This window comes from Aneurinibacillus danicus (assembly GCF_007991215.1).
GTDB classification, from domain to species: Bacteria; Bacillota; Bacilli; order Aneurinibacillales; family Aneurinibacillaceae; genus Aneurinibacillus; species Aneurinibacillus danicus.
Genome location: NZ_BJXX01000013.1, coordinates 1 through 57,671, shown reverse-complemented (window position 1 = coordinate 57,671; position 57,671 = coordinate 1). Strand labels below are relative to the sequence as shown.

The following is a 57,671-nucleotide window of genomic DNA, read 5'->3' as shown; positions in this document are numbered from 1 at the left end:
TCCGATACGCTCACCGGTTTTTTCGCACGAACGATGGCGTGGCTGCTCGGCGAACAGGGACTTATCCTAATGGATGCGGCGCTTCCGTTTGTACGACGCTTAGAGAAGCCGGTGTTTGCGCAAATTATTGAGCGGAATGAAGAACTGAACGAAGCGGTATCTATACAGGGGGAGAAACTCGAAGCGCTCGGCTATCATCGGCAGGTGGAGACGGATAGGTCAAACGCGCAATTTTTTCTGTATCGGGAAGGGGAGCGTGTCGGTGTAACACGGCTTGCGGACGGCACATTCCAAACGCGCGATGGAAGCGAGACCTATACCAAACAACAATTGCTTACCATGCTCGAAGAGAATCCAGAGCAATTCAGCGCCAATGTGGTGACGCGACCGTTGATGCAGGAATATTTGCTGCCGACACTTGCGTTCGTCGGCGGACCGGGGGAGATTGCCTACTGGGGACTGTATGCCGAGTCATTCCGACGCATGGGCTTTGAGATGCCGCCGCTTATTCCGCGGCTGTCGTTTAGCCTGTTCGAAGGCGCGGTGCAGAAAAACATGCGCAAGTATGAAGTGAGCACGAAAGAGGCGTTGACCGGCCTCGCGGAGAAACGTGAACAATTCCTTGCCGCTCAGGATACACTAAACTTCGAAGAGAAGTTTAATGATGTGCGGGAGAAAATTACGCGCCTGTATACTCCTCTTATTCGAGATGCGGCGGAAATCGAACGCGGACTGCAGAATCTCGGTGAAAAAAACCTGGAAAAAGTTCTCGAACAGGTTTCCTATTATGAAAACAAAATCCAGGCCGCTTTCGTTAAACAACATGAAGCGGCGCTGCGCCAATTCGACCGTATTGCAGTTTCACTGTTTCCATTGGACAAACCGCAGGAACGAGTTTACAATATATTTGGTTATCTTAACAAATACGGCATGGAATGGTTCAGAGCGTTTGCCTCGTATCCGTACGACGTTGTACCTGAACACTATGCGGTATTTATTGATTAAAGACGGGAGGCTGACATTTTGAATACAACAGAAAAAAGCATCGTGCGCGACATGAGTCTCGCGCCGAGCGGACATCTGAAAATTGACTGGGTTAAAGAACATATGCCCGTGTTAAACCGCATTCGTGAACAGTTTGAAAAAGAACAGCCGTTCAAAGGCTTAAAAGTAGCCATTTCGCTGCACCTGGAAGCAAAAACGGCATACCTGGCCAAAGTTGTGAAAGCCGGCGGAGCCGACGTTACGATTACAGGCAGCAACCCGCTATCCACACAGGACGATGTAGCCGCTGCTCTTGTAGAAGACGGCATCACAGTATTTGCGAAATACAATCCTGACCCTGCTGAATATAAAGAACACTTTATCAAAACGCTTGAAACAAAACCGGATTTAATCATTGACGACGGCGGCGACCTCGTTACGATTCTGCACTCCGAACGTCCGGACCTGCTTGAGCAGGTACGCGGAGGCTGCGAAGAAACGACGACAGGCGTTATCCGTAACCGTGCGTTAGAGAAGTCGGGCGAATTGAAATTCCCGATGATCGCGGTAAACGACGCGTACTGCAAGTATTTGTTCGACAATCGATATGGTACAGGCCAGTCCGTATGGGACGGCATCAACCGCACGACCAATCTGGTAGTTGCGGGCAAAACGGTCGTCGTTATCGGTTACGGCTGGTGCGGCCGTGGCGTGGCGCTGCGTGCAAAAGGTCTCGGCGCCAAAGTTATCGTTACTGAAATCGACGGCATCAAAGCGATCGAAGCATACATGGATGGTTTCGAAGTTATGCCGATGGCGGAGGCGGCGAAACACGGCGATTATTTTGTAACGGTAACCGGCAACCGTGACGTTATCCGCGGTGAACATATCGAGGTAATGAAAGACGGCGCGATTCTGTCCAACGCCGGCCATTTCGATGTCGAAATCAATAAGCCGGAACTTGAATCGCTCTCTACGTCCAAACGCGTCGTACGCAAAGACATTGAAGAATACGTCATGAAAGACGGCCGCAAAATTTATCTGCTGGCGGAAGGCCGCCTCGTCAACCTGGCGGCAGGCGACGGCCACCCGGCGGAAATCATGGATATGACGTTTGCGCTGCAGGCTGTGTCTCTTGCATATGTCAATGAGAGGTACAAAGAGATTGGGGCGCGCGTGCTTAACGTTCCGTATGAACTGGATGAGCAGGTGGCTCGTCTGAAGCTGGAAGCTTTGGGACTGGGCATAGATACTTTGACAGAAGAGCAGAAAGCGTATCTGGAAAGCTGGAAAGAAGAATAGGAAAAAACTCACAGTGTCGAATGGGGGTGTTCACCCATTCGACATTTTTTTTATGCAATTAGCGCTAATTCACCAAAACTTCCTAAGTTTTTATAGAAGGATTTCATTTTATAAGCTAGAATACGTATGTGGTATAAAGTGGGGCAAAGTGGAGGAAAAGGTAAACAGGTAGGTGAGAAGGCGTGTTCATGGGAGAGTTCGAGCATACGCTGGACGATAAAGGACGGCTGACGATTCCTTCCCGTTTCCGGGAGGAGCTCGGCGAACGCTTCGTCATGACGCGCGGACTGGACCACTGTTTGTTTGTATACCCAATGGAAGAATGGAGCGTGCTGACAGGAAAGCTGAAAGCCCTCCCCTTTACTCGGGCCGATGCTCGTGCGTTTACCCGCCTGTTTTTCTCCGGTGCTACTGAATGTGTGCTGGACAAGCAGGGTAGAGTAAATATACCGGTCACCCTTCGCAGACACGGGAGAATTGATAAGGAATGCGTTGTTATCGGCGTATCTAACCGGATTGAGATTTGGAGTCTGGCAGAGTGGGAAAAGTATACGTCCGAGTCCGGCGATTATTTTAATGAGATTGCAGAGAAAATTGTAGACTTTGATTTATAGCAGGACGCAAGGAGGAAAAATGATGTTCCATCATATTACGGTGCTGCACCAGGAAGCAGTGGACGGCTTGGCCATCAAGCCGGGCGGAATTTATGTAGATTGCACGCTTGGTGGTGCCGGCCACAGCTCATTAATCGCATCAAGGCTTAGCGAAGGAGGCTGCCTCATCGCTATCGATCAGGACGATATTGCCCTTGCCAACGCTAAAGAACGCCTGGCACCGTACATGGAACATGTCACGCTTGTCAAAAGCAATTTCCGTCGTATCAAGCAGGTACTTGAAGAATTACATATTCCACAAATCGACGGAGTGCTGTTCGATCTGGGTGTTTCATCGCCTCAGTTGGATGAAGCAGAACGGGGTTTTAGCTATAATGCGGACGCGCCGCTTGATATGCGGATGGATCAGACGCAATCGCTGACCGCTCGCGAAATTGTTAACGAGTGGCCTGAAGAGAAGCTTGCGTCCATTATTTTCGAATACGGCGAAGAGAAGTTTGCGCGCCGTATCGCCAGAGAAATTGCAGTCGAACGCAAGAAGCGTGCAATCGTTACTACAGAAGATTTGGTCGAGTTGATTAAACGCGGCATTCCGGCCGCGGCGAGACGCACCGGACCGCATCCGGCAAAGCGGACATTTCAGGCGATTCGCATTGCGGTAAACGATGAGCTGAACGCCTTTAAAGAAGCGCTGGAAGCGGGCATCGGATTGCTTGCGCCCGGCGGCAGGGCAAGCGTAATTACTTTTCATTCGCTTGAAGATAGGATTTGTAAACAAACCTACCAGGAGTATAGCAAGGGCTGCGTATGTCCGCCGGATTTTCCACAGTGTGCTTGCGGAAACAAGCCGGTGTTGAAAATTATTACACGCAAACCGATTGTACCCGGAGAAGCGGAATTGAACGAGAACCGCAGAGCGCGCTCTGCGAAGCTGCGTGTTGCTGAGAAGCTGGAAATATAAACAGAAGGAGGAGACGAATGCTTTGCGGCCATACAATCAGGGAAATTTAGCCAAACAAATCGAACGGAAGCCGAAACAGCGGACCGTCCAGAAGAAGCGGGTGACAGTTCGGCCTGGCGGCATTAGCGCAGGAGAGAAGCTGCTTTACTTTTTTATCGTCATCGCACTTGTCACTGTGTCTACATTCATTATTGCCCGCTATGCGAAGATTTCGGACTATAACTACCAGATTCTCGAGACGAAGCAGGAAGTGAAGAAAGTGTCGGAGCAAAACGGAGAGCTTCATGCCAAGATTGACGAGCTGAGCAAACCGGAACGCATTCGTAGCATTGCCGAACAAATGGGACTGACAAAGCTTGACGATACAGTCCGGGTATTCAAAGGCGGCACAGCCTCGAACTAGGGAGATGCGAGATGAGGAAAAAAATCAATCTGCGCACGTTATTGATGGGGGGGCTGTTCACGCTCTCCTTTTTTGCGCTCATTTTGCGCACGTTCTGGATTCAGTATGTTGACAGTGCAGAAATTATGGCAAAGGCTAAGGATACATGGGAACGCAGCGATGCCATTAATCCCAAACGGGGCGACATTGTCGACCGGAATGGGCAGCTGCTCGCCTACCATGGCAAAGCATACACCGTTATCGCACGTTTAAAACCGTATCCGAACGATCAGAAAAACCAGAACTATGTGATAGACAAAGAAGAAACGGCGGCCAAGCTTGCGCCTATTCTGAATATGTCGCAGGAGAAAATTCTGGAGCGTTTGTCGAAAGATTTGACGCAGGTGGAGTTGAGGCCGGGAGGATGGAAGATTCCGAAAGAGAAGGCGGAAAAGGTGAAGGCCCTCAACCTTCCGGGCATCGGGTTATATGAGGAGTCACGCCGTTATTACCCGTATGGCGCTTTCGCTTCGCATGCCATCGGCTATACCAATCTCGAAGGCGAAGCGAGAATGGGAATCGAGCGTATGCTAGACGATCAGCTTAAAGGGGAAAAAGGCAGCTTTACTTTCAAGACGGACCGTCGGGGCAATCAACTGCCGGACGGGGTTGAATCGTACAAGCCGGCCAAGGACGGAAATAAAGTCGTACTGACGATTGACCATCAGATTCAGAACTATATTGAAGACGCACTGAATGAGGCAACGGCCAAATATAAGATGGAAGGTGTCAGCGTGGTTGTGTCCGACCCGCATACCGGACAGATTCTTGGTATGGGCAACCGGCCTACATTCAATCCGAATTCACCAACCGACATTAAGAGCTTCTTCAATCCGGTTATCGGGGCAAACTTTGAGCCAGGCTCGACGTTTAAGATTGCTACGCTGGCGGCGGCTATTGAAGAGAAACAATTCAACCCGAATGCGACATACATGTCAGGGATTTATACGAAGATTAAAGGACAGCCAATTCGTGACCATAATCAGGGCCGTGGCTGGGGTCTGATTACGTACAAAGAAGGCGTAAAGCGTTCCAGTAACGTGGCATTTGTCCGTCTCGGATACGATATGCTGGGAAAAGAGAAGCTGTTCAGCTATTTGACGAAGTTCGGCTTTGGACAAAAAACGGGCATCGACCTGCCGGGTGAAGCCCGCGGATCGTTTAATCCGAACCGCAAATATTATCCGCGCGACATAGCTTCCATCACGTTCGGCCAGGGCGTATCCGTAACGGCTATCCAGCAGGTGGCGGCCGTAGGTGCGATCGCAAACGGCGGCAAGCTAATGAAACCATATATTGTAAAGGAAATCCGTGATGCCAAAACAGATAAAGTTATCCAGGAGCATAAACCGCAAATGGTACGGCGCGTAGTCTCCGAAGAGACGGCCAAGCAGACGCGCGACTTGCTCGGCGCGGTCGTCAATGAGAAGAACGGAACCGGCCAGCCTTTCGCTCTGCCGGGCTACCAGGTTGCCGGTAAAACCGGAACCGCCCAGGTCGCGGAAAACGGGCGCTACGTGGCAGGAAAATACATTAACTCATTCATCGGTTTTGCTCCGAAAGACAATCCGAAGCTGCTCATTTATGTCGTAGTCAACCAACCGCACATCGACAATCCGTCCGCCGGAGGAAAAATTATTGCCGCACCAATCTTTAAGTCGGTTATGGAGCGCAGCCTTCACTATTTGAAACTGTCGCCGGATAAAACGGACAGAAAAACCGTAGAAGTTGTGACGAATGAATCGGTAGTCATGCCGGAACTCGGCGGAGAGACGGTGGAATCGGGCAAGCAATTGCTGGCACAGGCCGGTCTCAAAGGCCAGGTGCTTGGCAAGGGGAAGACCATAGTCGGCCAGTATCCGAAAGCGACCACGCCGCTCACCAAGGGAACGCCGGTGTATATGCTGACGTCGAAAGAAGGCGTACAAATGCCTGATTTGCGCGGTAAAACGCTGCGTGAGGTCATGGAGCTTGCATCGCTTCTTGATATGCAGGTGCCTATTTTCAAGGGTGAAGGTTATGTTGTGAGCCAGAGCATTCAACCGGGAACGGTGATAAAAAAAGGCGACAAGCTTACCGTGACGCTGGCGCCGAAATCGGTAACGCCAACACCTGTACCGGAAGAGGAAAGCAAGTCGGAGAAGAACGGCAAAACGGAGAGGAAAGCGGAGAACTAAGGAAAGCCTGTTCTATCTTTTTTGCTCATCGAATAGGGTTATTGGTGAGAACATAACGCGCGCGGACACGAGACGCCTAAGTCCCGCGCCTATTCGGTGAGGAGGAGAAAGACATTGCGTGTATCCGGAGTTACCGTCCGACGCCGCATCTTTGTTGCGCTGCTGTTGGGTTTTCTGCTGTTTTTGCTGTTGATTACACGCCTTGGGTATGTACAGCTTTGGAAAGGTCCGGGATTAAAAGAGAATGCCGAAAATCTGTGGACCCGTAACATTCCGTTCGAAGCGAAGCGGGGGCGCATCTATGACCGCAACGGTGAGATGCTGGCGTACAATGTTAGCATACCGTCCGTTATGGCTATTCCCGTACAAATTAAAGATAAAACCGACGCCGCGCGTAAGCTGGCCCCGATTCTGAAGGTTGAGGAACAAAAAGTCCTGAAGGAAATTAGCCGGCGCGAACTTATCGTGCGTGTGCCGGGCGGACGCCGCATCTCACCTGAAATAGCCAGGCAGGTGCAGGCTCTTAATATTTCGGGCATTCAACTGGCGGAAGATAGCCAGCGCTACTATCCGTACGGATCGCTGGCGGCGCATATCCTTGGTTTTACTGGAGTGGACAATCAGGGATTGACCGGTATTGAGCGTGTTTATGATGAACAGCTAAAAGGCAAAAAAGGATACATCTCATTCGGTGCAAATGCGGCCGGACAAAAAATGCCGGGCATGCCTGACCGATTTATCCCGCCGGTAGACGGCCAGGATGTGCACCTGACGATTGATGCGAACATCCAGCGCATCATCGAACGTGAGCTGGATCAGGCGATAGCCGTATATCAACCGGATGATGCGATTTCGATTGCAATTTCGCCAAAAACGGGAGAAGTATTGGGCATGGCAAGTCGCCCGACTTTCGACCCGGGCCATTATCGCGATTATCCGGTAGAGACATACAACCGCAACCTGCCGATTTGGAAGACGTATGAGCCGGGGTCTACGTTTAAGATTATTACGCTGGCCGCAGCACTAGAGGACAAGAAAGTCAATCTGGATAAAGATATGTTCAATGATCCGGGGTTCATTAAGGTCGCGGGTGCCACGCTGCGTTGCTGGAAGCGGGGCGGACATGGTCAGCAGACATTCCTTCAAGGCGTGGAGAACTCCTGTAACCCCGGGTTCGTACTTTTAGGCCAGCGCCTCGGCAAAGAAAGGTTATTCCATTACATTAAAGAATTCGGTTTTGGAAAACGGACGGGCATCGATTTGCTTGGCGAAGAGAACGGGGTATTGTTCCGAATGGATCGGGTGGGTCCTGTAGAGCTTGCCACAACAGCATTTGGCCAGGGCGTATCTGTAACGCCAATTCAGCAAGTGCAGGCAGTAAGTGCTGCGGTAAACGGTGGCAAGCTGATGAAACCGTATCTGGTCAAATCATGGCATGACCCGGAAACCGGCAAATTAATGAAGGAAAACAAGCCGCAGCAGGTTCGTCAGGTGATTTCTCCGGAGACGTCCGCCGAAGTTCGCCGGGCATTGGAGAGCGTCGTGGCTAACGGAACAGGCCGTAATGCCTATATCGATGGGTATCGTGTTGGAGGAAAAACCGGTACAGCTCAGATAGTAGAAAATGGTGTATATTCGAAGAGCAAGCATATCGTATCATTCATCGGTTTTGCACCGGCTGATGATCCGCAAATTCTTGTCTATACGGCAATAAACAACCCGAAGGGGATTCAGTTCGGCGGTCTGGTAGCGGCGCCAATCGTACGTAACATTATGGACTCTTCTCTGCGTTATATGAAAATCGCGCCCCGTACGCAGCAAATGGAGAAGAAGTATCAGTACCCGGACAAAAAGATTGTACAGGTGCCGAACCTTATCGGCATGGAACGGAAGGAAATCGCCGGATCCTATTATACCTTCCCTCTTGACATTGCAGGCGATGGCAACAAAGTATCCTATCAGTCGCCGCAGCCGGGTACGCGGGTGGAAGAAGGCGTGACGATTCGCGTCTATCTGGGTGACAAATAAAACAAAGAGCATTACAATAAATGCGGTACAATTCACTGATAGCGACGAAGCGAATGTTTCGCGAGAAAGAAGGAGAACGACAATGCAACTAGACGAGTTACTGGCACCTCTCGCCCTCTGGCAGGTCGTAGGGGACGCAAAAACGGAGATTACAGGGATCGAAATCGATTCGCGCAAAGTACAGCCGGGCGACCTGTTCATTTGTTTGCCCGGCTTTACGGTCGACGGCCATGATTTCGCTGCAAAAGCCGTCTCGCAGGGCGCAGTGGCTATTCTGGCGCAACGCACGGTGGAGGTGGATGCTCCGGTTATTTATGTTCCGGATACCCGGCGGGCGATGGCAGTACTTGCCGATCGCTTTTTCGGCCAGCCGACGCACCAGATGAAAATTATCGGGGTGACAGGAACGAATGGCAAGACGACCACCACCCATTTGATTGAACGGATTCTGGACGAAGCCGGACATGTGACCGGCATTATCGGCACGATTGAGATGCGCCTTCAAGGCGAAATCCGCGAAGTGAAAAACACCACGCCGGAAGCGCTTGATCTGCACCGCGCATTCCGCTGGATGAAAGATAATGGCGCAGAGTATGCGGCCATCGAAGTGTCGTCCCATGCGTTAGACATGGGACGGGTGCGCGGCGTACGCTTTACAACCGGTGTATTTACTAATCTGACGCAGGATCATCTTGATTACCATAAAACAATGGAAAATTACTTGCAGGCGAAAGGCCTCTTGTTCTCCCAGCTTGGCAATGAGTATGATAAAGAGCGGATGAAATATGCGGTACTGAACGCCGATGATCCGGCAAGTGAGGTGTTTGCCCGTATGACTCCGGCGCAGGTCATTACATATGGTATCAGCAGTAAGGCAGACGTACGTGCCAGAAACATTTCCATTACGGCGAAAGGCACGTCATTTACGCTGGAAACATTCGCAGGCAGCACGGATGTAACCTTGCGCATGATTGGCAATTTCAACGTATACAACGTACTGGCAGCAACGGCGGCCTGCCTCGTGGAAGGCATCCCGCTTGAGCAAATTGTGCGTACGCTTGAGAAGGTGGAAGGCGTACGTGGCCGGTTTGAGCGCGTAGACGCAGGGCAAGACTATACGGTTATTGTCGATTACGCCCATACGCCGGACAGTCTGGAGAACGTGCTGAAGACGATTCGCGAATTTGCCGAAGGCAAAGTATACTGTATTGTAGGCTGCGGCGGCGATCGTGATAGAACAAAACGGCCGATTATGGCATCTATCGCGGCGCGCTACGCCGATGTAGCGGTCATCACATCCGACAACCCGCGTTCCGAAGAGCCGCAGGCGATAATCGATGAGATGGTAGAAGGCCTCATCGCGGACGGTATAAGCGAAGAGCGCTACTTTACGCGGATAGATCGCCGGGAAGCGATTCGTGAAACGATTCACAGGGCGGGTCCGAAGGATGTGGTTCTTATCGCCGGTAAAGGACATGAGACATATCAAATTTTAAAAGACAAAACGATCCACTTTGATGATAAAGAAGAGGCATATCAAGCCATACTAGAAAAGAAAAAAATAGGATGAGGAGTTTATAGAAAGGAGGGCGTGTCATGCTTGTACGAGTTTTGTTTTTTTCTATCGCTGCAGCTTTTTTAATTGCTGTGCTTATCGCTCCGCTCTTCATCCCTATTCTAAGGCGATTGAAATTTGGTCAGGAAATTCGCAAAGAAGGACCGAAGGGACATCAGAAAAAGGCGGGAACACCGACGATGGGCGGTATCATTATACTACTGGCCTTAACATTTACGGTGATTAAATTTACCAATCAGTCGGTGGAAATCTTTTTGCTTCTCTTTATTACGCTTGGTTATGGACTTATCGGGTTTCTGGACGATTTCATCAAAATTGTAATGAAGCGCAATTTGGGATTGACCGCAAAACAGAAATTATTTGGTCAGCTTGTCATTGGTGCCGTATTCTACTACGTTCTGGTTCGAAATGGATATGACACTTCCATCTCCGTTCCCGGAACAGGATGGGGCATGGATATCGGCTGGTTGTATTTTCCGCTTGTGCTGATTATGACAATTGGCGCATCCAATGCGGTAAACCTGACCGACGGATTGGATGGTTTGCTTGCGGGTACGAGCGCGATTGCATTCAGCGCATACGCTGTGATTGCCTGGATGACGAGCCAGATGAATATCGCTATTTTTTCCGCTGCGGTGGTTGGTGCGGTACTTGGCTTTCTCGTCTTTAACGCGCACCCTGCCAAAGTATTTATGGGAGATACGGGCTCGCTTGCGTTAGGCGGCGCCATTGCGGGAATAGCTATTCTTACGAAAACGGAGATTTTGCTGGTTATTATCGGTGGTGTATTCGTAATGGAGGCCCTGTCTGTCATTATTCAAGTTATTTCATATAAAACACGTAAAAAGCGGGTATTCCGCATGAGTCCGCTGCATCATCATTATGAGTTGGGTGGCTGGTCCGAGTGGCGAGTCGTGGTAACTTTCTGGTTTGCCGGACTGATTTGTGCGAGCCTGGGTGTATACATTGAGGTGTTAAGCTGATGTCTATTGAAGAAGGAAGAGCATTATATAAGGGGAAACAAGTGGTGGTACTAGGCCTTGCCAAGAGCGGGGCGGCTGTGGCCCGACTCTTAAAAGCGTGCGGAGCGGACGTTACGGTCAACGATAAGAAACCCGAGAATGAGTGCGAAGAAGCGGAGGCGCTCCGCGCAGGCGGAATTACCGTTATTTGTGGGGAACATCCGGACGATATCGTCAATCCGTCTGTCGATGTGGTCGTCAAAAATCCGGGTATTCCCTATACGGTTGCACCAATTCAAGCAGCGCAATCTCTTGGCATTCCGATTGTTACGGAAGTAGAGATTGCGTATGAGTTATCGGATGTGCCGATCATCGGTATTACCGGATCAAACGGCAAGACGACGACCACGACATTAATCGGCCGCATGCTTGAAGAGGGAGGTTTGCATCCGATAGTAGCAGGCAATATCGGTACACCTCTTAGTGAGCAAACGCTGCAGGTCCGGAAGGGGCAAACGCTGGTGGCCGAGTTAAGCAGTTTCCAGTTGAAAGGAACGCGCAGGTTCCGTCCGTCGATCGCTTGTTTGCTGAATGTGTATGATGCCCACTTGGACTATCATAAAACAAAAGAAGATTACGTACATAGCAAAAGCAAATTGTTTAAAAATCAAGAAGAGACCGATGTGGCAGTGCTTAATTATGACAGCCAGATCTGCCGTAATCTGGCCGACGATATTCGTTCGCAGATCCTATGGTTTAGTACAAAGGAAGAAATAGAGCAAGGCGCTTTTGTGCGTAGCAGTGAAATTATATTCAAACGTCCGGTAACAGGTGCACTTGCGGAGAAGCTGGACGAAGCACCCGAAGAAGAAAGGGTGGTCCGTTTAGACGAGCTGGCACTGCCGGGAGCGCATAATCTTGAAAACATTCTGGCGGCAGTCTGCGTGGCCAGGGCGGCCGGAGCGGACATAGAAGCGATCCGCCGCATACTACGCACATTTGCCGGTGTAGAACACCGTCTGGAATTCGTCGCTGAAATTGAGGGCGTTAAGTATTATAACGATTCGAAAGCGACCAATCCAGAAGCAGCCAGCCGGGCTTTAACATCTTTTTCGGCACCCATCGTCTGGATTGCCGGAGGGCTTGATCGCGGCATTGACTTTAAAGAAATGGTGCCGCTTATGAGACAAAACGTAAAAGCAGTCATTACTTACGGGGAAACGGCAGAAAAATTGTTGGCTCGGGCGGAAGAGGCAGGGATTATTCGGGCGAAGCGCGTCGATACTGTTACTGATGCGGTTGCCGAGGCCCGCTCGATCGCTCGGGAAGGTGACATTGTACTGCTCTCACCGGCGTGTGCCAGCTGGGATATGTACAAATCGTTCGAAGAGCGGGGGGTCTTGTTTAAGCAATCCGTGCATAAGCTTAAAACAAGCCCGTAACCGCTGTTTGAATGTTTAATCGAAATCAGGTGATTGAACGGACAGGCAGGCGGAGGCGGCAAATTCTGTGCTGTAAGAGGTGTTTCGCTTGACAAAGGCCCGTTCAACTCCTGATTTTATTATTATTGTCGTGACATTTGTGCTGCTGGCGATTGGCGTGGTGATGGTATACAGCTCGAGCGCCGTAGTCGCCGCTCAGAAAGGCGATCCGTTCTTTTTTACCAAACGCCAGCTTATTTTTGCCACACTCGGCATTGTGACGATGTTTATAACCATGAACATCGATTATTGGGTATGGAAAAAATGGGCGAAACCGGGACTGCTTTTTTGCTTCTTTCTGCTGGTTGTCGTCCTTATCATTGGAAAAGAGGTCAATGGGGCGAAAAGTTGGCTCGGCATTGGTGCGTTCGGGATTCAGCCGGCGGAATTTATGAAGTTGGGGATGGCTATGTTTCTGGCGAAATGGCTGACGGAAAATCAGAAAGACATCGGTTCATTTACCAAGGGGATCGTACCGTCGCTTGGTGTTGTTTGTTTGGCGTTCGGGCTGATTATGCTGCAGCCTGATCTTGGCACCGGTACGGTGCTGTTCGGCACGTCTGTGCTGATGATTTTCATCGCCGGCATGAGAATTCAGCACCTATTGGGGCTAGCGTTGTTAGGTGTGGCCGGCTTTGTCGGACTCATTCTGGCCGCCCCTTACCGGATGGACCGTATTACCGCTTTTGTTGACCCGTGGTCAGATCCGCTCGGAGACGGCTATCAGATTATCCAATCGCTTTATGCTATCGGACCGGGTGGATTGATGGGACTTGGCATTGGCATGAGCCGCCAGAAGTTCTTGTATTTGCCTGAGCCGTATAACGATTTTATTTTTTCGATTTTGGCGGAAGAGCTAGGGTTTATCGGTGGTGCGACTGTGCTGCTTCTGTTCCTGCTCTTGCTGTGGCGCGGTATGCGCGTTGCGGTAACAGCGCCTGACTTATTTGGCAGCCTGCTTGCGACAGGCATTATTGGAATGCTGGTGATTCAGGTAATCATTAATGTAGGTGTCGTGACAGGCATGTTCCCTGTTACGGGAATTACGCTTCCGTTTCTAAGCTACGGAGGCTCTTCGCTCACTCTGATGCTTACCGGCATGGGCGTTCTATTAAATATCTCTCGCTATTCCCGTATGTAAGATGTTAACGCCGGTCGCTTGACGCACATCGAAGAGTAAGAATGGCTTTCTTTTTCTTCTCTCTGAAATTCGAATCACCATTCGGTAGCCGGAAAAAGAAAGTCATTCTTTCCTCATTTCTTTGGTAGGCAGGCCTAAGCTTTATGTCCTGCTTTCCGGGGGAATTTCGAAAAGCTATATTAATAGTGAATAGTTTTATATAAAAGGAGCAAGGTTTGCATGAATATTGTGATTAGCGGGGGCGGCACAGGCGGACACATTTATCCTGCACTCGCCCTCATTAAAGAGATTAAGCGGCATGAGCCCGACTCCCGTGTACTATATATCGGAACGGAAAGAGGGCTTGAAGCGGAGATTGTCCCCAAGGAGGGGATTCCGTTCGAGTCGGTATACATTACCGGGTTTAAGCGTAGTCTCTCTTTCGAAAACGTGAAAACCATTGCAAGATTCCTGAAAGCGACCCGCCGGGCAAAGCGTCTCATCCGGGAGTTTAAACCGGATGTGGTTGTAGGCACCGGCGGTTATGTTTGCGGTCCGGTCGTATATGCCGCAAGCACGCTCGGCATTCCTACACTGATTCATGAACAGAATGTCATTCCGGGACTCACCAATAAATTTTTGTCACGCTATACAGAGCGGGTTGCTGTTACCTTTTCCGGTTCGGCTTCGTATTTTCCACGGGCGAAAACGATCGTAACCGGCAATCCGCGGGCGACCGAAGTCGCCAGAGCAGATGGCTGTGTCGGGCTTGCGTCGCTCAGCGTACCCCCGGGCAAGAAGTACGTGCTTATTGTAGGTGGAAGCCGCGGGGCCAAGGCGATTAACGAAGCGGTAATTGATATGGCATCCAGCCTTTCCGGTTATCCGGACTACCATTTTATTTATGTGACCGGTGAAGTACATTATGAGAAAACATTAGAAGCCATTCGCGGAACCGGAGGCATACCGGAAAATATGACCGTCCGTCCGTTTATTTATAATATGCCGGAGGTGCTGGCTGGTATCGATTTAATTGTAAACCGGGCAGGCGCATCTTTTCTTGCGGAGATTACGGCGCTTGGACTACCGTCCATTCTTATCCCTTCTCCGTATGTGACGAACAATCATCAGGAGAAAAACGCGAGGTGGCTGGAAGAACAGGGAGCGGCACGCGTTATTCTGGAGCCGCAGTTGAATGGCGCAGCTCTTCTTGTGGAGATTGATACAGTACTGAGAGACGACGGAAGAGTTCAGGCGATGCGCCGGGCGGCAAAAGCGCTGGGACAGCCGGAAGCGGCTACGCTCGTCTATAACGAATTAAAAATGATTGCCCGTGCCTGACTGTAACACAGTGGGCGGGGCGATCATACATTATCCTAGGCGCGTGACCCACGGAAGCGGTGCGCACCGGGCAGGGATTCATAGAGGAGGTTCTATTATGCAGAAGCTGATTACAGAATTGAAAGAAGCCAACATCGGAACAGTGCTCATAGACGAACCGCTGGCTAACCATACAACATGGAAAATCGGCGGACCGGCAGACATTCTTGTTGAACCGACTGACAAAATGGCGTTGGCTCACTGTATGAAGCTCGTTCACAAGCATCATGTGCCCTGGTATATACTGGGGAGAGGCTCAAACATGCTTGTGCGGGACGGAGGAATCCGCGGCATTGTCTTTAAACTGGCTGATGGATTTGATCACCTTACCTTTAACGGGGAAGAGGTAGAGGTGGGCGCCGGTTACTCGTTTATACGATTGGCGGTAATGGCCGGGAAAGAGGGATTGACCGGGCTTGAGTTCGCCGGCGGTATTCCCGGTACGGTGGGCGGTGCAATTTATATGAATGCGGGTGCACATAGCTCCGATGTTTCACGTATTCTCAAATCGGCTGAAGTGTTGCTCGAAAACGGGGAATTGGTTTGGCTTACACCGGAAGAACTCGGATTTAGCTACCGTACGTCTGTCCTGCAGAAAGAAAGAAGAGGCATTGTGGTAAGCGCCGTATTCAAGCTTCAATACGGTGACCGCAAAGAGATTGCACGCCACATGGCGGCGTATAAAGACAGACGCCGCCAGACGCAGCCGCTGTCAATGCCATGCGCGGGCAGCGTATTCCGCAATCCGCCGGGCGATCATGCAGGACGCTTGATTGAGAGCGCCGGACTCAAAGGACTTACGGTAGGAGGCGCTCAGGTTTCGGAGAAGCATGCCAATTTCATCGTAAATCGGGGAAACGCGACGGCCCAGGATGTCCTCGACCTCATGGAACAAGTGATGAAGATTATCCATGAAAGGTATAACGTCAAGCTTGTTCCGGAAGTATTGGTGGTGGGCGAGGGGTAAACGGAGGTGAAATCTTGGAGTCATTCGTGATTGAGGGAGGAACCCCCTTATCGGGAGAATTGCGTGTTCAAGGTTCGAAAAACGCCGCGCTTCCCATTCTGGCAGCTACGGTGCTGACAGGAGGTTCCTACACCATCTACGATGTACCCCGTCTCTCTGATATCGATGTTATGCTCAAGATTTTGGCGGAACTGGGTGCCGTATGCTCGCATCAGGGTACGACGGTTCATGTGGACACAACAGCGCTCGCTTCTTCGATGGTTCCGCAGGATTTGATGGGCCAGATGCGCTCATCCATTTTTCTGATGGGACCGCTTTTAGCCCGGTTCGGAGAGGTCACTCTTTCCCGCCCTGGCGGGTGTGCCATCGGAGAGAGGCGTATCAACCTTCACTTAAAAGGATTGGAATCACTTGGTGCAACCATTACAGCCCAAGACGGGCTCATTCGCTGTACCGCAAGCAAACTCAAGGGCGGTGTGATTTTCCTGGATTACCCGAGCGTCGGGGCGACGGAAAACATTATGATGGCGGCCGTGCTGGCGGAAGGCGAGACGATTCTATCAAACGCGGCGCGCGAGCCGGAAATCATTGATCTGCAGAACTTTCTGAATCGCCTGGGTGCCCGTGTGCGTGGAGCGGGAACGGATCGTATTGTTATCGAAGGAGTATCTACCCTGCAGGCAGCGGACTATCAGGTGATTCCTGACCGGATTGTTACCGGAACGATGATGCTGGCAGCAGCGATTACGCACGGAGCGATTACTCTGCGCAATGTGAATCCGATGCATACGGTAGCTTTACTAGATGTTGTAAAACAATGTGGTGTTGAAATCGACTATGGGCATGATATAATTACGGTAAAGGCAAGCGGTTCATTCCGCGCCATTGACCGTATCATGACGGCTCCGTATCCCGGTTTTCCGACCGATATGCAGTCACAGACGATGGCATTTCTTTCTGTAGCAGAAGGGTGCAGTATTATAAAGGAAACGGTATTTGATGGGCGATTTCGGCATGTGAATGAGCTGTGCCGTCTGGGCGCCGATATTTACGTGGATTTAAACACCGCTTTTATTCGCGGAGTACCGCGCCTGTCAGGTACGGTAGTGGAAGCGACTGATTTACGAGCCGGTGCGGCGTTGATTATCGCGGGGCTTGCTGCGGAAGGGGAGACGAGAGTGGCGCAAGTGTATCATATTGATCGCGGCTACGACCGGATTGAAGAACAGCTTGCGAGTCTAGGGGCCCGTATCCGAAGGGAATGTTAGACGCACACTTTCAACAAGCATAATTTGTGCATGTGAAGCGGCATATGAGAGTATGCCGCTTTTGTAAGTTTTACAGGTTCAAAAGCGGAGGAATGCGGAATGGCTAATATAGAGAAAATCCCGCGTTTACGGAAGGAGAACCGGAAGAAGAGAACCAATCGTCAGCTGCTTGTGCTGATGATGCTGTTTTTTTTGGTGTTGCTTGTGGTTCTGTTTTTTCAGTCTTCTATCAGCCGGGTACAGGATATCTCTGTCACAGGGACCCAACTTGTCTCAGCTGACGAAGTAATCAAACAATCACACCTTACGTTTGATATGCAATATTTGCTTGTCAACAAAGAGAAAGTAAAGAATTCTATTGTTACAGCGCTTCCGGCAATTGAAAGCGTGGATGTGCGCAAAACATTTCCTGGGAAGATAGAATTGGCTGTCAAAGAAAGACCACGGGTGGCTCTGTTCATGGACGGGCAGGGTGCGCTGTATCCGGTTACGAACAAAGGTGGAATCTTGAAACAGTACCCAATCGGAGACGGGACGGTGGACAAGCCGATAATTCGGCGTTGGCAGACAGAGAATCTTCTGCCCAAATTCGCTGCGGAACTGGACAAATTAGATCCGGGCATCCGCCAGCAAATATCCGAGATTCAGCACGAGTCCGACAAGAATAATCCCGAACGACTTATATTATTTATGAAAGATGGATTTGAAGTACATACCACCATTCAGAATTTCGCCGACAACATGGCGTGGTATCCTTCGTTTGTACAAAGTTTGAAGCAAGAGGGAAAGACAGAAGGGATTATCAATCTATCAGAGGTGAAATGGTTTGCGCCGTACAAGCAGCAGCAACCGGCAAACAATGAAAAATAGTCTTAGAGTCCGCAAAATCCATGTTTATTTAACGCTCGTCTTCCTTGTCTCCGGGTTCATTGTCGCTTATTCGGTGCAATTGACAATGAGAGGAACAAGTAATCTTCAGACCGCTATCGATGAAAGTGAATGGGAGAAGAAAGTAAGATTAAACGAGAAGCTGATCAGTGAGAAAGAAACGAATGAGGAGCTGGAAAAAAGGCTTGTGAAACTGCGGCTCGAAGTGAACGAGAAAGAAAAGGAGCTATCAGAGCGGCAGGCTATTTCTAAGCAGGTGCTGGGTGAGCTGGAAGAGCTTAGAATGAAGGCTGGATTAATGCCGGTCACAGGGCCTGGCGTAACTGTGACGTTAAACGATAGCAAGTCTGCTGCTGCATTTGATAATGTTGCCGACGGTATTGTACACGATCAGAACATTCGCGATGTGGTGAACGAATTGTTCGCGGCGGGGGCGGAAGGAGTTGCGGTAAACGACCAACGCCTTGTCAGCGGATCTAGCGTACGATGCGTCGGCCCGACGGTTATCGTAAATGACACGAAGCTGGCGCCGCCGTTCGTAATCGAGGCTATCGGGGATAAAGATACGCTCGTATCCGCCATGAAATTACCCGGTGGAGTCATTGATATGCTAAAGCAGCGAACGCTAGAAATTTCTATTACCGGCTCCGACAAAATCGAGTTGCCGGCATACGTAGGGGAAACGGAAAGAAAAGCAGGGGTTCCGTCCTCGACGATTCACGGGTAGAAGCGGTGAGGAAGCAATATGAAAAATAATCGACAGGTCCCATTCATAATTACGGTCATAAGCATTATCATTGGTTTCATGTTGACGGTGCAATTTCGTTCAAATTCGCCAACTTTCGCCACAGAAAGACAGGATACGTTTCAATTACGGCAGAGTGTACAAAAAGAAATGGAGCGCCATCAAAAGTTACTAAATGATATATCAAAATATGAAAAGCTGTTAAGTGAATACGAGACATCGATAAACGAAGGCGGCGGTCTTTCCGTGGTTCAGGAAGAGCTTTCTCGTATTAAAAAGGAAAACGGCTTTGCTGACATGAAAGGACCCGGCATCATTGTCGTGATTGAAGACAACCCTTCCGAGCCAGGCGAGGACAAGTTGCAGTCGCCGGTTATCGACCAGGACTTGACCGATTTGACCAGCCTGCTGTTTGCAAACGGAGCGAAAGCCATTGCGATTAATGACCAGCGCCTGATTGTTACAAGTTCCATTCGCATCGTCGGTGAAGGGATTCAGGTGGATACGAAGCCGATCAATATGCCGTACATTGTAAAAGCAATCGGCGATCCGCAGAGCTTAGAAGCTGCCCTGCGTCTTCCCGGATCGGACCACGAATCAATGGAAGAGTGGTTCCACTTTTTGAATAAGAAATTCACTATCCAGAAGTCAGAAAGCGTCACTGTTCCTGCACATAAAGGAACGGGGAGAGTGAGATATATGAAGCCTCTGGAGCGAAAAGGAGCGTCGTAAGCGGATGTGGTTACCTGTCATTGGGTTACTTATCGGTGTGGTTCTTGGATTGTCGATTGAATTTCGTGTACCTGAAGAATACAGCAGCTATCTTTCCATTGCTGTTCTTGCCGCCCTGGATACGATTTTCGGTGGCTTGCGCGCACATCTGGACAACCACTTTGATATCAAAGTGTTTATGTCAGGCTTTTTCTTCAATACGCTGCTTGCGGCCGGGTTGGCTTTTTTAGGCGTATATATGGGCATTGATTTGTATTTGGCTGCCATTTTCGCGTTCGGTGTTCGTCTGTTTAATAACATCGCCATCATTCGTCGGATTCTTATCGGACGCTGGTTTGGCGACAAGGAAGAGAAACCGTTGCCTTAATGCATAATTTTTATAAATTTTCTCCATGAAAAAAGGGAAACAACGTTTAATGTGGAAGTAAATAAAGTAAATCATTTTTAATGCTACGCTATGAAAATAAAAAAAGAGGAGGTGCCAAATTTGAACAACAGTGAATATATTGTCAGCTTAGATATTGGTACATCCAAAGTCAGGGTAATCATTGGAGAGATTAACAGCGGAACCATAAATATTATCGGGGTCGGTACTGCAGACTCGCATGGAATCAAAAAAGGAGCCATCGTTGATATTGATGAAACGGTTCAGGCAATTCGACAGGCCGTAGAAAAAGCAGAGCGGATGGTCGATCTGCCGATTCGCCATGTTGTTGTCGGAATTTCCGGCAACCATATTCAGCTTCAGTCCAGTCATGGTGTGGTAGCGGTTTCCAGTGAAAATCGGGAAATCAGTGACGAGGATATCGAACGCGTCATGAAAGCCGCACAGGTGATTGCGATCCCGCCTGAAAGAGAAATTATTGATGTGGTTCCCGTTCAATATATCGTCGACGGCCTCGGAGAAATCAGCGACCCGAGGGGTATGATGGGCGTGCGTCTGGAAATGGAAGGCACAATCATTACAGGGGCCAAGACTGTCATACATAATCTAATGCGCTGCGTAGAACGGGCAGGCTTATCCATTGTTGGAATGTATCTTATGCCGCTTGCATCCAGTGAAATTGCATTGACCAAGGATGAGAAAAATTTAGGAGTAGTACTTGTGGATATTGGCGCCGGATCAACCACGGTGTCCGTGTTTGAGATGGGGACATTGAGTGCCTTCTCTGTGCTTCCGATTGGAGGGGATTACATCACGAACGACATCGCCATCGGGCTTCGGACGACGACGGAAGAGGCGAAACAGATTCAACTCAATAACGGATGTGCGCTGATTGAAGAAGCAAATGAAGACGAACACTTTCTGGTGAAAAGAATCGGAAGCGATGTGGAGAAAGAATTTACTCAAGTTGAATTGGCCAATGTGATTGAGCCCCGTGCTGCAGAGATTTTCAACTTGGTAGAAGACGAGCTTCACCTCCTCGGTTATGATACAAGCATACCGAATGGTTTTGTGCTGACCGGCGGCGTCGCCAACATTCCAGGTCTGCTGGAGCTGGCGCGCTATGAGTTACAGGCGCCTGTGAGGATTGCCATTCCGGATTATATCGGTGTGCGTGACCCTTCCTATACAACAGGGGTTGGATTGATTAAATACGCGTCCAAATATTATATGCATCAGATGCCGCGGCAAGTAGAGACGAAGCAGCCTCAACCGAAAAGCAACCGAAAATCTACCACTGTGCCTAAGGTGCAAAAGGAGCCGAAGGAACATGGAGGAGTTATCAAGAAGGTTAAAGAGTGGTTTAGCGAATTTATTTAGATTGTTTGCATGATAAGTGAGGGGGACTTAACTACATGTTGGAATTCGACTTGGAAATGGATACACTCGCACAGATAAAGGTTATCGGTGTGGGCGGCGGCGGAAGCAACGCCGTCAACCGCATGATTGAAGGCGGCATTCAAGGGGTAGAATTCATTGCTGTCAACACGGATTATCAAGCACTGAATTTGTCAAAGGCGCAGCATAAGCTGCAAATTGGTGGAAAACTGACACGGGGACTTGGTGCCGGGGCGAATCCGGAGGTTGGTAAGAAAGCTGCGGAAGAAAGCCGTGAGCACATCGAACAAGCCCTCCGTGGAGCTGATCTTGTCTTTGTTACGGCTGGTATGGGCGGGGGAACCGGAACCGGTGCGGCGCCTGTCATTGCGGAAATTGCCAAGGAAATCGGTGCGCTGACGGTAGGCGTCGTAACCCGTCCGTTTACGTTCGAAGGACGCAAGCGTCAATTGCAGGCAGAACAGGGCATTTGTGCTCTTAAGGAAAAAGTGGATACGCTTATTGTGATTCCGAATGATCGTTTGTTGGAAATTGTCGATAAGAATACCCCGATGCTCGAAGCTTTCCGCGAAGCGGATAACGTGCTGCGTCAGGGTGTACAGGGTATTTCTGACTTGATTGCCGTACCGGGACTTATCAATCTGGACTTTGCTGACGTAAAAACCATTATGACAGAGCGCGGATCTGCGCTGATGGGCATCGGGATTGCCACAGGAGAAAACCGGGCAGCCGAAGCGGCGAAGAAGGCAATCTGCAGTCCGTTGCTCGAGACATCAATTGATGGCGCTCGTGGCGTACTGATGAACATTACCGGTGGCACGAATCTAAGCCTATACGAAGTGAATGAGGCGGCCGATATTGTAGCATCCGCTTCAGATGCAGAAGTGAACATGATTTTCGGTGCGGTTATTAATGAGAATTTGAAAGACGAGATTGTCGTTACCGTTATCGCGACAGGATTTGAAGAGTCGCAACAGCAGATGGCACGCCGTCCGCAGATAGATCCGGGCCGCGAACGCGAGAAGCCGATGGGTGGGCACAATCTGAGACCGATACGTCGGACAAGCCAATTCGAGCCGGAACAGAATATCGAAGAGACACATCTCCCTCCGTCCCGTCCGGAACCGCGCCAGGCTTCTTCTTCGAGCGGACTTGATAACCTGGACATTCCGACATTTCTGCGCAACCGCAGACGTAAAAAATAAGCGTGAATACAAAGAAGCCCTGAGCAGAGAGTGCTCAGGGCTCTGTTTTTATCGCCGGACCCGTGCTTCTGATTATAATTATAGAACCTATGTTCCTGTTTAGCAAGTTGTTTTATAACGAAATAGCGATAGATTTAAAAGAGAAGGCAGGCAAGATTGGTGAAGTAAATACGCGGACAGTACTCCATCTAGGTGGAAAAGAAACAGCGGAGTCTACTTTTTTATTTCTCGCCAGTGTCATATCCTGTCTAAATTTCCCCTCATATTTTGTCTTAATTTTTCATACGATTTAGGGACACTGCTATCTTTTTCTGTGTGATAATAAGAGCACAGAAGACGGGGAGGGGAGGTTCGGAGCGAATGTGACGATGTATGCCGACATTGTGTTTTTAACGAACGCTGTTATTGACTATATGTTGCTGTTTTTAACCGGGCATATCTGCCGTCAGCCGCTGCGAAAGCGAAGGCTTCTGTTTGCTTCGCTGGTTGGCGCCACGTATACCGTTTTTTTGTTTTTTCCGCCCTTATCTTTCGCATTTACTTTTTTAGCGAAATTATTATTCTCCTGTTTGATGATTATGCTTGCATTTCGCTGGACAAAAATGTGGGGATTCGTTCGACTTCTTGCCACCTTCTATGCCGTTTCATTCTTTATCGGAGGAGGGCTTATGGCAGCTCATGCCATGCTGGAGGAGAAAAGTGAGGTTGTAGACGGCATCGTCGTCACACATACAGGGGCGTCCGGTCCCCCTCTTACCCTTTGGTTTCTTATTATAGGATTTTCGCTGCTCTGGTGGGGTGTACGCTATGGTTATTACAGCGTAAAAGCCAGCCGTCAGGTAGATGTTCAGTATGTTCAATTGGAAGTGGACATATTCGGTCATACTATTGCCTGCCGCGGGTTTATCGATACAGGCAACCAATTGTTCGACCCTTTGACACGTATACCTGTGACCGTGATGGAAGCAGAAGTGTGGAAGGGGATACTTCCGGAGCGTCTGCTGCAGCGATTAGAAGAGGAAATAACCGCTTTTGAGTTAGATATGCCGGAAGAGGAAAGCAGATGGCTTGAGCGGCTGCGGTTCATTCCATACCGTACTGTATCAAGCCAGACCGGGTTTCTGGTTGCCATTCGTCCGGATGAGGTGCGCGTGTATGCGAATGACAAAACTTATTGTATAAACCGCATGCTCATCGGATTGCGTGCTGTGCGGCTATCGGCTGACCGAAGCTATCAAGCGATTGTGCATCCAAAAGGGATAGAAGAAAGGTACGTGATAGCTTCCTAAAAATTAAGGGAGACGCGAACTTCGTTTAGGAGTACGAAGGAAAAGAGAGAAGAGAACGAGAGGATGATTTCAATGATTGCAAGGCTACGCTTAATCGCTCAATTATGGTGGTATCGGTTCCTGATTCGCATTGGTGCAAAAGCTGAAGAAATCCATTATATCGGTGGTAGCGAAGCACTTCCGCCTCCGTTGAACCGTGAAGAAGAAGAATATTTATTAAGTCGGCTTCACACCCAGGACCCCGCTATTCGCTCAATTTTAATCGAACGCAATCTGCGCCTGGTTGTTTATATCGCCCGCAAATTCGAAAATACGGGCATCAATATTGAAGATTTGGTAAGCATCGGTACAATCGGTCTCATTAAAGCTGTGAATACATTCGATCCCGAGAAAAAGATTAAGCTGGCTACGTATGCATCGCGCTGCATTGAAAATGAAATTCTCATGTTCCTGCGCCGCAACAGCAAAGTCAAATCGGAAGTCTCATTCGATGAGCCGCTCAATATCGATTGGGACGGAAACGAGCTGCTGCTTTCCGACGTGCTGGGTACGGAAAACGATATTATCTACCGTGACCTTGAAGAGCAGGTAGACAAAAAGCTTCTATATAAGGCGCTTGATAAATTGTCTGAACGCGAGCGTATCATTATGGAAATGCGATTCGGTTTGAATGGAGAAGAAGAGAAAACCCAGAAAGATGTAGCAGATATCCTTGGTATCTCTCAATCTTACATTTCGCGGCTGGAAAAACGCATTATCAAGCGGCTGCAAAAAGAGTTTAATAAGATGTTGTAAATCGCTCGAATTGTTCGATGATTCGAAAGCGAATGTCTCATAATGTACACTGCATAATTTTTCCCTTCGCGGAGATACTTATCAGTAACGCTGGCTCCTTCAGGAGGGAAAAAGACGTGACACGCAACAAGGTAGAAATCTGCGGAGTGGACACTGCCAAGCTGCCTGTGCTGACCAACGCGCAGATGCGGGAACTGTTTGTCCAACTGCAAAGCGGAGAGTACGCAGCAAGAGAGCAACTCGTAAATGGCAACTTACGCCTGGTGTTAAGTGTAATCCAGCGCTTTAACAACCGCGGAGAATATGTGGATGATTTGTTTCAGGTGGGCTGCATCGGGCTAATGAAGGCCATCGACAACTTTGACTTAAGCCAGAACGTCAAATTCTCCACATACGCCGTTCCGATGATTATCGGAGAAATCCGCAGGTATCTTAGGGATAACAATCCCATCCGTGTCTCCCGTTCGCTGCGTGATATCGCATACAAAGCACTTCAAGTGCGGGATACGCTGACGAATAAAAATTCGCGTGAACCTACCATTGTGGAAATTTCCGAAGAGCTGAACGTGCCGAAAGAGGACGTAGTATTTGCACTTGACGCTATCCAAGATCCCGTCTCACTGTTTGAGCCGATTTATCAGGACGGAGGCGATCCGATTTTTGTAATGGATCAAATCAGCGACGAAAGAAATCGTGACAGCCAGTGGACGGAAGAAATCGCACTAAGGGAAGCGATGCACCGATTATCGGACAGGGAGAAGCTGATCCTGTCGATGCGTTTTTTTGAAGGCAAGACGCAGATGGAAGTCGCTGAAGAAATCGGCATTTCCCAGGCTCAGGTGTCTCGGCTCGAAAAAGCGGCGATTTCACAAATGCATAAGCATGTACAGTAAGGAATTATAATGAAAATTGAATAAGAAAAGCAAGCACCTGTCTTTTTGATGGGTGCTTGTTTTTTATGGAGGAAAATATACCAATACATAAAAATCCCCATATCTTCTCAGCCGCAACCCCGACATGAAAATGGGGAGAAGAGCGGCTGACTCTTGTGGTGCGAAGGAAAAGAGAGGAAAGAATGAGGAGAGGATTTCAATGTAGAAAAAGGCGAACGCCTTTTTCTTCCCTGGATCTCATTTCTTCTTCCCCTTCCTTCTTTCCTCACAATTTTCACAGAAAAAGTTGACGCGAATAGGTAATTTGATTATTGTATTAAGTGTACTATTATAAATAATACAATTAATACATAAAGAGAGGAGAGACGTTTTGATCATAATTAACGAACGGAGTCCATTGCCGATTTACGAACAGATTGTCCAGCAGATGAAGGAAGCGATTTTGAAGGGCGTGCTGCAGGGCGGTGAAAAACTTCCGTCCGTACGGGAGTTGTCGGCAAATCTTCTAGTCAATCCAAATACCGTTAGCAAAGCGTATCAGGAATTGGAACGCCACGGTGTCATTGAGACGCTGCGCGGCAAAGGAACGTTTGTCTCCCGGCATCCAGTGCCGCGCATGGAGCAGGAGCGGCTGGAGCAGTTTCAGAACTCGTTGAGACAACTGGCAATCGAGGCATTCTATCTTGGCATTGATGCTGAACAGTTTAAACAGTGGGTGGATGAATATATGAAGGAGTTGGGGAGGGAGAAGCATGCTTAGTGTGAAACAACTATCGAAAGAGATGGATGGCCGTCCTACACTGCGCGATATTTCGTTTGAAGTCGGGCGTTCTTCGATCATTGGACTTCTGGGCCGCAACGGGGCGGGGAAAACGACCCTGCTTAGGACGATAACGGGAATTTTAGATCCGGAAGATGGATGCGTGGAATTTGAAGGGAAAGATGTGCACCGAACACCGGAATGCAGGCACAATTTCGTCTATGTGCCGGACTCTACTGAAGTGTTCGTTGGCTATACGCCTGACGAGTGGGCTCGTTTCTATGCAGCGATATATCCAAATTTTGATATGGAATACTATAAACATTTGATGGAGCGGTTTGACCTGCCCCGCCAGAAAAAAGTCAAACATTTCTCTAAAGGAATGAAGGCGCTCACCGCGATGGTTGTAGCATTCTCTACACGTGCGTCGCTTATCCTGCTGGATGAGCCGACGAACGGACTTGACCCGATCGTGAAAAAGCAGGTACTGGCATATCTGGTGGAAGAAGTGGCGGAATCGGGTACATCGCTTATCATCTCGTCGCATCATTTGGAAGAAATCGAGCGTATTGCCGATACGGTCATCTGGCTGAAAGAAGGGCGGATAGAAGAAGTGACCGTGCTTGAAAGATTGAAAGATACGTTGCATAAATTGCAGGTTGTATTTAAAGATGAAGCACCGTCCCATCTATTCAATCGATCGAATGTCAAAGTTATCAGCAAAGTGGGCCGCGTGTATACGGTACTCATTGAAGAAGAAGGGACAGACACGCTGCGTCTCTTTGAAGAGGAGGACCCGCTGCTGTTTGAGGCAATGCCGATTCGTCTGGAAGATTTGTTTGACTTTAAACTGGGAGGGGAGCGACATGTTTAATCATGCATTGTGGATGAAAGAGTATCGGCAGGCGAAACCGGTTCTCTGGATGCTGCCGGTCATCTGTCTCCTGTTTATGGGGGTAGCACGGGGGTTTGTGATATGGAATAAACTTATTCCTTATGAAGGAATGTATAACAGAGATTTGACTGCTGAGTCGTTCTATAGCGCTTCATATGGGCTGCTTTTTATGCGCAATTGCGCGCTGGCAGGGCTGATAGTATTACTGGCCACTTCATTCATCGGAATGGAGCGCCGGAACTTGCTGAATGATTTTACGTTTTCTCTCCCGTTTTCCCGCAGGCGCATTTTTATGGTGAAGTGGGGTATCGGGGTTACATTTCTGGCAGCATCTCTGTTTGCCAATGAAGTGGTGGATGCGCTTGTTATTTTGCTATCGCCGTTTTCCGATCACTTTAATGTGCTGTATCATATAAAAGATTTTGCTTTTACTATAATCGTGTTGACCGGACTTTATACGTTTGCCTTGTTTGTGGGTACGGTGACTGGAAGCGCGTTTGCACAGGCAATTTTGACGGCTATCTTCAGTATTTTCCCTGTCGGGTTTATGACAATTCTTATGTTTTTCGTGTACGTTAATTTTCGCTGGGATGCGGGCCATGTATTCAGTAATCCTATTTTCCAGGTGATGATGGATATGAGTTTATTCTTTCATGTGGTGGGAATACGTGAAGGGGTAGAAAACGCAGGGGTGTATATTGCTCACATGTGGGGACCTCTCCTGTATACTGCTCTGTTCTTACCGCTTGGATTGTATTGCTATCAGCGCAATCGGCTTGAGTATAATGGACGGATTATTTTGTTTCGTCAACTGCAGGCTGTATTTAAAGCAGGGGTCGCATTATGCTTTGCTTTGGCAATCGGCATGTGTTTCACGATTCTGTTCGTTCCCGATCTGGACCGCAGTCCGAATGCGCTATTGCTGCCGTATTATTTTGGGTTTATCGGCGGCGGGCTTGTGACATTAATTGTCATGGGAAGACTGATGAAGGTACGATTGAAAGTATAAACATCCCGGAAAAGAAGAAAGGCATAAGAAAAGCTGCCTCTCGCCATGCGAGAGGCAGCTTTATTGTTGAACGATTATTTTCCAAAATATTTACTGTAGATTTCATCATATTTACCGTTTTCTTTTACAGCGGTAAGTCCTTTATTCAGCTTATCAAGCAGCTCTTTGTTGCCTTTTTTCACGGCGATTCCGTACTGCTCCTGTCCGGCTGCTTTGTCTTCGATAATGTTTACGTTATCTAATTTTAGTTGTTCTGTAAATTTTTTCACTACTGCATTGTCCGCTACCACAGCGTCGATGCGGCCGTTTTTCATATCTTCGATGGCTCCTGCCACTTCTTCGTAGCCTTTGAGTCCGCTGTAGCCTTTACCCAGCTTGTCTTCCACCAGAAACTGGCCGGTCGTGCCGGACTGAACGCCGATTTTCTTTCCTTTCAAATCGGCGATTGTGCTTACGGCCGGGGCGTCTTTTTTCACAAGAATGACCTGCTTAGCAGTAAAGTAGGGAGCGGTAAACTCCATCGTTTTCTTACGGTCATCAGTAATTGTGATACCGGCGATAGCCGCATCCACGGAGCCGTCTTCAAGACCCGCCATCATCGGATCCCATCCGGTATGTTTTACTTCGACGTTTATGTTTTGTGACTCAGCAATCGCTTTAATCAAATCGACATCGAAGCCCTCTGGCTCGCCCGTCGGCGACATCGATTCAAATGGCGGGAAGGATGCATCCGTTCCGATTACGATTTTCTCTTCACCTGCAGTCTTGCCTGTTTCGTTTGCTCCACCGCCGCATCCGGCAAGCATGAATATGAACAGACATGCGAGCAGCACTAGTGAAACTTTCCTTTTCATAACTATATTGACCTCCCGATTTATTCGCATAATTGTTTATTCATAAACATATGCGAATAAGTATACAGCCGGGTATGTATTCTGACAAGTACCTGAGAGAGAAGAAGTACTTTTAGGACATTTCTCAATATTAGAACATATACTATCAACAGCAGAGTGCGTAAAGAGACAAAGCGCCATCACTTTTCAGCCATCGCCCCGACATGAAAATGATGGCAAGGAGGGCTGACTTTTGTGGTTCGAAGGAAAGAGAGGAAAGGATGAGGAGAAGCTTTTAATGTAGAAAAAGGTGAAGGCCTTTTTCTTTCATACTACTAGACAAATGCTATGCACGATGCATGTACATTGCGAGGTGAAAAGGATATGGTCAAAATTTCGGAATTTCAAGAGAAAGATGTGGTCAATATATTGGATGGGAAGAACCTGGGCCAGGTCACCGATTTGGAAATCAATCTTCAAGCCGGACGGGTCGAAGCGATCTTCGTACCGGGGAAGGGAAACGGTAAGTTCTTTGGATTGTTTGGCGGAGGGGAGGAGATCACCATACCATGGCGTAATATCGTTAAGATCGGTAAGGATGTCATTCTTGTCCGGCTCGATGACGTGATGCCGTTGGTCAAGCCGGAAGTCGGAGAAGGCGGATATCGCCCGTAATGCTCGCATTCCTTTCTTTTCTTATAAGAGAGAGAATGGTAAGATTCTTATGAGGAGGGAAGAGAATGGATCCATTTGTCATGCAGGAGCGGGAGTTCATGCTGCGCTTGACCGATTGGGAGCGCAGATGGCCCCGGCTTGTAGCCGGCTTTTCCACCCGGAAGGGCGGAGCGAGCCAGGAGGCGTTTGACAGCTTCAACTGCGGGCTGCACGTGGGCGACATCCCGGAGCATGTAATTGAGAATAGAAGAAAGCTCGCGGAGGAGAATGGATTTTCCTACGCGTCCTTTACATGTGCAGACCAGGTGCATGGAAATGAAATTCGCATTATCGCGGATAGTGACGTGGGTGCGGGCCGGATGGCGAACGAAGAAGCCATTGCCAGGACCGACGGATTGCTTACCGATAAAGCCAATGTATTTCTCGCCTCGTTTTATGCGGATTGTGTTCCTCTGTTTTTCTATGCGCCCGAAGTACAGGTGATTGGGGTGGCGCACGCGGGATGGCGGGGAACGGTAGCGCGTATTGGCCCGAGAATGGTGGAAACGATAGCGCGGACATGGAACACGAGGCCGGAAGATATTTTCGCTGCGATTGGCCCGTCTATTGGCGCATGCTGTTATGAAGTCAGCGATATGGTAGCTGACCGGATAAAAGAAGTCATAGGGGATAAATCTTCGTGCGTGCTGGTTGCCGGATCGGAAGCAGGAAAATACATGTTGAATTTGCAGGAAACGAATCGAATTTTGCTTGAAGAAGCAGGAATTTTGCCCGGCTGTATCGAAGTGAGTCATTTATGTACAAGTTGTAGAACAGATTTATTCTTCTCCCATCGGAAAGAAAATGGAAAAACAGGCCGGATGGCGGCCTTTATTGCACTGAAAGAGGGGTAAGGAAAGACGTTGTCATATATTGCAGAAAACTTGCGACAAGTACAAGCAACCATTGCAGCCTGTTGCGACCGTGTCGGACGCAATCCGTCTGAGGTGCAGATTGTAGCGGTCACCAAATATGTCTCTTTAGAAACAACACGGTCAGCGCTTGAGGCGGGAATCCGGCACATCGGCGAAAGCCGGACGCAGGATGCGGTGCCCAAATGGGAAGCGCTGGGTGCGGAAGCGGCCACCTGGCATTTCATCGGCCATTTGCAGACGAATAAAGTGCGGGATATGATCGGCCGCTTTACATATGTGCATTCGCTCGACCGTTTCTCCCTGGCGAAAGAGTTGAATAAGCGCGGCGCTCAGCAAGACATTGTTACCCGCTGTATGGTACAGGTAAATATTTCGGGCGAAGAGACGAAGCATGGCTTAAATTCTCAGGATGTGCCGGACTTTCTTATGATTCTTCGCGATATGCCGCACATCGAAGTGAGCGGATTTATGACAATGGCACCCTATGTGGAAGATCCGGAAGAGACAAGATGGATCTTCCGGAAACTTCGCGAGCTTCGCGATCGTATGAAAGAGAAGTATCCGGAACTTCCGCTTGAACATTTGAGCATGGGGATGTCGAACGATTACCACATCGCCGTTGAGGAAGGGGCAACGTTCATTCGGTTGGGTTCTACGCTGGTCGGTGATGAACGAAATTGAAATTATGAGTAAGGAGAGCGATGAACATGGGCGTCGTTAATAAAATCAGAGAGTTTTTTGGGCTTGGTGGCGAGCCGGAAGTATATGAAGAAATTATCGACGAACAGGCGGAATACGAAGAAGAGGAAGAGTCTTACGTAAAGCCGCGCAGGGGCCGCCAGAGCGGCAACGTCGTCAGCCTGCACGCCGTGAAAGAACAGACGCCCCGTGTCATGCTGGTGGAACCAAAGTCATATGAAGAAGTGCAGGAGATTGCGGATCACCTTTGCTCCAGACGTGGCGTTATCATCAACTTACAGCGCGTTCCTACCGAACAGGCGAAGCGGATTATCGACTTTTTGGGCGGTACAGTGTACGCTATTAATGGAAACATTCAGCGCGTCGGCCATAAGACGTTTGTGTGCCTGCCCGAGCATATGGAGATGCAGGGCAACATCACGGAAATGATGTTTGATGACAGAGGTTAAAGTAGTTGAGGTGAGGAAATGGGTCAACTTTTCGGGATTATTGAATTTGCGTTCAATGTCTATTATTACATGATCATTGTCTATATTTTGATGTCCTGGCTTCCGCAGTTACGTGAAACATCGTTCGGAGAGATGCTGGGACGGCTGGTAGAGCCGTATTTACAGATTTTCCGCCGCTTTATTCCACCGCTCGGTATGATTGATATTTCTCCGATTGTCGCGCTGTTTGCGCTGCATTTTGCACGAATTGGATTGCTTAGCATTTTGGCGTCGCTGGTGTAGGGTGATGAGTCTGTATCAGCATTTCCGGCGGGATGAGCACCCGTTCGTCGAGCGGGTGCTGGAGTGGACGGGCCGTGTCCGTGATCGGTACGAAGTTATCCGTACGGATTTTCTTGACCCACGTCAGGCGTTTATCGTTCGGTCGCTTGCAAACCGCGAGGCGGGGGTATATGTTGCGGAGTTTGGCGGATATGAAGGAGCCGAGCGCGTGCGGATCGTACTTTATCCGCAATATATGGAGCCGACACAAGAAGAGTTCGGGGTAGAGCTGCTTGAGGTAAAAGGAAGCAATCAGTTTCTTACGCTTGAGCATCGCGATTATCTCGGCTCGTTGCTTGGGTTAGGTATAAAGAGGGAAAAATTTGGGGATATACTTGTCCATAAGGAAGGCGCGCAGCTTTTGGTCGCAGAGGAAATTGCGGAGTATGTGCGTTTACATATGACCCAGGTTCACCGAATCCATGTTATGGTGGAATCGAAACCGCTTGATAAGATTGATGTGCCTGAGCAATCGTTTCGTACGCTTTCGTTTACCGTACAGTCGCCCCGGCTTGATGCCGTCATCGGAGACGTGTACCGTCTTTCGCGGGCTAAAACCATTGCACCCATCCAGAATGGGCGGGCGAAAGTAAACTTTCGTGAGGTTAATGATCCGTCGTTTCAGCTCGAAGCGGGAGACGTGGTTTCGTTTAAGGGATTTGGCCGCTTTAAAGTGAACGAAATCGGGGGCGAAACGAAAAAAGGGCGAATCAAAATGAAAGTCGCCGTCTTTGATTGAATGTTTGTAAGATCTATGGGAGGTGGAACGGTGTGTCGTTAACGCCATTAGATATTCATAATAAAGAGTTTAGCCGCGTCTTTCGCGGGTATGATGAGGATCAGGTCAATGAATTCCTTGACCAAATTATTAAAGAATTCGATATTCTGCTTAAGGAGAAACGCGAGCTCGAAGAGCGGGTAGCGACGCTGAATGAGAAGCTGTCCCAATTCGCCAATATCGAAGAGACGTTGAAGAAGTCGCTCATTATGGCACAGGAGACGTCGGATGAGTTGAAAGCAAATGCGCGTAAAGAAGCGCAACTCATCATCAAAGAAGCGGAGAAAAACGCCGATCGCTTGATTAACGAAGCGCTTGCGAAATCGCGCAAGCTCGTTTCCGAGATCGATGAATTGAAGCGCCGCGCTTCCGTATATCGTATGCGTTTCCGTTCCATTTTAGAAGCGCAGCTTGAAATGCTTGACAATGGCGATTGGGAGAACTTCGAAAAAATCGAAGAAGACCTGGCTAAAAATATAACTGATTAAACCATCATGCCTAATCAGTTACAAACCATGCCATTGAAATAGGGTGAAAAAAAGAGAAAAAGATGAGATTTTAGTGTAGAAAAGGGCGGTGGCCTTTTTCGCCCGTCCTTCTTATTTCTTTCCTTTTTCCTTCTTTTTTCAATGATTTACGGGCATCGGTTGACGTTTGGGCAATGACTGGTCTATACTTTCTAGAATACACCAGATTTCTTCAAAGGGATATGTAGTAGCCTTCTCGTCCCGTTTAGATGGGCTGGGAAGGCTATTTTGTGATTAGTATACTTATCTGTGGGAGATGAATCGAGGATGGATTACAGTAAAACGCTGAAACTGCCAAAGACGGACTTTCCGATGCGGGGAAATCTGCCGACCCGCGAACCTGAGATGCAGGCATGGTGGGAAGAAAATAAAATATACGAGAAAGTTCAGGCACGCACGGGCGGGCGTCCGAAGTTCATTCTGCATGACGGACCGCCGTACGCGAACGGCGATATTCATATCGGCCACGCGCTGAATAAAGTGTTAAAAGACTTCATCGTCCGTTCCAAATCGATGTCCGGCTTCGACGCGCCGTACGTACCGGGCTGGGATACGCATGGTCTGCCAATCGAGCATGCGATTATTAAAAACGAGAAGATCGACCGCCATAAAGTAGGCATAGTCGAGTTCCGCGAACGCTGTGCGGACTATGCATACAAATACGTAGACAAGCAAAGAGACCAGTTTAAGCGCCTGGGTGTGCGAGGCGACTGGAAGAATCCGTATATTACGCTGAAGCCGGAATACGAAGCGCGCCAAATTAAAATCTTTGGCGAAATGGCCAAAAAAGGCTATATCTATAAAGGGCTGAAAGCCGTGTACTGGTCCCCGTCTTCCGAGACTGCACTGGCGGAAGCGGAAATTGAATACAAAGACAAACGCTCTGCGTCCATTTATGTGGCATTCCCGGTTATTCAGAGCAACGGTACGCTTGCGGAAGGCGATAAAGTCGTTATCTGGACAACCACACCGTGGACCATTCCGGCCAACCTGGCAATTGCGATTCATCCGGAGTTAGAATATTCTCTGGTCAAAGTGGGAGAGGATAAATTCCTCGTTGCTTCCGGCCTGTTAGAGAACGTAGCGAAAACGATCGGATGGGAAGGATATGAAGTGACGGCTACGTACAAAGGTGCCGAGCTTGAAGGTGTCGTATGCCGCCATCCGTTCTATGATCGCACTTCTCCGCTGCTGCCGGGTGAGCACGTTACGCTTGACGCCGGTACCGGCTGCGTTCATACGGCTCCCGGTCACGGGGAAGACGACTTCTATCTCGGGCAGAAATACGGTCTCGACGTTCTGTGTCCGGTCGACGGAAAAGGCGTGATGACCAAGGAAGCGCCGGGATTCGAAGGCGTATTCTATGAAGACGCCAATAAACTGGTTACAGAAAAACTGAGAGAAGCAGGCGCCCTGCTGCACTTAGGATTCATTACCCACTCGTACCCGCACGATTGGCGTTCCAAACAGCCAATCATCTTCCGGGCGACCGAGCAGTGGTTTGCCTCAATTGACGGATTCCGCGAACAGATGCTCAAAGCGATTAAAGAAGTGAAATGGATGCCGCATTGGGGCGAACAGCGTCTGCATAACATGATCGCGGACCGCGGCGACTGGTGCATCTCCCGTCAGCGCGTATGGGGTGTGCCGATTCCTATCTTTTACTGCCTGGATTGCAACGAACCGCTCATCACTGACGATACGATCAACCATATCTCCGAGCTGTTCCGCCGTGAGGGTTCTTCCGTCTGGTTCGCAAAAGAAGCGGACGAGCTGGTGCCGGAAGGAACGTCTTGCCTGCACTGCAGCGGTAAACATTTCCGCAAAGAGACCGACATCATGGATGTATGGTTCGATTCCGGATCCAGCCACGAAGCGGTGCTCCGCGAGCGCGAAGAGCTGGCATGGCCGGCGGATCTGTATCTGGAAGGCTCCGACCAGTATCGCGGCTGGTTTAACTCGTCGTTGTCGACTGCGGTAGCCGTGTACGGACAGGCGCCGTACAAAGCGGTGTTAAGTCATGGCTTTACATTGGACGGAGAAGGCCGCAAGATGTCCAAATCGCTCGGCAATGTCATCGTGCCGCAGAAGATTATGGACCAGCTTGGCGCTGATATTCTGCGCCTGTGGGTGGCATCCGTGGATTATCAGGCAGACGTGCGCATCTCTGACGGTATATTGAAGCAGATTGCGGAAGCATACCGTAAAATCCGCAACACATTCCGCTTCCTGCTTGGCAACCTGGAAGGATTCGATCCGAAGACGGATCGCGTACCGTATGAGCAACTGGACGAGCTGGATCGCTATATGGCGATGAAAAACCAGAAGGTAATCCAGAAAGTACGCAAAGCGTATGAAGAGTACCAGTTCCATACGGTATACAATACGATTCACAATTTCTGCTCGATTGAGCTGAGCTCCTTCTATCTTGATATCTCGAAAGATCGTCTCTACGCGGATGCGGAGAAATCGCTCCGCCGTCGTTCCGCACAGACGGTAATGTATGATATCCTGCTGGATCTTGTGCGTCTGGTAGCACCGATCATCCCGCATACGGCGGATGAAGTATGGAAATACATTCCTGGAACTGAAGTAGAAAGCGTGCAACTGACCGATATGCCGGATGTAGACGCGAAGCAGATCGATGAAGCGCTTGAAGCAAAATGGGACCGTCTGGTGGAAATCCGCGACGAGGTCAACAAAGCGCTCGAAGAAGCGCGCCGGGAGAAGACAATCGGCCAGGCGCTTGCCGCTTCTGTAGCAATTTACCCTGGTGAAGCGGTAGAAAAAACGCTGAAGGAAGCGGAAGAGCGGCTGAAGGAATTGTTTATTACCTCGCATGTTGCGCTGCATCCTTCGTCTGAATCGGCGCCGGAGCATGCTGTACAGCTTGAAGGTCTCGCAGTTGTCGTTACGCCGGCGGAAGGCGAGAAGTGCGAGCGCTGCTGGGTTATCACGCCGGAAGTAGGGCATGACGAAGCTCATCCTACCCTGTGCACACGCTGCGCAACAGTTGTAAAACAGGAAGTAAACGCGTAAGCTTAAGCGCGAAGGCGGGAGGAAATCTGTTGATTTACTATTATGTGATTGCGCTGCTTGTTTTTCTGGCGGATCGCGTGACGAAATGGCTGGTCGTAACCTATATGGAACTCGGCCAGTCCATTCCCTTGTGGGAAGGCGTATTTCATTTGACTTCTCACAGAAACCGGGGAGCAGCGTTCGGGATTTTGCAAAACCAGCGCGCCTTCTTTATTGTGATTACCCTGGCGGTTATTGTCGGGATTGTATGGTATTTACGCAGGGTGTACAAAGAGAGTGCCCTTGTTTCCTGGGCGCTGGCGCTTATCCTGGGAGGAGCGGTCGGCAATTTTTACGACCGTGTACTGACCGGACAAGTGGTGGATTTCTTTGATTTTACGCTGATTCATTTTCCGATTTTCAATGTGGCCGATTCGGCAATTGTTATCGGCGTTGGACTGTTTGTGATTGACGGCTTGCGAGAGCTACTGGTGAACGGACGGGATCGAAAATATGAATAACGAAGAACGCTACGAACGTCATGATTGGACTATAGAGCCGGAAGACGCCGGAGAGCGTGTGGACAAATTTTTGGCCACCGTGCAGGAGGACTGGTCACGCAGTCAACTGCAGGGCTGGATTAAAGATGGCTTGCTTACGGTAAACGGCAAACCGGTCAAGGGAAATTACCGGCTGCAGGAAGACGACGAGGTAGCCCTGACGGTACCGCCGGCGCGCGAAGTTGATATTAAGCCGGAGAATCTCCCCCTTGATGTCGTATATGAAGACAGCGATGTCATTGTAGTGAATAAGCCGCGCGGGCTGGTTGTCCATCCGGCGCCGGGGCATTATTCCGGCACGCTGGTCAATGCATTGCTCTATCATTGCCGTGATTTGTCCGGTATCAATGGCGTGCTGCGTCCCGGTATTGTGCACAGGATTGATAAAGATACATCAGGCCTTCTGATGGTTGCCAAAAACGATAAAGCGCATGAATCGCTGGCTCGCCAGCTCAAAGATCATACGGTGACGCGCCGTTATGTGGCGCTTGTGCACGGTGTTATTCCGCATGAGAAAGGCACGATTGATGCACCGATCGGACGTGATCCGAAGAATCGGCAGCAGATGGCAGTCGTTTTTGAACACAGCAAGCCTGCGGTTTCGCATTTTGTCGTGTTGGAACGTTTTAAGAACTACACGCTGGTTGAGCTGAAGCTGGAGACCGGACGTACGCACCAAATTCGTGTCCATATGAAATACATCGGCTATCCACTGGTCGGAGATCCAAAATATGGGCCGAAGAATCCATTTGCGATTGAAGGCCAGGCCCTGCATGCGAAAACGCTCGGGTTTACTCATCCGACAACGGGTGAATACTTGGAGTTTCATGCACCGCTGCCGGCTGATATGGAACAAATGATTACGATGTTAAAACTTGAATAAAAAGGATTGACAGTTTTAAGATTTCATGTCATACTTCATTTAACTAAAAAGCAACCTTTAAATCAGTCCTGTGAGGCTGGCAAGGAAATCGGATGAGTTCGGTAGAAGTATAGGTGAAATTTGTCTCACCTTGTCTTTTGCTGAACCCAAAAAGCTTTCTGCCCCTCGCAGAAAGCTTTTTTTGTGTCTATCTTATAGTTTATGCACAAAATAATTCTAACTCTCAGTTAGGAGGGAAGCATGACGACGATGAGTGAGTGGAAAGAAAAAAACGTACTTCTGGATGAAGCTGCGATGCGACGGGCGCTGACCCGTATCGCCCACGAAATTATCGAGCGCAATAAAGGCGTAGAAAACTGTGTGCTCATCGGCATCCGTACGCGCGGCATCTATCTGGCCCGGCGGTTGGCGGAACGTATTCAACAGATTGAAGGCCAGACTGTCCCGGTCGGTGAGCTTGACATTACGCTTTACCGGGACGATTTGACCCGGAAGCAGGATCAGCCGATGATTAAAGGCAGCGATATTGAGGAAGATATCACGGACAAGAAAGTCATTCTCGTTGACGATGTGCTATTTACAGGCCGGACGGTCCGCGCTGCGCTGGATGCATTGATGGACGTCGGGCGTCCGCAGATGATTCAACTGGCGGTGCTGGTGGACCGCGGACATCGGGAACTGCCGATTCGCCCGGATTATGTGGGTAAGAACGTGCCGACTTCCAAAGAAGAAATGATTGGGGTAGAGCTTGCGGAAGTGGATCATCGCGAGTGTGTGACGATTTTAGAGAAAACAGGAAGGAAGAAGTAGAGATTTGAAGAAAAAGGCGGGTCCCCTTTTTTACTCTCCTGTCTAACCTCTTACCTTCTACATTATTTTCCTGAAAAACCAATACACCTTTAACTCAGCACTGTGAGGCTGGTAAGGAAGGAGAAACAACCATGCCAAAGAAAGATTATGTTGACGTACACGAAACGCCGGCGATTCAGAAACTGATTCCGCTGAGCCTGCAGCACCTGTTCGCCATGTTCGGCGCCACCGTGCTGGTGCCGCTACTGACCGGGCTGGACGTATCGGTCGCGCTTCTGACGAGCGGGATCGGAACACTATTGTTCCTGCTGATTACAAAAGGGAAGCTGCCAAACTATCTCGGTTCTTCCTTCGCATTCATCGGTCCGATTATTACCGTAAGCGCAAGCCATGGTGTCGGTACGGCCATGCTTGGCTGTTTTATCGCCGGCCTGGTATATCTAATTGTGGCACTTATCGTGAAATCAGCAGGAGTTGAATGGCTGAACCGCCTGCTTCCTCCGGTTGTCATTGCTTCGATTATCATTGTCATCGGCCTGAGCCTGTCCGGTGTGGCGGTAGGCTGGGCGCTGAACGACCCGCTGAGCGACGCGGCGAAGCCGGCGTACTCGTTGGGCGCGGTGGAAGTGGCATTCGTGACGCTCGCTGTGACGGTCATCGCGATGATTTTCTTCCGTGGCTTCCTGTCTGTGCTGCCCATTCTCACCGGGATGATAATAGGATATATTTATACGCTGGTTCGCCATCCTGAATGGATTGACTTAACGAGCGTAGCCAGGGCCCCGCTCTTCATCACGCCAAGCATGTGGATGAAAGAGCACTTTGTAACCGGACAAGTGCTGGATGCCTTCACGTCTCCGGCCTCCTGGATGGCAGCGCTCATTATTGCGCCGGTCGCGTTCGTAACGCTGGCGGAGCATATCGGCCACCTGCTGGTGACGGCCAACATCATGAACCGTGATTTGATGCGCGACCCTGGTCTGCACCGTTCGCTCGCAGGCGACGGAGCAGCGGTCGTTTTCGCTTCATTCCTTGGCGGTCCGCCGAGTACGACATATGGGGAAAATATGGGGGTTCTGGCGATTACCAAGGTATACAGCCGCGCAGTTATCGCCGGTGCAGCTTGCTTCGCCATCCTGTTCGCCTTCGTCGGCAAAATCGGCGCATTTCTTATGACAATTCCGAAGCCTGTCCTGGGCGGTGTAACGATTGTGCTGTTCGGTATCATCGCAGCACAAGGTATGCGCATGTACGTAGAGCATAACATCGACTTTGCACATAAGCGAAATATGGTGGTTGCGGCGATTGTGCTTGTAACCGGAATCGGGGGATTCAAATTGGACTTCCACGAAGTAACGTTCAGCAACTTCATTGCCAACTTGACCATCGATAACATTGCGATGGCTACCTTCCTCGGCATTGTGCTGCATGCGGTGCTGCCGGGCAAGGAAGTCGCTTTTGGAGATACAAAAAAAAACGAACAACCGCATAGACAAGCATCATAATCATCCTTTAAAACAGTCCCGTGAGTCTGGTAAGGATGCCGTGATGTATGTGAAGTAGGAGAAGGCGGCCTGTTCCCGCATAAATTTTGGTGCATGGGAAAGACGGGCTCCTTATTTCCGAATGCATATACGACAGGGCTTCTTACCCCGGCAGGACGGTAGGAAGCCTTTTTTATAATCAAAAATTACGCACGGGGGGAGAACCATGGGTACAATTTTGCGAAATGGTCAATTGCTTATAAGTGGAGAGCTGGTAACAAAGGACGTTTTAATCGAGGAAAACATGATCGCCAGGATTGCGGACAGCATTGACGGGGTCGGTCACGAGGTTATCGATGTGCAGGGCAAACTGGTTACCCCGGGCTTTATCGATATGCATGTTCATCTGAGGGAGCCGGGATTCGAAGCAAAAGAAACGATTGCGACCGGAACGGCGTCGGCTGCCCGCGGCGGTTTTACCACGGTAGCATGTATGCCGAATACGCGCCCGGTCACCGATACGCCTGAAGTGGTGCAGCAAATTCTTCGCAAAGCAAAAGAAGAAGGCAGCGCCCGTGTGCTGCCGATAGGTGCCATTACGGTGCGTGAGCTTGGCAAAGAGTTAACCGACATGGCGGCGTTGAAAGAAGCCGGCATCGTCGCCGTATCCGATGACGGGGTAGGCATACAGACAAGTCAAATGATGAAAGATGCAATGAAGATGGCAACGTCGCTCGGTTTGCCGGTAGTAGCGCACTGTGAAGATGACAGTCTGGCTGAAGGCGGATGCGTGCACGAAGGTATATTCAGCGAAAAGCACGGCTTAAAGGGCATCCCGTCGGAGGCTGAATCGATTCATGTTAGCCGCGACATTCTGCTGGCGGAAGCCACGGGTACACATTACCATGTATGTCACATTAGTACCGCCGAGTCGGTGCGTCTCGTTCGGGAGGCGAAACAGCGCGGCGTTCGTGTAACGGCAGAAGTATGCCCGCACCATCTTCTCCTGTGCGATGAAGACATTCCGGGTTTGGACGCCAACTATAAGATGAATCCGCCGCTGCGTTCCCGCCGCGACCGTGATGCGCTGCTTGAGGGATTAAAAGACGGTACAATTGACATGATTGTAACCGACCATGCACCGCATACGGCAGAAGAAAAGCAGCGGGGCATGGAACTGGCGCCATTCGGTATCGTCGGCCTGGAAACTGCGTTCCCGCTTCTATATACGAAGCTGGTGCTGCCGGGCGCATTCACCCTGCAAGAAATTGTCGACCGAATGACGAAAGTGCCGGCGGATGTATTCAATCTGCCATGGGGCGTGCTCGAAGAAGGCGCTGTGGCCGATATAGCGGTGATTGATTTGGAAACGGAAAAAGAAGTAGATCCTACTACATTCTTAAGTAAGGGGCGTAATACGCCATTTACAGGCTGGAAGCTGAAAGGCTGGCCGGTGTTGACCATGCTTGAGGGCCGCGTAGTATGGCAGGCGGAAGAGATGAACAATGAAGGAGCGAGACCATAATGACCAAACAAGCGAGACTCATACTGGAAGACGGCACGGTATTCATCGGGACTTCATTCGGCGCGGAAGAAGAGTCGCGGGGAGAAGTTGTATTTAACACCGGAATTACCGGCTACCAGGAGGTACTGTCTGACCCGTCGTATTGCGGACAGATTGTTACGATGACCTATCCGATGATCGGAAATTACGGGGTAAGCCGCGATGACTTCGAATCCATTCGCCCGTTTGTACACGGGTTCGTCGTACGGGAACACTGTGAAGTGCCAAGCAACTGGCGCAGCGAGCAGACGATTGCCTCTCTTCTCAAAGAATATAACATCCCTGGCATCGCTGAAGTCGACACGCGCAAGCTGACACGGATCATCCGCCAGCATGGTACGCTTAAAGGCATTATTACGACTTCAGATGAGCCGGTGGAGGCGTTGCTTGAGAAACTTAAGGCACCGCTGATGGAAGACCAGGTGGCCCGCGTGTCTACGAAGAACTTATTCCCGGTGCCGGGACGGGGTCCGCGTATCGTGCTTGTGGATTTCGGTGCGAAATACGGCATCCTGCGCGAGTTGACCAACCGGGGCTGCGATGTGATTGTCGCTCCGTACAATGTTACGGCTGATGAAATTCGTCGCATCCGTCCGGACGGAATTCTGCTCTCGAACGGACCCGGAGATCCGAAGAGCGTTCCGGAGGCCATCCATATGATTCAAGAGATTCTTGGCGAGTACCCGCTGTTCGGTATTTGCCTGGGACATCAACTGTTCGCGCTGGCGTGCGGCGCCGACACGGAGAAGCTGAAGTTCGGGCACCGCGGTGGCAATCATCCGGTTAAAGAGCTTTCAACCGGCCGTACACACATCACTTCACAAAACCACGGCTACACCGTGACCGCCGATTCGGTAATGAATACGGACCTGGAAATCAGCCATATTGCGTTGAATGATGGCACAGTCGAAGGGCTTACACATAAAAAATATGCGGCATTCTCTGTGCAGTATCATCCGGAAGCCGCGCCGGGACCATATGATTCGAACTATTTGTTTGACCATTTTCTGGAACAGGTAACCACATTCGTAAAGGGGGAAAAAGCGCATGCCGCGACTCGATAACATCAAGAAGATTCTTGTCATTGGTTCTGGTCCGATCGTCATCGGTCAGGCCGCGGAATTCGATTACGCCGGGACCCAGGCTTGTCAGGCGTTAAAAGAAGAGGGGTATGAAGTCATCCTGGTCAACAGCAATCCGGCGACCATTATGACCGATACCAACATGGCAGACAAAGTATACATCGAGCCGTTGACGAAAGAGTTTGTGGCGCGCATCATTCGCCAGGAGAAACCGGACGGTCTGTTGGCTACGCTTGGCGGACAGACGGGTCTGAATCTCGCCATTGAACTCGATGAAGCAGGTATCCTTGAAGAGGAAAATGTGCTGTTGCTCGGCACAGATTTAGAAGCAATCAAAAAAGCGGAAGATCGTGAGCTGTTCCGCAGCCTCATGCAGGAAATCGGTGAACCGGTGCCTCCGAGTGATATCATTCATACGGTGGAAGAAGCGTTGGCGTTCGCCGAGCGCATCGGCTACCCGATTATCGTTCGCCCCGCGTACACGCTGGGTGGTACGGGCGGCGGCATTGCAGCCGATGAGGAAGAACTGCGCGAGATTGTGGCCAGCGGTTTGAAGTACAGTCCGATTACGCAATGCCTGGTCGAAAAAAGCATTGCCGGTTTTAAAGAAATTGAGTATGAAGTGATGCGCGACGCAGTTGACAACGCCATTGTCGTGTGTAACATGGAAAACATCGACCCGGTCGGCATCCATACAGGCGACAGTATCGTAGTGGCGCCGAGCCAGACGATTTCGGACCGCGAATACCAGATGCTGCGTTCCGCGTCGCTGAAAATTATCCGCGCGCTTAACATCCAGGGCGGATGTAACGTGCAGCTGGCGCTCGACCCGAACAGCTTCCAATACTATGTCATTGAGGTAAACCCGCGCGTGAGCCGTTCCTCCGCGCTGGCGTCCAAAGCGACCGGCTATCCGATCGCGAAGATGGCGGCGAAGATTGCCGTCGGCTATACGCTGGATGAGCTGAAAAACCCGGTTACCCAGCAGACGTACGCCTGCTTCGAGCCGACGCTGGACTATATCGTTACAAAGATTCCGCGCTGGCCGTTCGATAAATTTATCTCCGCCAACCGCAGGCTGGGTACGCAGATGAAAGCGACCGGTGAAGTCATGGCCATTGGACGTACGTTTGAAGAATCGCTGCACAAAGCAGTTCGTTCTCTTGAAATCGGTCTGCATAGCCTGGAGCTGCCGGAAGCGAAAGAAGTAAGTCAGGAAGAGTTGGAACGCCGCCTGGTGAAAGCGGACGACGAGCGTCTGTTCCTTATCATGGAAGGATTGCGCCGCGGCATGACGGAAGAGCGAATCCATGAGCTGACGAAAATCGACTATTTCTTCCTTGCGAAGTTCGGAGGTATCGTCCGCTTTGAGAAAGAAATGGAGGAAGCGGTGATTTCCCGCACATTCGACAGAAACATGTTGCGCCGGGCAAAGCGGATGGGCTTCACCGACCGCCGCATCGCGGAAGTAACCGGAATTGCGCTCGCCGATATCGAAGCGCAGCGTAAGGATGCTGGCATCATCCCGGTATACAAAATGGTTGATACGTGTGCGGCCGAGTTCGAAGCCGCAACGCCATACTACTACTCAACGTATGAAGATGAAGACGAGCGGGAGGAAACAGGCAAACCGCGCGTCATCGTACTTGGCTCCGGCCCGATTCGCATCGGTCAAGGCATCGAGTTTGACTACTCCACCGTACACGCTGTCTGGGCGCTGAAAGAAATGGGCTATGAAGCGGTTATCGTCAACAACAACCCGGAGACGGTTTCGACCGATTTCAGCACATCCGACCGTCTGTATTTCGAACCGCTCTATATTGAAGACGTGCTGCATATTATCGAGAAGGAAAAACCGGAAGGCGTCATCGTGCAGTTTGGCGGACAGACGGCAATCAACCTGGCGGCGGATCTTGAAAAAGCCGGCGTAAAAATTCTTGGCACCAACCTGGCCAGCATCGATACAGCGGAAGACCGTGAGAAATTTGAAAAGCTGCTGCGTTCGCTCGACATCGCGCAGCCGCCGGGCAAAACCGTCACGACGGTTGATGCGGCTGTGGAAGCGGCGGCATCGCTTGGCTATCCGGTACTCGTTCGTCCGTCGTACGTACTGGGCGGTCGTGCCATGGAGATTGTCTACAACGAACAGGAATTGCTAACATACATGCGTGAGGCAGTAAAGATTAATCCGGAACATCCGGTGCTTGTGGATACGTATCTCATGGGCGCGGAAGTCGAAGTGGACGCAATTAGCGACGGTGAAAATGTGCTCATTCCGGGCATCATGGAACATATTGAACGGGCCGGCGTCCATTCCGGCGACTCGATTGCCGTCTACCCTGCGCAGACCATCTCGGCACAGTTGAAAGAAGAATTGATTGACATGACAACCCGGATTGCACGCGGGCTCAATATCAAAGGTCTGCTCAACATTCAGTTTGTCATTCACAAGAGCAAGGCGTATGTGCTGGAGGTAAATCCGCGTTCATCCCGTACCGTGCCGTTTTTAAGTAAAATCACAAACCTGCCGATGGCCAATATCGCGACGAAAGTCATTCTTGGCCACACCATTCCGGAACTTGGCTACACGCCGGGCTATCATCCGGAAGCGGAGCACGTATCGGTCAAAGTGCCGGTATTCTCGTTTGCTAAGCTGCGCCGTGTCGACACGACGCTCGGACCGGAGATGAAATCGACCGGTGAGGTAATGGGCCGTGATAAAAACCTCGCTAAAGCGCTGTACAAAGGCCTGATTGCCTCAGGCATGAGCATTCCGACACACGGATCGCTGCTGGTAACCGTCGCAGACAAAGACAAGGAAGAAGCGCTTGATATTATCAAAGGCTTTAACCAGCTTGGATTTAAACTGCTCGCCACGGAAGGAACGGCACGTTACCTGGAAGACAAAGGAATGAAGGTAACCCGCGTCCGCAAAGTTAACGAAGCTTCGCCGAATATGCTCGATATTATCCGCAAAGGCGAAGCCAGCTTCGTCCTCAATACGCTGACCAAAGGCAAAACACCGGAACGTGACGGATTCCGCATCCGCCGTGAATCGGCGGAGAACGGTGTCGTCTGCCTGACATCGCTTGATACGGCGCGTGCGCTGCTGCGCGTACTTGACACCATCACGTTTGGGGCAGAGTCAATGCCACGATTTGAAGCGGTAAAGGAGGCGTATGTGCATGGATAAGGGCGTGGTGACCGTCGTATCCAACACGCAGGTGGCAGAACGGATTTTCCGTCTGGAAGTGGAAGGTGAACTGGTGGGCCGCATGACACGGCCCGGCCAGTTCATTCATGTGAAGTGCGGCACGGGCATCGATCCGCTGCTGCGCCGACCGATCAGCATCTGTGATGTGGATGCGGACCGCCAGAGACTTACGATGATATACCGGGCGGAAGGGCATGGAACGCGCGTATTGAGCGAATACGTACCGGGCCAGCCGCTCGATATTCTCGGTCCGCTTGGCCGGGGTTTTCCGGTTACAGAACGGCAGGACGGCGAGCATGCGTTGCTCGTCGGCGGCGGCATCGGTGTTCCGCCCCTGTACTACCTGGGCAAGGAACTAAAAAAGCGCGGGGTGCGCATCACATATGTCATCGGCTTTGGCACGGCTTCACAGGTATTCTTGGAACAAGAACTGGCTGAGTTGGGGGATGTGCATGTTGTGACAATGGATGGCACGGCCGGTGTAAAAGGGCTGGTTACCGATGTATTAACCGCAGATTACGGACTGGATGCGTCGGATTGGGATGTGCTGTATTCATGCGGCCCGCTCCCCATGCTGCGTGCCCTGCAGAATACGTACCAGGCCGCAGGCAAAGAAGGATACATTTCGCTTGAGCAGCGTATGGGCTGCGGCATCGGTGCGTGCCTGGCCTGCGTTTGCCCTGTGCAGGAGCCGGGAGAAGGCAAGAAATATCGAAAAATTTGCTCGGATGGCCCGGTCTTTACGTTCGGGGAGGTGCAACTGGTATGACGACATCAACATCAAACCGTCTGGCAGTCAATATCGCAGGAATTGAAATGAAAAATCCGGTCATGCCGGCGTCCGGCTGCTTCGGCTTCGGAAGGGAATATGCACAATTCTACGATTTAAACAAGCTGGGTGCCATCGCCGTAAAAGCGACCACAGTAGAAGAGCGCCAGGGGAATCCGACGCCGCGTGTGGCGGAAACACCCGGTGGTATGTTGAATGCAATCGGCCTTCAAAATCCGGGATTAGATGATGTGATGGCACATGAGCTACCATGGCTCGAACAGTTCACTGAGCTGCCAGTCATTGTCAACGTGGCGGGTACGGTAACGGAAGATTATGTGCGGGTGAGTGAGCGGATCGGCGAGGCGCCGAATGTGGCGGGCATTGAACTGAACATTTCTTGTCCAAACGTGAAATGTGGCGGAATTACATTCGGCACGGACCCGGACATTGCGGCGCAACTGACGGAGGAAATTAAGAAAGTCAGCAAGGTGCCTGTATTCGTTAAGCTATCTCCGAACGTTACCGACGTGGTTGCCATTGCAAAAGCGGTGGAAGCGGCGGGAGCGGACGGACTCAGCATGATTAATACGCTGCTCGGCATGCGAATCGACTTGAAAACGCGCCGTCCGGTGCTGGCCAATGGGTCAGGCGGCCTGTCGGGACCTGCGATTAAACCGGTGGCGATTCGCATGATTTATGAGGTCAGCCAGCAGGTCAACATTCCGATTATCGGCATGGGCGGCATTCAATCGGCGGATGATGTCATTGAGTTCTTCATGGCCGGTGCATCGGCGGTGGCGGTCGGTACGGCCAATTTCGTCGACCCGCTCATCTGTCCGGCAATCATTGAAGAACTGGAAGCAAAGCTTGATCAATACGGCGTCGAATCTATCGGAGAGCTGACGGGAGCGGGGTGGAAACGGTGAGTGAAATGAACGGACGAATTATGGTGGCGCTCGATTTTCCGGGCGCTGTGGAAGCGGACCGCTGTGTCGGCATACTGGAAGGAACAGGTGTTTATGTTAAGATTGGCATGCAACTGTATTATGCGGCAGGACCGGATTACGTGCGGCAATTGAAAGAGAAAGGGTATTCGATTTTCCTCGATTTGAAAGTGCACGATATACCGAACACAGCCAGAGGCGCCATGCAGAGCATAGCCGGACTGGGTATCGATATGGTCAACGTTCATGCGGCAGGCGGCCGGAAGATGATGGAAGCGGCGCGCGAGGGTCTGGAAAAAGGGACCCCGGCCGGTGGAAAGCGCCCTCTCCTTATCGGTGTGACGCAGCTGACCAGCACCACCCGGGAAATGATGAACGACGAACTGGGCATTGAGGGAAGTGTGGAAGAGTGTGTCGTCCGCTACGCGCGGCTGGTACAGCAGGCGGGCTTAGATGGGGTGGTGGCGTCGCCGAAGGAAGTGCCCCTGATTAAAGAAGCATGCGGCGCGTCATTTTTAACCGTTACGCCGGGCATTCGTCCGAAGGGAACGGATACGGGCGACCAGCATAGAATCACCACCCCTGAAGAAGCATTTAAGCTAGGGTCCGATTTTATCGTGATTGGCCGGGCGATTACGCAGGCGGCAAATCCGAAACAAGCGCTGCACGATATTTTAGAAGGAGTGAAGCAATATGCCAACTAATACAGATACAGCACGACAAATTGCGGAAAAGCTGCTGGAGATTGACGCCGTGGCCCTGCGTCCGAATGAGCCGTTCACTTGGACATCAGGCATCAAAAGCCCGATTTACTGCGATAATCGAATGACAATGTCCTATCCTGAAGTGCGCCGTTTGATATGCCGCACCTTCGCTTCGCTCATTCGTGAAAAATATTCAGAGGCGCAGGTAATTGCCGGAACGGCGACAGCGGGTATTCCGCATGCCGCATGGCTGGCTGATGAGTTGAATCTGCCGATGGCCTATGTGCGCTCGAAGCCGAAGGGACACGGCAAAGGCAATCAGATTGAAGGCAAACTCGAAGCCGGAGCTAAAGTTATTGTCATTGAAGATTTGATTTCAACCGGTGGAAGCTCCATTGAAGCTGCACGAGCAGTACAGGAAGCAGGAGGAGAGGTGCTGGCAGTACTGGCAATCTTCTCTTACCAATTTCCGGCCGCAGAGCAGGCATTCGTAGAAGCGGGCTTTCCGTTTGAGACGCTCAGCAACTATACCGCGCTGCTCGATGTCGCCCAAGAGAAAGGCGCCATCCGCCCGGAACAGCTTGACACGTTAAGAGCCTGGCGGGAAAACCCACGCGAATATAAAGGATAATAGATAGAATCTGTAGGCTTAGGTTTAGCTATTAGATAAAAACGAAATTCAGGATGAGAAAACCATTCAGCAAATCCAGATAGAGATAAACAAAATTGACAGGCTTCTAAAAAAGCTGGAGGATGAATGGAAGTGGTAAACGAGTATAGCGAACGGTAAAAAAGCGGACCTCCAATAGTTAAGGAAGTCCACTTTTTTGTTGCTGATTTACAGGATCGATATAGGCAGGCACAATCCGATAGCGGGCCAGTAGATGGTAGGCTTTCTGGGCCGCGCGCGGGAAGTAGCGAATCTCCTGTACATCGATACCTTTAAGTCGGAATAGGGCGATACCATATCCAGCCAGGCTGAACACCGCGATCACAGCCGATTCGATACCGAAGAACAGAAACGCAGGCATAGATACTAAAGGCTGTACTTTAAACCCGGCCCACACAATCGTAAGTCCGATAGCGCAGAGCAGCAGGGATGAGAGCAGGAAACCGCGCCACTTCTCACCGAGAATCGTCAGGCGCGTATAACGGTTAATTGCCCGCAGATTCAGTGCCATTACTACGATAAAGCAGAACGAGGTCGCCATGATGATGCCATAAATACCGAACAGCGGCGCGAGGGCATAGTTGCCGCCCCATTTAACGAGAATCCCTACCGCTACATGCCGCATGGGCAAATCGGTTCGTCCCAATCCCTGCAGGATGCCGGACGATGTCATCATGAGAATCTGAAATATCGTGCCGAAGCATAAGAATGCGATAATCCAGGCCGCTTTCGTATACGTGGCTTCCGTATTGCTGAATAGAAAGCCGTTCACCGGATAGGCAGCCACAGTAAGATAGAGTGCGGCCGGAACACCGGTAATAAGCGCCACTCTAAGCGCCATAGAACTCATGCGCTGCACTTCCCGCTCATCGCGGCGTGAATGTGCTGACGAGACGACCGGAATAATCGAAGAGCTGAGCGCAATGGCGAGAATAATCGGCAGACCGGCCAGCGACTGCGCGCTGCCGCCGAGAATGCCAAGCGTATCCATCGCCTCTTTATAGGTATGGAGCTGCTCGGTGAAAAAACGGACCGGTACAGCCGGAACGTTTGTATTTTCGGCATATTCAAACGGTCCGAGTATTTTGTTTCCTACCTTGACGTCCGAGCCGAGTGTCAGTGTTTCTTTGACCGGACCGCGCTCATAGAATACGCGTTTTTTATCCGGCTCCCATGTTAATTTGGCACCCATCGCCTGGCTGACCGCCTCAAGTGGCACCATGGTGGTATTGTTATTGTGCAGGTACGGTGCCACCGGCAGGACAATTTCTTTATCTCCGATGGTCGCTTCCTTGTGACCTACCGCGAAAGAAACCCGCTCTTCCTGCGGTGTCAACAGGCGCAGCGATGTCGAAGTATCAATGAAGTAGATGAGCGGGACCGCGAGCGCCGACAGCGTAATCGGCAGCGACAGCCGGATCATCTTGCTGTAAATTTGCCGGTATGTCAGTTTTGTGTGCGATTTTTGCGAAGCAAGCTGTTTCTTTTGTTCAGCCCGCCGTTTTTTATAAAAGTATATCATGACGCCGCATGCGGCGATGCTGCCGGTTACCGCGCCGAACGAGGCACCGGCTACGGCCACATCTTTGTTATAGCCCCAATGGAGGAGAATGAGCGGCAGCGCTACCGCCGTCGCTACACGCAAAATTTGCTCCATAATCTGCGACAGTCCGGTCGGCTGCATGAATTGCAGACCCTGGAAGTATCCGCGCATGATGGCGATAAGCGGGAACAAGAGCATGGCCGGCGCGATGGCGCGGATGGCCAGGTCCGCCTGCGGCGCCAGTGCGTATTCGGCATAGTATGGAGCAATGATCATCATGAACGCGAACATAATAAAGCCGGTTACGAGCGCGAAATTGCGGGCCGCCTTGTAAGTCTGGTAGGCTTCAAGGTACTTGCCAATCGCCGTATATTCCGAGATTTGTTTGCTCAGTGCGCTCGGCACCCCAAGGGTGGCGATGATGAGCAGCATGCTGTAGATGTTATACGAGATGGTATAAAGCGTCATCCCGTCATTACCCATAATATGCTGAAGCGGGACGCGCTGCCCGACGCCGAGCACGCGCGAGATGATCGCCGCCAGCGTTAGTATGAGCGTGCCTTTCAAAAACGAATTTTTTGACATCCTTCATTCCTCAAGACGTTGTGGTTTTAGTTTTTGTAAGCGCCTGGATGATTTCATCATCTAGTGTCACGAACAGCGTTTTTTGCTGTTCATAGATAACGAATCCGGGTTTGGCGCCCTTCGGTTTTTTAACATGGCGAACAAGCGTATAATCGACCGGTACCTGGCTGGACTGGCGGGCTTTGCTGTAGTAAACGGCCAGCATTGCCGCTTCCCTTAACGTTCTCTCGCTGAAATTATCGCCGCGGATGACTACATGGGAGCCCGGAATGTCTTTTGTATGCAGCCACGTATCATTCGGACTTGCCAGCCGGTTGGTCAGATAATCGTTTTGTTTATTGTTTTTGCCGACATAGATGACGGCGCCTTCGCTTGATGTGTAGCGTTCAAGCACCGGATTTTTCGGCTTTCCCTTTTTTATTTTGCCCGGCCTTGCGCGCAGGTAGCCCTGCTCGGTCAGCTCTTCGCGGATATCTTCAATGTCCGCGAGGCCGGCATTCTCGATCTGCTGCAGCACGGTATCGAGATAGCGTACTTCTTCTTCCGCCGCAGCAATCTGGTCATCGACGACGGCCAGGCTGTTCTTCGCCTTCGTATACCGCTTGAAATAGGCTTGCGCGTTTTCGGCCGGTGTAAGCGCCGGATCAAGCGGAATGTTGACGAGCGGGGCTTCTTCCTCGTAGTAGTTTACCACGTTTGCCTCAGTTTGGCCTCTGGTAATTTGATAGATATTCGCCGTAATTAGTTCACCGTAGATTTGGTAGATGCGGGCATCTTCCGCCTGACGTTTCGTATCAAGTAGTTTCTCGATTTTTTTCTCGTTTTTATTCCGTTCATTAGCAACCAGGCGGGCCAGGTCATGTACGCGCTGCTTAACCGCATCCCGTTCCGCTTTGCCGTGATAGAACGCCTCGAGGCATTCGCTTACCCCGGTAAACGTCTCGCTGCTTTCCGCCGATAAGTGTGTTAAAGCCACGACGGAAAAATGCTCTTTATTCTCCGTACGCACAAGCACAGGAATATAATCGTGACGGCGTGCAGCCTCCATTATTTCAGTGAAAGAGGTCCAAAGCGCTTCCCGTGTCGGCAGACCGGCACGGTGGACAATCTCGTTTGCAATAAGCGGGCTGATGCCTTCGAATGAGCCAACAATTTGCTTGGCGATTTTTCCTTCATTGAACTGAATACGACGTATGAAATCATCTTTAGTCGCCGTCAGCGGATTAAGTTTATTCTGCGGCGGCGGAGCTACGTACGGACGGCCCGGCAGGATGACCCGGTAGCGGCTTACGGCCGGTGTAACATGGTGCAGTCCGTCATGAATAAGGCCGTTCTGCGGGTCCATGAGAATCAGATTGCTGTGTCGCCCCATAATCTCGAGGACGATCCGCTTTGTCCGATCATCGCCGAGCTCGTCGCGTCCGCGGATATCAATATGGATGATCCTTTCCATATCCACCTGACGAATTGTCTCGATAATAGCGCCCTCGCAGTATTTGCGGAGCAGCATGCAGAACATTGGAGCCTCCAGCGGATTTTGGTAGCTTGCGTTTGTCATATGTATGCGCGGAAAGCTCAGGCTTGCCGAGAGAAGCAGGCGTACATTGCCCCTCCGCGTCCGTACTTGCATAACAATCTCTGTATCTGTCGGTTGATAAATTTTCATAATTCGCCCGGTAGCGAGCCTTTCATTCAGCTCATGAGCGACCGCGCGTGTCACAATTCCGTCGAATGCCATAGGTATCTCACCTTTCTACTACAATAGAAACAGTATAGTATCAAATCATAAACAATGTAAACCTTGGTAAATCAAGGTTTTCGTCGTATGTCCTTACTACGGAAAGGTGAATTGACCACATTTTGACCACATTATGATCTTTGAGATGCATTTTTTAGCGCCGCGTCAAAGTTTTTTGCCAGGTTTTCCTGCATGCTCGGTAATACATGAGAATACGTTCCGAGCGTAATTGAGATATCTGCATGCCCCAATCGTCCGCATACAACTTTTGGATTTTCTCCCAGCAGCAATAGAAGGGTGGCATGAGTATGTCGCAAATTATGGAACCGGATGATCCTTTTTGCTTTATTCGATGTGCTTTTAGCAGGTCGCAATTCTTCCAGCGTAAAGCTAAAATTTCACCTTTTCGCATGCCTGTATAAATGGCTAACGTATAAATTATACTATAAACTCTTCGATTGTCCTCTTTGCGTTTAGCTACAGTGCACAAAAACGCATTCACTTCTTCCATTGTCCAGGTACTTGCCTGTTTTTTCTCAATGCGTGGAGGCGTAACCAGGGTAGCGACATTTTTCCGTTATCATATAACAAGATCCGTAAAGATGGATAATGGGAAAAAAGCTTTGTCTCTTTCTGCATGTAAGATGTGACAAAACGGCCAGGTTTTATGAGTAAATATCTGAAGGGGTCACACTGGAAATGGGTATATGAGACAGGGAGTAATAAAAAGGTGGGGGCGTAATGACCTCCCCTTTTCTGATTAGGGGACCATGGTTATGATAACCATGGAGAGAATTAACTGTGATTTTTAATTAAAATTTTATACCTTCACTTTTCCCCTGCTGTAGTAGACCGCAGTCAGCGTTGTCCTGAACAAGCCTGTCTGTCTTACAACCTCAGCTAACGTTCTCACCCCATGCTTTGCTATCAGAACTGGTAAGATCGATTTAATCACTTGAATCACCTAAATAAACAATAGTCTATTTATTTTTGCTTTATATTGTACATAATGGTGAAAATTAGGTCAAAAACCAAATAAACAATATATTATTTATTATGAAGTGGATATGGTATTTTAAATATGAGGTGTTATGTATGATAAAGTGTAATTTGGCTGTTTTGATGGCAGAGAGAGGACTAAAAATCGCCGATATTGCCAGTGGAACGGGGATGTCACGGACAACCATCAGCTCGTTGATGAACCACAATGCGAAAGGAATTCAGTATGATACGTTTAATACCCTGTGCGAATTCCTTAAAGTGTCACCAGGGGAACTGTTCATTTATGAGCCATTCAAATTTAGCTTCGAAGTGAAAGAAGTAGAGGAGAGGGAGAACGACTTCCTGTTTAAACTGGAGGCGGATATTACGTACAAGAAGCAGGTGTTACAGGAAGTGATGCCGGCCAGTGTGATACTGGACATGGATGAAAAGGACGAACTCTGTTATGTTGGGATTGAAGTCAACTATTCCGAGGAAATGACACAGCTGATCGCTCCGATTCCCCGCATGTTCCATAAGGATATGGAGGAGGAAATTAAAGAGGCGATTATGGAGAAGCTGGCCCAGACGTACTCTTTTGCAGAGGATATCATGGTTACATTGAAATAGAAGGGGAGTCAAAAGTTTTTTTAAAAGGCTCTGTTAGACTTCATTGTTGATATTCGGTTAGTGGCATTCTTTATGTCCTATAATCTCGGATATGTAAGTAAGCTGCTTCAATTGAAGTATCTTGTCTTGTTTTATTAGAAAATTTAAGTAAGATTTTTACAAAGGGAGGTACATCATGGCGGAGACAAAAAAATTCCCGCTTATATCCGGACACCTTTCTCTTGATTTAGTAAACACTGAAGTTATAAGACGTGGGCAGCGTTATGACTTATTGATATCCGAAAAAGATTTAGCTGATTGGATAAAGATAATGAAAGAAACAAACTCCATAATTGATGATGAGCTTATATCTAAATCAGAAGATAGACTGGATAAGACATTACATTCGCTTCGTGAATTACGTTCCTTTTTAAGAAGTGATTTTGAACGGATCGCAGATGGATATCAAATTTCAGATGAATGGGTATCTTCTTTGGAAAGAATGATTAGAAAAGCACCGTTTTCGTATAAATTGACCCCGAATAAACTTCTTCCGTCTCCAATAGGACAACCTGAGGATGCGTTCGTTTCACTTATTGCATATGATGTATTAAACTTACTTGATAAGAAGAGATTACATTACCTTAAACGGTGTACAAATCCTGATTGCGTATTATTGTTTATAGATGAAAGTGGAAGACGAAAATGGTGTGCTATGGAAATATGTGGTAACAGAAAGAAAGTTGCACGCCATCAACAGCGAAAAAGAAAAGAAAACTCTAAAGAAAAATGATAAAAAGAGTGGTTATACTCAAAAAGCTTAAATCCATTGGGTTTAAGTTTTTTTATTGTGTTAATTATCTAATTATTATTTAAACTAACCATAAAATTAACTTTTGACCGGTTATTAAAGATGGGTTATTATGGAATCAAAATGATAAGGAGGTTGAATTAAATGATATCTAAAAATCAAACCGTTATTGACCAAGAGAAAGTGGTAGGTATATCCCGTCGCATTTATTTTTCTAAAATGAAAGGCAAAGGAAAAAGCACTCTAAGCGTAAATGTTAAAGATGCTATGACAGGACTTATTGGAGGATTCATAACTATCTTTGTCCTTGCTTACCTGACACAAGTCACATCTACATCTTGGTTAATGGCTCCTTTTGGAGCAAGTTGTGTATTAGCATTTGGTATTTGGAATGCTCCTCTATCTCAACCGAGAAATATAATTGGTGGACATTTTATTTCTACATTAGTGGGATTGATTGTCTACCACTTTTTAGGTAATGATACCTGGACGTTAGCTTTAGGAGTGGGAGCAGCTATAGCATGCATGATGATTACGAAAACGACGCATCCACCTGCTGGGGCAGATCCGATAGTGGTTATATTAGGGGCGTACACATGGAATTACTTAGTTACTCCTGTATTAATTGGCTCCATAGCTATTGTTTTAATAGCTTTATTAGTAAATAACTTACGTAGTAATCGTGAGTATCCTACTTTTTGGTTATAATCAGATATTTAAGTATTGAATAGAAATAGCAGTTTTAGTAAAGAAACATCAATTCATCTACAAAATAAGGTTCTATAACGTCGCTTCTGTAAACAAACCTTCTATTCTAATGGTATAATTAACCAAAATGTTAAGGATGGAAGGTGCTATATGATTAATATAGGACTACTGCTTCTAGGTTTTATTCAGCTTTTTACAGCAATAATCACTTTTATGAATAAGTCAAGTTTATTCGGAATTGCACCATTACCAAAAGAATTGTCTCATTATCGCTATATGCTTACATCACTTTGGATATCTGTAGGAATTATATTTATTATGGGTTCTTGGAACTCTGTTATAGCTCCAGGGGCGGCTTTATTAGCTGTTATTAATGTTATCCTAGAGGTGGTCTTTTATTGGAAGAGTGATTTTCCGAAATGGTACACAATCTTAGGCACAATTGTGATGGGAGGGTTGGGTATTTGGAGTAGTTTTTCTATTTCTTTTTAGGAAATGCGGACGGGAATCCTCTGCCTCTTTAGATGAGAGTTCGCTTTGCCCGAATCACCTTTTTGGGGATGACAAGGGCAAAATTTTTAATACTTTTCTTGACTATATGTAGTGAAAAATATTTGATAAAATAGATGGTAAATAGCCTTTCATACTATATGTATGAAAAAATCTACCATAAAACATGCTCGAACTTGTGTCTACAATGTCAATTATCATATCGTTTGGTCTGTAAAAGATCGAAGAAAAGTGTTTACTACCGAGATAGAATGCTATCTGAAAGACTTTTTTCAAGAAGTTGCACAGGAAAGAGAGTTTGAAGTCGCGATGATGGAAGTGGGTGAACAAGACCACATTCACGTTTTTGCTTCTGCTCATCCGAAGATTGCCCCTTCGTATATCGTGAAAATGCTAAAAGGAATTTCTGCCCGTAAATTGTTTTTGAAGTTCCCACAACTGAAAAAGAGACTATGGGGTGGCGTAATGAAGAAAGCACGCTACTATTTGCTTCGTCGCAGAGAGAAAGGGTTTGGCTCTGCTCGCGTTGTTTATCGCTATGAATTAATTCGCTGGAACGAGTTGCATAAGTGGCAGCGGTGCGGATGGAAAGTGATTGTATAGAATCGGTCGCCCGCCGGGGAGACTCGGTGGGTGGCTCGTAAAGCAGTGATATTACGAAGAGTATTTCACATAAGTAGCAGCGTTACAAATAAGGACATGCCAAGGCAAATAAACAAATCTAATTTCCAATGAGTCTTTGCAAACGGACTCCATTTACCTCCAAAGAGACTAAATGCACGCGAGATTGAAAAAAAGATAATGAAATACATCAAAAATGTGAGCAACATTTTAATCACTTCCTAATTTCAAAATAAATATCGAAGTAATATACCCGAAATAAAAAGGCCGGTATTAGACCGGCAAGTGAAAGAGGTGTGCCCTAATACACTGTTACTTCTCTATTAGAGAAATAACAGAAAACCACCATGGCGTCTCAGCCGCAACCCCGATATGAAAATCATGGGAGAGAGGCTGACTTTTGTGGTA

54 protein-coding genes (1 of these 54 running past the window's edge) are annotated in these 57,671 nt (G+C 49.3%); 50 read left to right on the top strand and 4 right to left on the bottom strand.

The genetic code is table 11. The annotated features are described in order from the left end of the window. From bshC to ADA01nite_RS00985, 26 genes are all read left to right on the top strand, one after another. A protein-coding gene (gene bshC / locus ADA01nite_RS01110; RefSeq protein WP_170230060.1) for a bacillithiol biosynthesis cysteine-adding enzyme BshC crosses the window boundary here: on the top strand, positions 1-1,005 show its 3' portion. 627 nt of this gene lie to the left of the window's left edge; 1,005 of the gene's 1,632 nt are visible here — the last part of the coding sequence; its start codon lies off the left edge, out of view; it ends in the stop codon at positions 1,003-1,005. Between the two features lie 18 nt (positions 1,006-1,023). Next, entirely contained in the window at positions 1,024-2,286 is a 1,263-nt protein-coding gene (locus ADA01nite_RS01105; protein ID WP_146808048.1) for an adenosylhomocysteinase, read from the top strand. 182 nt (positions 2,287-2,468) lie between these two features. Continuing rightward, the gene (gene mraZ / locus ADA01nite_RS01100) at positions 2,469-2,900 is read left to right on the top strand and encodes a division/cell wall cluster transcriptional repressor MraZ (protein ID WP_146808047.1); all 432 of its coding nucleotides are present in this window, start codon (positions 2,469-2,471) and stop codon (positions 2,898-2,900) included. A gap of 19 nt (positions 2,901-2,919) precedes the next feature. Further along, a complete protein-coding gene (gene rsmH, locus ADA01nite_RS01095; RefSeq protein WP_371863521.1) occupies positions 2,920-3,861 on the top strand; it encodes a 16S rRNA (cytosine(1402)-N(4))-methyltransferase RsmH in 942 nt (313 codons plus the stop codon). Between the two features lie 22 nt (positions 3,862-3,883). Further along, complete coding sequence (ftsL, locus tag ADA01nite_RS01090) at positions 3,884-4,264, top strand: cell division protein FtsL (RefSeq protein ID WP_170230058.1); 381 nt, start codon at positions 3,884-3,886, stop codon at positions 4,262-4,264. Positions 4,265-4,275: 11 nt separating this feature from the next. Beyond that, the gene (locus ADA01nite_RS01085) at positions 4,276-6,480 is read left to right on the top strand and encodes a PASTA domain-containing penicillin-binding protein (protein WP_146808045.1); all 2,205 of its coding nucleotides are present in this window, start codon (positions 4,276-4,278) and stop codon (positions 6,478-6,480) included. Between the two features lie 114 nt (positions 6,481-6,594). Beyond that, the gene (locus tag ADA01nite_RS01080) at positions 6,595-8,508 is read left to right on the top strand and encodes a stage V sporulation protein D (RefSeq protein ID WP_146808044.1); all 1,914 of its coding nucleotides are present in this window, start codon (positions 6,595-6,597) and stop codon (positions 8,506-8,508) included. 82 nt (positions 8,509-8,590) lie between these two features. Then, positions 8,591-10,078, top strand: a complete 1,488-nt coding sequence (locus ADA01nite_RS01075; RefSeq protein ID WP_146808043.1) for a UDP-N-acetylmuramoyl-L-alanyl-D-glutamate--2,6-diaminopimelate ligase — start codon at positions 8,591-8,593, stop codon at positions 10,076-10,078. 26 nt (positions 10,079-10,104) lie between these two features. Next, the gene (gene mraY / locus ADA01nite_RS01070) at positions 10,105-11,067 is read left to right on the top strand and encodes a phospho-N-acetylmuramoyl-pentapeptide-transferase (protein ID WP_146808042.1); all 963 of its coding nucleotides are present in this window, start codon (positions 10,105-10,107) and stop codon (positions 11,065-11,067) included. Beyond that, on the top strand, positions 11,067-12,488 hold the full coding sequence (gene murD / locus ADA01nite_RS01065) for a UDP-N-acetylmuramoyl-L-alanine--D-glutamate ligase (RefSeq protein ID WP_146808041.1): 1,422 nt from the start codon (positions 11,067-11,069) through the stop codon (positions 12,486-12,488). The genes mraY and murD overlap by 1 nt, the downstream gene beginning before the upstream one ends. An 88-nt stretch (positions 12,489-12,576) precedes the next feature. Then, the gene (spoVE, locus tag ADA01nite_RS01060; protein WP_146808040.1) at positions 12,577-13,668 is read left to right on the top strand and encodes a stage V sporulation protein E; all 1,092 of its coding nucleotides are present in this window, start codon (positions 12,577-12,579) and stop codon (positions 13,666-13,668) included. 219 nt (positions 13,669-13,887) lie between these two features. Continuing rightward, the gene (murG, locus tag ADA01nite_RS01055) at positions 13,888-14,988 is read left to right on the top strand and encodes an undecaprenyldiphospho-muramoylpentapeptide beta-N-acetylglucosaminyltransferase (RefSeq protein ID WP_146808039.1); all 1,101 of its coding nucleotides are present in this window, start codon (positions 13,888-13,890) and stop codon (positions 14,986-14,988) included. Between the two features lie 97 nt (positions 14,989-15,085). After that, positions 15,086-15,994 (top strand): UDP-N-acetylmuramate dehydrogenase, encoded by a 909-nt coding sequence (gene murB / locus ADA01nite_RS01050; protein ID WP_146808038.1) that lies wholly within the window; start codon positions 15,086-15,088, stop codon positions 15,992-15,994. Positions 15,995-16,008: 14 nt separating this feature from the next. Then, entirely contained in the window at positions 16,009-17,262 is a 1,254-nt protein-coding gene (murA, locus tag ADA01nite_RS01045) for a UDP-N-acetylglucosamine 1-carboxyvinyltransferase (RefSeq protein ID WP_146808037.1), read from the top strand. Positions 17,263-17,361: 99 nt separating this feature from the next. Continuing rightward, on the top strand, positions 17,362-18,132 hold the full coding sequence (locus ADA01nite_RS01040) for a cell division protein FtsQ/DivIB (RefSeq protein WP_146808036.1): 771 nt from the start codon (positions 17,362-17,364) through the stop codon (positions 18,130-18,132). Next, complete coding sequence (locus ADA01nite_RS01035; RefSeq protein ID WP_146808035.1) at positions 18,089-18,877, top strand: DUF881 domain-containing protein; 789 nt, start codon at positions 18,089-18,091, stop codon at positions 18,875-18,877. Before ADA01nite_RS01040 ends, ADA01nite_RS01035 begins: the two co-directional genes overlap by 44 nt. 18 nt (positions 18,878-18,895) lie before the next feature. Then, complete coding sequence (locus tag ADA01nite_RS01030) at positions 18,896-19,627, top strand: DUF881 domain-containing protein (protein ID WP_146808034.1); 732 nt, start codon at positions 18,896-18,898, stop codon at positions 19,625-19,627. A 4-nt stretch (positions 19,628-19,631) separates the two neighbouring features. Then, a complete protein-coding gene (locus tag ADA01nite_RS01025) occupies positions 19,632-19,994 on the top strand; it encodes a small basic family protein (RefSeq protein WP_146808033.1) in 363 nt (120 codons plus the stop codon). 120 nt (positions 19,995-20,114) lie between these two features. Then, positions 20,115-21,392, top strand: a complete 1,278-nt coding sequence (ftsA, locus tag ADA01nite_RS01020; protein ID WP_146808032.1) for a cell division protein FtsA — start codon at positions 20,115-20,117, stop codon at positions 21,390-21,392. A gap of 35 nt (positions 21,393-21,427) precedes the next feature. Next, entirely contained in the window at positions 21,428-22,615 is a 1,188-nt protein-coding gene (gene ftsZ / locus ADA01nite_RS01015) for a cell division protein FtsZ (protein WP_146808031.1), read from the top strand. A gap of 368 nt (positions 22,616-22,983) precedes the next feature. Beyond that, entirely contained in the window at positions 22,984-23,904 is a 921-nt protein-coding gene (spoIIGA, locus tag ADA01nite_RS01010) for a sigma-E processing peptidase SpoIIGA (RefSeq protein WP_246147183.1), read from the top strand. A 72-nt stretch (positions 23,905-23,976) separates the two neighbouring features. Further along, entirely contained in the window at positions 23,977-24,699 is a 723-nt protein-coding gene (sigE, locus tag ADA01nite_RS01005; RefSeq protein ID WP_146808029.1) for an RNA polymerase sporulation sigma factor SigE, read from the top strand. Positions 24,700-24,815: 116 nt separating this feature from the next. Then, positions 24,816-25,592 (top strand): RNA polymerase sporulation sigma factor SigG, encoded by a 777-nt coding sequence (sigG, locus tag ADA01nite_RS01000; protein WP_146808028.1) that lies wholly within the window; start codon positions 24,816-24,818, stop codon positions 25,590-25,592. A gap of 370 nt (positions 25,593-25,962) precedes the next feature. Further along, positions 25,963-26,352: a GntR family transcriptional regulator gene (locus tag ADA01nite_RS00995; protein WP_146808027.1), complete on the top strand. Its 390-nt coding sequence runs from the start codon at positions 25,963-25,965 to the stop codon at positions 26,350-26,352. Continuing rightward, the gene (locus ADA01nite_RS00990; protein ID WP_146808026.1) at positions 26,345-27,226 is read left to right on the top strand and encodes an ABC transporter ATP-binding protein; all 882 of its coding nucleotides are present in this window, start codon (positions 26,345-26,347) and stop codon (positions 27,224-27,226) included. The genes ADA01nite_RS00995 and ADA01nite_RS00990 overlap by 8 nt, the downstream gene beginning before the upstream one ends. Further along, entirely contained in the window at positions 27,219-28,256 is a 1,038-nt protein-coding gene (locus tag ADA01nite_RS00985) for a hypothetical protein (protein WP_146808025.1), read from the top strand. Before ADA01nite_RS00990 ends, ADA01nite_RS00985 begins: the two co-directional genes overlap by 8 nt. A gap of 74 nt (positions 28,257-28,330) precedes the next feature. Here the strand turns inward: ADA01nite_RS00985 and ADA01nite_RS00980 are convergent, their stop codons facing one another. After that, positions 28,331-29,110, bottom strand: a complete 780-nt coding sequence (locus ADA01nite_RS00980) for a basic amino acid ABC transporter substrate-binding protein (protein ID WP_146808024.1) — start codon at positions 29,108-29,110, stop codon at positions 28,331-28,333. Positions 29,111-29,473: 363 nt separating this feature from the next. Here ADA01nite_RS00980 and ADA01nite_RS00975 point away from each other — a divergent pair, with 363 nt between their 5' ends. The 19 genes from ADA01nite_RS00975 to pyrE all read left to right on the top strand — a co-directional run bounded on the left by ADA01nite_RS00975 (position 29,474) and on the right by pyrE (position 49,118). Further along, on the top strand, positions 29,474-29,764 hold the full coding sequence (locus ADA01nite_RS00975; protein WP_146808023.1) for a YlmC/YmxH family sporulation protein: 291 nt from the start codon (positions 29,474-29,476) through the stop codon (positions 29,762-29,764). Positions 29,765-29,829: 65 nt separating this feature from the next. After that, complete coding sequence (pgeF, locus tag ADA01nite_RS00970) at positions 29,830-30,657, top strand: peptidoglycan editing factor PgeF (RefSeq protein WP_146808022.1); 828 nt, start codon at positions 29,830-29,832, stop codon at positions 30,655-30,657. 9 nt (positions 30,658-30,666) lie between these two features. Beyond that, positions 30,667-31,359 carry a YggS family pyridoxal phosphate-dependent enzyme gene (locus ADA01nite_RS00965; RefSeq protein WP_246147176.1) on the top strand — a complete coding sequence of 231 codons (693 nt, stop codon included), beginning with the start codon at positions 30,667-30,669 and terminating at the stop codon, positions 31,357-31,359. A gap of 26 nt (positions 31,360-31,385) precedes the next feature. Then, positions 31,386-31,826, top strand: coding sequence for a cell division protein SepF (locus tag ADA01nite_RS00960; RefSeq protein ID WP_146808021.1), 441 nt, complete (start codon positions 31,386-31,388; stop codon positions 31,824-31,826). An 18-nt stretch (positions 31,827-31,844) separates the two neighbouring features. Next, complete coding sequence (locus tag ADA01nite_RS00955; RefSeq protein WP_146808020.1) at positions 31,845-32,108, top strand: YggT family protein; 264 nt, start codon at positions 31,845-31,847, stop codon at positions 32,106-32,108. A gap of 4 nt (positions 32,109-32,112) precedes the next feature. Continuing rightward, a complete protein-coding gene (locus ADA01nite_RS00950; protein ID WP_146808019.1) occupies positions 32,113-32,886 on the top strand; it encodes a YlmH family RNA-binding protein in 774 nt (257 codons plus the stop codon). A 32-nt stretch (positions 32,887-32,918) separates the two neighbouring features. After that, on the top strand, positions 32,919-33,413 hold the full coding sequence (locus tag ADA01nite_RS00945; protein WP_146808018.1) for a DivIVA domain-containing protein: 495 nt from the start codon (positions 32,919-32,921) through the stop codon (positions 33,411-33,413). A 306-nt stretch (positions 33,414-33,719) separates the two neighbouring features. Continuing rightward, a complete protein-coding gene (gene ileS, locus ADA01nite_RS00940; protein ID WP_146808017.1) occupies positions 33,720-36,491 on the top strand; it encodes an isoleucine--tRNA ligase in 2,772 nt (923 codons plus the stop codon). Between the two features lie 32 nt (positions 36,492-36,523). Beyond that, on the top strand, positions 36,524-36,991 hold the full coding sequence (gene lspA, locus ADA01nite_RS00935) for a signal peptidase II (protein ID WP_146808136.1): 468 nt from the start codon (positions 36,524-36,526) through the stop codon (positions 36,989-36,991). Beyond that, a complete protein-coding gene (locus ADA01nite_RS00930; RefSeq protein WP_146808016.1) occupies positions 36,984-37,913 on the top strand; it encodes an RluA family pseudouridine synthase in 930 nt (309 codons plus the stop codon). Before lspA ends, ADA01nite_RS00930 begins: the two co-directional genes overlap by 8 nt. 249 nt (positions 37,914-38,162) lie before the next feature. Continuing rightward, entirely contained in the window at positions 38,163-38,723 is a 561-nt protein-coding gene (gene pyrR, locus ADA01nite_RS00925) for a bifunctional pyr operon transcriptional regulator/uracil phosphoribosyltransferase PyrR (protein WP_146808135.1), read from the top strand. 131 nt (positions 38,724-38,854) lie between these two features. Further along, a complete protein-coding gene (locus tag ADA01nite_RS00920; protein ID WP_146808015.1) occupies positions 38,855-40,228 on the top strand; it encodes a uracil-xanthine permease family protein in 1,374 nt (457 codons plus the stop codon). 205 nt (positions 40,229-40,433) lie between these two features. Then, positions 40,434-41,732: a dihydroorotase gene (gene pyrC, locus ADA01nite_RS00915; RefSeq protein WP_146808014.1), complete on the top strand. Its 1,299-nt coding sequence runs from the start codon at positions 40,434-40,436 to the stop codon at positions 41,730-41,732. Further along, the gene (locus ADA01nite_RS00910; RefSeq protein WP_146808013.1) at positions 41,732-42,835 is read left to right on the top strand and encodes a carbamoyl phosphate synthase small subunit; all 1,104 of its coding nucleotides are present in this window, start codon (positions 41,732-41,734) and stop codon (positions 42,833-42,835) included. The genes pyrC and ADA01nite_RS00910 overlap by 1 nt, the downstream gene beginning before the upstream one ends. Continuing rightward, positions 42,819-46,046 carry a carbamoyl-phosphate synthase large subunit gene (gene carB, locus ADA01nite_RS00905; RefSeq protein WP_146808012.1) on the top strand — a complete coding sequence of 1,076 codons (3,228 nt, stop codon included), beginning with the start codon at positions 42,819-42,821 and terminating at the stop codon, positions 46,044-46,046. The genes ADA01nite_RS00910 and carB overlap by 17 nt, the downstream gene beginning before the upstream one ends. Continuing rightward, positions 46,039-46,836 (top strand): dihydroorotate dehydrogenase electron transfer subunit, encoded by a 798-nt coding sequence (locus tag ADA01nite_RS00900; RefSeq protein WP_146808011.1) that lies wholly within the window; start codon positions 46,039-46,041, stop codon positions 46,834-46,836. The genes carB and ADA01nite_RS00900 overlap by 8 nt, the downstream gene beginning before the upstream one ends. Continuing rightward, a complete protein-coding gene (locus tag ADA01nite_RS00895; protein WP_146808010.1) occupies positions 46,833-47,765 on the top strand; it encodes a dihydroorotate dehydrogenase in 933 nt (310 codons plus the stop codon). The genes ADA01nite_RS00900 and ADA01nite_RS00895 overlap by 4 nt, the downstream gene beginning before the upstream one ends. A 5-nt stretch (positions 47,766-47,770) precedes the next feature. Then, on the top strand, positions 47,771-48,487 hold the full coding sequence (gene pyrF / locus ADA01nite_RS00890; RefSeq protein WP_146808134.1) for an orotidine-5'-phosphate decarboxylase: 717 nt from the start codon (positions 47,771-47,773) through the stop codon (positions 48,485-48,487). After that, on the top strand, positions 48,477-49,118 hold the full coding sequence (gene pyrE, locus ADA01nite_RS00885; RefSeq protein ID WP_146808009.1) for an orotate phosphoribosyltransferase: 642 nt from the start codon (positions 48,477-48,479) through the stop codon (positions 49,116-49,118). Before pyrF ends, pyrE begins: the two co-directional genes overlap by 11 nt. Before the next feature lie 178 nt (positions 49,119-49,296). On the opposite strand, the gene ADA01nite_RS00880 is transcribed toward pyrE, so the two are convergent. The 3 genes from ADA01nite_RS00880 to ADA01nite_RS22505 form a co-directional block, all read right to left on the bottom strand. After that, on the bottom strand, positions 49,297-51,285 hold the full coding sequence (locus ADA01nite_RS00880; protein WP_146808008.1) for an oligosaccharide flippase family protein: 1,989 nt from the start codon (positions 51,283-51,285) through the stop codon (positions 49,297-49,299). Between the two features lie 10 nt (positions 51,286-51,295). Next, complete coding sequence (locus tag ADA01nite_RS00875) at positions 51,296-53,023, bottom strand: Rqc2 family fibronectin-binding protein (protein WP_146808007.1); 1,728 nt, start codon at positions 53,021-53,023, stop codon at positions 51,296-51,298. 131 nt (positions 53,024-53,154) lie between these two features. After that, positions 53,155-53,340, bottom strand: a complete 186-nt coding sequence (locus ADA01nite_RS22505) for a site-specific integrase (RefSeq protein WP_371863520.1) — start codon at positions 53,338-53,340, stop codon at positions 53,155-53,157. A 778-nt stretch (positions 53,341-54,118) separates the two neighbouring features. Here ADA01nite_RS22505 and ADA01nite_RS00865 point away from each other — a divergent pair. The 5 genes from ADA01nite_RS00865 (at position 54,119) to tnpA (ending at position 57,245) form a co-directional block, all read left to right on the top strand. Then, the gene (locus tag ADA01nite_RS00865) at positions 54,119-54,634 is read left to right on the top strand and encodes a helix-turn-helix domain-containing protein (protein ID WP_170230053.1); all 516 of its coding nucleotides are present in this window, start codon (positions 54,119-54,121) and stop codon (positions 54,632-54,634) included. 175 nt (positions 54,635-54,809) lie between these two features. Then, the gene (locus tag ADA01nite_RS00860) at positions 54,810-55,406 is read left to right on the top strand and encodes a CGNR zinc finger domain-containing protein (protein WP_146808005.1); all 597 of its coding nucleotides are present in this window, start codon (positions 54,810-54,812) and stop codon (positions 55,404-55,406) included. A gap of 162 nt (positions 55,407-55,568) precedes the next feature. After that, positions 55,569-56,132, top strand: coding sequence for an HPP family protein (locus tag ADA01nite_RS00855; RefSeq protein WP_146808004.1), 564 nt, complete (start codon positions 55,569-55,571; stop codon positions 56,130-56,132). Positions 56,133-56,282: 150 nt separating this feature from the next. Further along, positions 56,283-56,624, top strand: a complete 342-nt coding sequence (locus ADA01nite_RS00850; protein ID WP_146808003.1) for a hypothetical protein — start codon at positions 56,283-56,285, stop codon at positions 56,622-56,624. Positions 56,625-56,786: 162 nt separating this feature from the next. Then, on the top strand, positions 56,787-57,245 hold the full coding sequence (gene tnpA, locus ADA01nite_RS00845; protein WP_218029517.1) for an IS200/IS605 family transposase: 459 nt from the start codon (positions 56,787-56,789) through the stop codon (positions 57,243-57,245). Positions 57,246-57,671: the final 426 nt, after the last annotated feature.

Coding starts and splice junctions, on each gene's coding strand:
- rsmH (WP_371863521.1), top strand. CDS start 2,920: ATGATGTTCCATCATATTACGGTGCTGCACCAGGAAGCAGTGGACGGC.
- ADA01nite_RS01085 (WP_146808045.1), top strand. CDS start 4,276: ATGAGGAAAAAAATCAATCTGCGCACGTTATTGATGGGGGGGCTGTTC.
- ADA01nite_RS01075 (WP_146808043.1), top strand. CDS start 8,591: ATGCAACTAGACGAGTTACTGGCACCTCTCGCCCTCTGGCAGGTCGTA.
- mraY (WP_146808042.1), top strand. CDS start 10,105: ATGCTTGTACGAGTTTTGTTTTTTTCTATCGCTGCAGCTTTTTTAATT.
- murD (WP_146808041.1), top strand. CDS start 11,067: ATGTCTATTGAAGAAGGAAGAGCATTATATAAGGGGAAACAAGTGGTG.
- murG (WP_146808039.1), top strand. CDS start 13,888: ATGAATATTGTGATTAGCGGGGGCGGCACAGGCGGACACATTTATCCT.
- murB (WP_146808038.1), top strand. CDS start 15,086: ATGCAGAAGCTGATTACAGAATTGAAAGAAGCCAACATCGGAACAGTG.
- ADA01nite_RS01040 (WP_146808036.1), top strand. CDS start 17,362: ATGGCTAATATAGAGAAAATCCCGCGTTTACGGAAGGAGAACCGGAAG.
- ADA01nite_RS01030 (WP_146808034.1), top strand. CDS start 18,896: ATGAAAAATAATCGACAGGTCCCATTCATAATTACGGTCATAAGCATT.
- ADA01nite_RS01025 (WP_146808033.1), top strand. CDS start 19,632: ATGTGGTTACCTGTCATTGGGTTACTTATCGGTGTGGTTCTTGGATTG.
- ftsZ (WP_146808031.1), top strand. CDS start 21,428: ATGTTGGAATTCGACTTGGAAATGGATACACTCGCACAGATAAAGGTT.
- spoIIGA (WP_246147183.1), top strand. CDS start 22,984: ATGTATGCCGACATTGTGTTTTTAACGAACGCTGTTATTGACTATATG.
- sigE (WP_146808029.1), top strand. CDS start 23,977: ATGATTGCAAGGCTACGCTTAATCGCTCAATTATGGTGGTATCGGTTC.
- ADA01nite_RS00990 (WP_146808026.1), top strand. CDS start 26,345: ATGCTTAGTGTGAAACAACTATCGAAAGAGATGGATGGCCGTCCTACA.
- ADA01nite_RS00985 (WP_146808025.1), top strand. CDS start 27,219: ATGTTTAATCATGCATTGTGGATGAAAGAGTATCGGCAGGCGAAACCG.
- ADA01nite_RS00980 (WP_146808024.1), bottom strand. CDS start 29,110: ATGAAAAGGAAAGTTTCACTAGTGCTGCTCGCATGTCTGTTCATATTC.
- ADA01nite_RS00975 (WP_146808023.1), top strand. CDS start 29,474: ATGGTCAAAATTTCGGAATTTCAAGAGAAAGATGTGGTCAATATATTG.
- pgeF (WP_146808022.1), top strand. CDS start 29,830: ATGGATCCATTTGTCATGCAGGAGCGGGAGTTCATGCTGCGCTTGACC.
- ADA01nite_RS00960 (WP_146808021.1), top strand. CDS start 31,386: ATGGGCGTCGTTAATAAAATCAGAGAGTTTTTTGGGCTTGGTGGCGAG.
- ADA01nite_RS00955 (WP_146808020.1), top strand. CDS start 31,845: ATGGGTCAACTTTTCGGGATTATTGAATTTGCGTTCAATGTCTATTAT.
- ADA01nite_RS00950 (WP_146808019.1), top strand. CDS start 32,113: ATGAGTCTGTATCAGCATTTCCGGCGGGATGAGCACCCGTTCGTCGAG.
- ileS (WP_146808017.1), top strand. CDS start 33,720: ATGGATTACAGTAAAACGCTGAAACTGCCAAAGACGGACTTTCCGATG.
- ADA01nite_RS00930 (WP_146808016.1), top strand. CDS start 36,984: ATGAATAACGAAGAACGCTACGAACGTCATGATTGGACTATAGAGCCG.
- pyrR (WP_146808135.1), top strand. CDS start 38,163: ATGAGTGAGTGGAAAGAAAAAAACGTACTTCTGGATGAAGCTGCGATG.
- ADA01nite_RS00920 (WP_146808015.1), top strand. CDS start 38,855: ATGCCAAAGAAAGATTATGTTGACGTACACGAAACGCCGGCGATTCAG.
- pyrC (WP_146808014.1), top strand. CDS start 40,434: ATGGGTACAATTTTGCGAAATGGTCAATTGCTTATAAGTGGAGAGCTG.
- ADA01nite_RS00910 (WP_146808013.1), top strand. CDS start 41,732: ATGACCAAACAAGCGAGACTCATACTGGAAGACGGCACGGTATTCATC.
- carB (WP_146808012.1), top strand. CDS start 42,819: ATGCCGCGACTCGATAACATCAAGAAGATTCTTGTCATTGGTTCTGGT.
- ADA01nite_RS00900 (WP_146808011.1), top strand. CDS start 46,039: ATGGATAAGGGCGTGGTGACCGTCGTATCCAACACGCAGGTGGCAGAA.
- ADA01nite_RS00895 (WP_146808010.1), top strand. CDS start 46,833: ATGACGACATCAACATCAAACCGTCTGGCAGTCAATATCGCAGGAATT.
- pyrF (WP_146808134.1), top strand. CDS start 47,771: ATGAACGGACGAATTATGGTGGCGCTCGATTTTCCGGGCGCTGTGGAA.
- pyrE (WP_146808009.1), top strand. CDS start 48,477: ATGCCAACTAATACAGATACAGCACGACAAATTGCGGAAAAGCTGCTG.
- ADA01nite_RS00880 (WP_146808008.1), bottom strand. CDS start 51,285: ATGTCAAAAAATTCGTTTTTGAAAGGCACGCTCATACTAACGCTGGCG.
- ADA01nite_RS00875 (WP_146808007.1), bottom strand. CDS start 53,023: ATGGCATTCGACGGAATTGTGACACGCGCGGTCGCTCATGAGCTGAAT.
- ADA01nite_RS00865 (WP_170230053.1), top strand. CDS start 54,119: ATGATAAAGTGTAATTTGGCTGTTTTGATGGCAGAGAGAGGACTAAAA.
- ADA01nite_RS00860 (WP_146808005.1), top strand. CDS start 54,810: ATGGCGGAGACAAAAAAATTCCCGCTTATATCCGGACACCTTTCTCTT.
- ADA01nite_RS00855 (WP_146808004.1), top strand. CDS start 55,569: ATGATATCTAAAAATCAAACCGTTATTGACCAAGAGAAAGTGGTAGGT.
- ADA01nite_RS00850 (WP_146808003.1), top strand. CDS start 56,283: ATGATTAATATAGGACTACTGCTTCTAGGTTTTATTCAGCTTTTTACA.
- tnpA (WP_218029517.1), top strand. CDS start 56,787: ATGAAAAAATCTACCATAAAACATGCTCGAACTTGTGTCTACAATGTC.